This window comes from Dyella mobilis (assembly GCF_016904945.1).
In the GTDB taxonomy this organism is placed as follows: domain Bacteria; phylum Pseudomonadota; class Gammaproteobacteria; order Xanthomonadales; family Rhodanobacteraceae; genus Dyella_B; species Dyella_B mobilis.
Genome location: NZ_JADIKF010000038.1, coordinates 285960 through 343630, shown reverse-complemented (window position 1 = coordinate 343630; position 57671 = coordinate 285960). Strand labels below are relative to the sequence as shown.

Annotated in this window: 46 protein-coding genes (2 of these 46 cut by a window edge); 26 read left to right on the top strand and 20 right to left on the bottom strand. The window is 62.3% G+C overall.

Annotated features, from left to right (window positions below; all coding sequences use genetic code 11):
- The 3 genes from ISS99_RS09180 to gspD form a co-directional block, all read left to right on the top strand.
- Positions 1-1517, top strand: the 3' portion of a protein-coding gene (locus ISS99_RS09180; RefSeq protein WP_204631310.1) for an RHS repeat-associated core domain-containing protein. Its footprint begins 3991 nt before the window's first position; only the last 1517 of its 5508 coding nucleotides appear in the window; its start codon lies off the left edge, out of view; the stop codon is at positions 1515-1517.
- 790 nt (positions 1518-2307) lie between these two features.
- Complete coding sequence (locus tag ISS99_RS09175; protein WP_204631309.1) at positions 2308-2706, top strand: hypothetical protein; 399 nt, start codon at positions 2308-2310, stop codon at positions 2704-2706.
- Between the two features lie 2 nt (positions 2707-2708).
- On the top strand, positions 2709-4895 hold the full coding sequence (gene gspD / locus ISS99_RS09170; protein WP_204631308.1) for a type II secretion system secretin GspD: 2187 nt from the start codon (positions 2709-2711) through the stop codon (positions 4893-4895).
- Between the two features lie 5 nt (positions 4896-4900).
- Here gspD and ISS99_RS09165 read toward each other — a convergent pair whose 3' ends face one another.
- Positions 4901-6775, bottom strand: coding sequence for a potassium transporter Kup (locus ISS99_RS09165; protein ID WP_239537814.1), 1875 nt, complete (start codon positions 6773-6775; stop codon positions 4901-4903).
- Positions 6776-6865: 90 nt separating this feature from the next.
- A complete protein-coding gene (locus tag ISS99_RS09160) occupies positions 6866-7681 on the bottom strand; it encodes a hypothetical protein (RefSeq protein WP_204631307.1) in 816 nt (271 codons plus the stop codon).
- 205 nt (positions 7682-7886) lie between these two features.
- Here ISS99_RS09160 and bla point away from each other — a divergent pair, with 205 nt between their 5' ends.
- The gene (bla, locus tag ISS99_RS09155; protein ID WP_204631306.1) at positions 7887-8750 is read left to right on the top strand and encodes a class A beta-lactamase; all 864 of its coding nucleotides are present in this window, start codon (positions 7887-7889) and stop codon (positions 8748-8750) included.
- Between the two features lie 82 nt (positions 8751-8832).
- Here the strand turns inward: bla and ISS99_RS09150 are convergent, their stop codons facing one another.
- The 4 genes from ISS99_RS09150 to baeS form a co-directional block, all read right to left on the bottom strand.
- Entirely contained in the window at positions 8833-9102 is a 270-nt protein-coding gene (locus tag ISS99_RS09150) for an XAC0095 family protein (RefSeq protein ID WP_204631305.1), read from the bottom strand.
- A gap of 462 nt (positions 9103-9564) precedes the next feature.
- Entirely contained in the window at positions 9565-11094 is a 1530-nt protein-coding gene (locus tag ISS99_RS09145) for an FAD-dependent oxidoreductase (RefSeq protein ID WP_204631304.1), read from the bottom strand.
- 22 nt (positions 11095-11116) lie between these two features.
- On the bottom strand, positions 11117-11806 hold the full coding sequence (locus tag ISS99_RS09140; protein ID WP_204631303.1) for a response regulator: 690 nt from the start codon (positions 11804-11806) through the stop codon (positions 11117-11119).
- 1 nt (position 11807) lies between these two features.
- Positions 11808-13355, bottom strand: coding sequence for a sensor histidine kinase efflux regulator BaeS (gene baeS, locus ISS99_RS09135; RefSeq protein WP_275578132.1), 1548 nt, complete (start codon positions 13353-13355; stop codon positions 11808-11810).
- Positions 13356-13521: 166 nt separating this feature from the next.
- Between baeS and ISS99_RS09130 the strand changes: the two genes are divergently transcribed.
- Both ISS99_RS09130 and ISS99_RS09125 read left to right on the top strand, forming a co-directional pair.
- Entirely contained in the window at positions 13522-13923 is a 402-nt protein-coding gene (locus ISS99_RS09130; protein ID WP_204631301.1) for a hypothetical protein, read from the top strand.
- Entirely contained in the window at positions 13842-14984 is a 1143-nt protein-coding gene (locus ISS99_RS09125; RefSeq protein ID WP_204631300.1) for an AraC family transcriptional regulator, read from the top strand. The genes ISS99_RS09130 and ISS99_RS09125 overlap by 82 nt, the downstream gene beginning before the upstream one ends.
- Before the next feature lie 62 nt (positions 14985-15046).
- Here ISS99_RS09125 and ISS99_RS09120 read toward each other — a convergent pair whose 3' ends face one another.
- A complete protein-coding gene (locus tag ISS99_RS09120; RefSeq protein WP_204631299.1) occupies positions 15047-18160 on the bottom strand; it encodes a TonB-dependent receptor in 3114 nt (1037 codons plus the stop codon).
- 578 nt (positions 18161-18738) lie between these two features.
- Positions 18739-21207 (bottom strand): GH92 family glycosyl hydrolase, encoded by a 2469-nt coding sequence (locus ISS99_RS09115; RefSeq protein ID WP_204631298.1) that lies wholly within the window; start codon positions 21205-21207, stop codon positions 18739-18741.
- Positions 21208-21651: 444 nt separating this feature from the next.
- Between ISS99_RS09115 and ISS99_RS09110 the strand changes: the two genes are divergently transcribed.
- From ISS99_RS09110 to ISS99_RS09080, 7 genes are all read left to right on the top strand, one after another.
- The gene (locus ISS99_RS09110) at positions 21652-22080 is read left to right on the top strand and encodes a DUF1801 domain-containing protein (protein ID WP_204631297.1); all 429 of its coding nucleotides are present in this window, start codon (positions 21652-21654) and stop codon (positions 22078-22080) included.
- A 232-nt stretch (positions 22081-22312) separates the two neighbouring features.
- Positions 22313-22498 (top strand): hypothetical protein, encoded by a 186-nt coding sequence (locus ISS99_RS09105; protein WP_204631296.1) that lies wholly within the window; start codon positions 22313-22315, stop codon positions 22496-22498.
- Positions 22499-22705: 207 nt separating this feature from the next.
- A complete protein-coding gene (locus ISS99_RS09100) occupies positions 22706-23308 on the top strand; it encodes a LysE family translocator (protein ID WP_239537861.1) in 603 nt (200 codons plus the stop codon).
- A gap of 161 nt (positions 23309-23469) precedes the next feature.
- Positions 23470-24483 (top strand): hypothetical protein, encoded by a 1014-nt coding sequence (locus tag ISS99_RS09095; RefSeq protein ID WP_204631294.1) that lies wholly within the window; start codon positions 23470-23472, stop codon positions 24481-24483.
- Positions 24484-24718: 235 nt separating this feature from the next.
- On the top strand, positions 24719-25561 hold the full coding sequence (locus ISS99_RS09090; RefSeq protein ID WP_204631293.1) for an SPFH domain-containing protein: 843 nt from the start codon (positions 24719-24721) through the stop codon (positions 25559-25561).
- Positions 25558-26109, top strand: coding sequence for a hypothetical protein (locus ISS99_RS09085; protein ID WP_204631292.1), 552 nt, complete (start codon positions 25558-25560; stop codon positions 26107-26109). The genes ISS99_RS09090 and ISS99_RS09085 overlap by 4 nt, the downstream gene beginning before the upstream one ends.
- Positions 26110-26428: 319 nt before the next feature.
- Positions 26429-26809: a hypothetical protein gene (locus ISS99_RS09080; RefSeq protein WP_204631291.1), complete on the top strand. Its 381-nt coding sequence runs from the start codon at positions 26429-26431 to the stop codon at positions 26807-26809.
- Between the two features lie 51 nt (positions 26810-26860).
- Here ISS99_RS09080 and ISS99_RS09075 read toward each other — a convergent pair whose 3' ends face one another.
- On the bottom strand, positions 26861-27865 hold the full coding sequence (locus ISS99_RS09075; protein WP_204631290.1) for an MBL fold metallo-hydrolase: 1005 nt from the start codon (positions 27863-27865) through the stop codon (positions 26861-26863).
- Between the two features lie 379 nt (positions 27866-28244).
- Here ISS99_RS09075 and ISS99_RS09070 point away from each other — a divergent pair, with 379 nt between their 5' ends.
- Positions 28245-30650, top strand: coding sequence for an ADOP family duplicated permease (locus tag ISS99_RS09070; protein ID WP_204631289.1), 2406 nt, complete (start codon positions 28245-28247; stop codon positions 30648-30650).
- Between the two features lie 13 nt (positions 30651-30663).
- On the opposite strand, the gene ISS99_RS09065 is transcribed toward ISS99_RS09070, so the two are convergent.
- Together ISS99_RS09065 and ISS99_RS09060 are read right to left on the bottom strand one after the other, a co-directional pair.
- Positions 30664-31545 carry an EamA family transporter gene (locus tag ISS99_RS09065; RefSeq protein WP_204631288.1) on the bottom strand — a complete coding sequence of 294 codons (882 nt, stop codon included), beginning with the start codon at positions 31543-31545 and terminating at the stop codon, positions 30664-30666.
- Positions 31546-31662: 117 nt separating this feature from the next.
- Positions 31663-33093, bottom strand: a complete 1431-nt coding sequence (locus ISS99_RS09060; protein ID WP_204631287.1) for an MFS transporter — start codon at positions 33091-33093, stop codon at positions 31663-31665.
- 84 nt (positions 33094-33177) lie between these two features.
- Here ISS99_RS09060 and ISS99_RS09055 point away from each other — a divergent pair, with 84 nt between their 5' ends.
- On the top strand, positions 33178-34116 hold the full coding sequence (locus ISS99_RS09055) for a LysR family transcriptional regulator (protein WP_284343767.1): 939 nt from the start codon (positions 33178-33180) through the stop codon (positions 34114-34116).
- 13 nt (positions 34117-34129) lie between these two features.
- On the opposite strand, the gene ISS99_RS09050 is transcribed toward ISS99_RS09055, so the two are convergent.
- The 3 genes from ISS99_RS09050 to ISS99_RS09040 are packed head-to-tail and all read right to left on the bottom strand — an operon-like array spanning position 34130 to position 38800.
- On the bottom strand, positions 34130-34597 hold the full coding sequence (locus ISS99_RS09050; protein WP_204631286.1) for a DUF4265 domain-containing protein: 468 nt from the start codon (positions 34595-34597) through the stop codon (positions 34130-34132).
- Positions 34598-34639: 42 nt separating this feature from the next.
- Positions 34640-36088, bottom strand: coding sequence for a glycoside hydrolase family 125 protein (locus tag ISS99_RS09045; protein ID WP_204631285.1), 1449 nt, complete (start codon positions 36086-36088; stop codon positions 34640-34642).
- 51 nt (positions 36089-36139) lie between these two features.
- Positions 36140-38800 (bottom strand): beta-mannosidase, encoded by a 2661-nt coding sequence (locus ISS99_RS09040; RefSeq protein ID WP_425490454.1) that lies wholly within the window; start codon positions 38798-38800, stop codon positions 36140-36142.
- A gap of 273 nt (positions 38801-39073) precedes the next feature.
- Between ISS99_RS09040 and ISS99_RS09035 the strand changes: the two genes are divergently transcribed.
- On the top strand, positions 39074-39817 hold the full coding sequence (locus ISS99_RS09035; protein WP_204631283.1) for a dienelactone hydrolase family protein: 744 nt from the start codon (positions 39074-39076) through the stop codon (positions 39815-39817).
- A 99-nt stretch (positions 39818-39916) separates the two neighbouring features.
- Positions 39917-40312 carry a hypothetical protein gene (locus tag ISS99_RS09030; protein WP_204631282.1) on the top strand — a complete coding sequence of 132 codons (396 nt, stop codon included), beginning with the start codon at positions 39917-39919 and terminating at the stop codon, positions 40310-40312.
- Positions 40313-40380: 68 nt separating this feature from the next.
- Here the strand turns inward: ISS99_RS09030 and ISS99_RS09025 are convergent, their stop codons facing one another.
- Both ISS99_RS09025 and ISS99_RS09020 read right to left on the bottom strand, forming a co-directional pair.
- Positions 40381-40572, bottom strand: coding sequence for a DUF1737 domain-containing protein (locus ISS99_RS09025; RefSeq protein WP_204631281.1), 192 nt, complete (start codon positions 40570-40572; stop codon positions 40381-40383).
- Positions 40573-40611: 39 nt separating this feature from the next.
- Positions 40612-41229, bottom strand: a complete 618-nt coding sequence (locus tag ISS99_RS09020) for a TetR/AcrR family transcriptional regulator (RefSeq protein ID WP_204631280.1) — start codon at positions 41227-41229, stop codon at positions 40612-40614.
- A gap of 89 nt (positions 41230-41318) precedes the next feature.
- On the opposite strand from ISS99_RS09020, the gene ISS99_RS09015 reads away from it, so the two are divergent.
- From ISS99_RS09015 to ISS99_RS09005, 3 genes are all read left to right on the top strand, one after another.
- On the top strand, positions 41319-42371 hold the full coding sequence (locus ISS99_RS09015) for an MBL fold metallo-hydrolase (RefSeq protein WP_204631279.1): 1053 nt from the start codon (positions 41319-41321) through the stop codon (positions 42369-42371).
- 153 nt (positions 42372-42524) lie between these two features.
- Entirely contained in the window at positions 42525-44729 is a 2205-nt protein-coding gene (locus tag ISS99_RS09010) for a sensor domain-containing diguanylate cyclase (RefSeq protein WP_204631278.1), read from the top strand.
- A gap of 108 nt (positions 44730-44837) precedes the next feature.
- Positions 44838-45920 (top strand): aromatic ring-hydroxylating oxygenase subunit alpha, encoded by a 1083-nt coding sequence (locus ISS99_RS09005; protein ID WP_204631277.1) that lies wholly within the window; start codon positions 44838-44840, stop codon positions 45918-45920.
- A 4-nt stretch (positions 45921-45924) separates the two neighbouring features.
- Here the strand turns inward: ISS99_RS09005 and uilS are convergent, their stop codons facing one another.
- From uilS to ISS99_RS08990, 3 genes are all read right to left on the bottom strand, one after another.
- Positions 45925-46797, bottom strand: a complete 873-nt coding sequence (gene uilS, locus ISS99_RS09000) for a UilS family quorum-quenching N-acyl-homoserine lactonase (RefSeq protein ID WP_204631276.1) — start codon at positions 46795-46797, stop codon at positions 45925-45927.
- A 109-nt stretch (positions 46798-46906) separates the two neighbouring features.
- Positions 46907-47551, bottom strand: coding sequence for an ankyrin repeat domain-containing protein (locus ISS99_RS08995; protein WP_204631275.1), 645 nt, complete (start codon positions 47549-47551; stop codon positions 46907-46909).
- A gap of 238 nt (positions 47552-47789) precedes the next feature.
- Positions 47790-49292 (bottom strand): catalase, encoded by a 1503-nt coding sequence (locus ISS99_RS08990; RefSeq protein WP_284343776.1) that lies wholly within the window; start codon positions 49290-49292, stop codon positions 47790-47792.
- Between the two features lie 376 nt (positions 49293-49668).
- On the opposite strand from ISS99_RS08990, the gene ahpC reads away from it, so the two are divergent.
- The 6 genes from ahpC to ISS99_RS08960 all read left to right on the top strand — a co-directional run bounded on the left by ahpC (position 49669) and on the right by ISS99_RS08960 (position 57296).
- Positions 49669-50232: an alkyl hydroperoxide reductase subunit C gene (ahpC, locus tag ISS99_RS08985; protein ID WP_204631273.1), complete on the top strand. Its 564-nt coding sequence runs from the start codon at positions 49669-49671 to the stop codon at positions 50230-50232.
- 154 nt (positions 50233-50386) lie between these two features.
- Positions 50387-51970 carry an alkyl hydroperoxide reductase subunit F gene (ahpF, locus tag ISS99_RS08980; RefSeq protein ID WP_204631272.1) on the top strand — a complete coding sequence of 528 codons (1584 nt, stop codon included), beginning with the start codon at positions 50387-50389 and terminating at the stop codon, positions 51968-51970.
- Between the two features lie 191 nt (positions 51971-52161).
- Positions 52162-52986, top strand: a complete 825-nt coding sequence (locus tag ISS99_RS08975; protein ID WP_204631271.1) for an SGNH/GDSL hydrolase family protein — start codon at positions 52162-52164, stop codon at positions 52984-52986.
- Between the two features lie 84 nt (positions 52987-53070).
- Positions 53071-53445: a DUF427 domain-containing protein gene (locus ISS99_RS08970; protein WP_204631270.1), complete on the top strand. Its 375-nt coding sequence runs from the start codon at positions 53071-53073 to the stop codon at positions 53443-53445.
- 68 nt (positions 53446-53513) lie between these two features.
- Positions 53514-55820 carry an FdhF/YdeP family oxidoreductase gene (locus ISS99_RS08965; RefSeq protein WP_204631269.1) on the top strand — a complete coding sequence of 769 codons (2307 nt, stop codon included), beginning with the start codon at positions 53514-53516 and terminating at the stop codon, positions 55818-55820.
- Between the two features lie 183 nt (positions 55821-56003).
- On the top strand, positions 56004-57296 hold the full coding sequence (locus ISS99_RS08960; protein ID WP_204631268.1) for a glycoside hydrolase family 2: 1293 nt from the start codon (positions 56004-56006) through the stop codon (positions 57294-57296).
- A gap of 10 nt (positions 57297-57306) precedes the next feature.
- On the opposite strand, the gene ISS99_RS08955 is transcribed toward ISS99_RS08960, so the two are convergent.
- On the bottom strand, positions 57307-57671 hold the final stretch of the coding sequence (locus ISS99_RS08955; protein ID WP_204631267.1) for a LysR family transcriptional regulator. Its footprint extends 544 nt past the window's final position; only the last 365 of its 909 coding nucleotides appear in the window; its start codon lies beyond the right edge, outside the window; the stop codon is at positions 57307-57309.

Sequence of the window (57671 nt, the reverse complement as noted above, 5' to 3'; positions counted from 1 at the left end):
TCACCCTCAATCGCTCCGGCCAATTGATCTGGTTCGGTTACGACCCGCTCAATCGCATGGACAGCAAGACACCGGACAACGAAGCTCAAGTGGGCTATGGCTATGACTACACCGGTCGCCGCCTCGTCGCCAACAGCAGCGCCGGCCTCAATGTCAGCTACGGCTACGACAGCGCCGGCCGGCAGACTAGCGAAGCCCGCAGCGATCTCGGTGCTACCACGTGGACTCTTGACGCCAACGGTAACCGCACCTCGCTGACCTGGCCGGGCGCACCGGCCTATACGACCAGTTCCGCCTATGACGCGATGAACCGCCTGACGGATATCTACGAAGGCAATCCAGGTGGCGGCAAGAAGTTGGCGCACTACGAGTACAACGTGCTCGCTCAACGAACGGACGCAGAAACCACCGGCACCTTCGTTGCCTCAAGAACACACGTGGATTGGACGAAAGGTGGCCAGATCAGCTTGCTCAACCACAGCTGGACGGGCGGCAACCTCGATTACGAATACAGCTATAACGCCGATCACCAGCGGACTGGCGTGGACGTGAGCGACCCGAGCTTCGTGCCCGTGGGTCTGCAGGCCAATACGCAGTCCTACGCAAGCAACGCGCTCAACCAGTACACAAACATCAACGGCGCAAGTCTGGCCTACGATACGCGCGGCAACCTGATTGCGGGTAACGGTTGGAACTACAGTTACGACACCGAAAACCATCTCTATCTGGCAACCACGACCGGCATGACGGCCAGCTACACCTACGATGTACTGGGGCGGCGTGAAAGCAAGACGGTCAATGGTGCCACCACGCACTACCTGTCCGTGGGCGACCAGGAAATTGCCGAGTACAGCGGTACGGGAGTGCTTCAGAAGCGCTTTGTATATGGCCCTGGCATCGACGAACTGGTAGCCATCGTAGATCCAAGCAACAAGCACCAGTTCGCACTGACCGACGCGCTAGGTTCGGTGATTGGGCTCGTCGGCGATGACGGCATCATGAGCGAGAAGAATGCCTACACGGCGTATGGCACGGGGATCAGTTCCAGCAACAATCCATCGCCGTATCTTTATGCGGGACGACGTTACGATCCGGAGACGGGGTTGTATTACAACCGGGCGAGGATGTATTCGCCGGCGTTGGGGAGGTTTATGCAGACTGATCCGATCAATACGGCAGGCGGGTTAAATCTGTATGCCTATGTCGGAAACGATCCGGCAAACTTTACAGATCCATCTGGACTAATTTGGCCAATTTTATTGAGGGCCTACCAACTGTACTCAAAAATACCAGCGCCAGTTCGTGTGGCCAGCGGTATTTACGACCTAAACAAAATTGTAAATTCTGGCAACATTGAGAATCCCGACTATCGTTTTGGGGGAGCGGGGGCAAGTGGGTCGTGGGATGCATTAGGTACAGCAGAAAATCAGCCAACCGCAAATCCATCAAGCAATGAATCTGCCGATGACTTCATACAAGATGCAATTAGAAATATTATAGAAAATACTCATAAATGAAGAAAAGGTGGATTGTGAGGTGAGATTTAGGTGATTGTTGAAATAGTCGAATTTGTTGTGGGGTTCGTCAATGCTCTCAGCATGTGGCGGTTTATGGTGTGCTCTTCCCTAGGCGCAGTAATCGGCTTGTTTATCTACTTTCGCATCGTAGACGCATTGCTGGCGTTATTTTTATCTCTCGCGGTGTTAGTAACCGGAGTTCTTTTGGGGTGGCGCTGGCAACAAAAGCACGAGACAACTCAAGGCAAGCGCTCCCGATGATGGCGGACTCAAGTTGGTAGACCGCGTTGTTGGAAGTAAACCTGGCCGCGCTACCCGGTTCGCTAGATTCAGTGAACGTGCTCGCCGGCGATGGCTGCATCGTGAGCCAGAATGATTGACGCGTCCCACTTAACTGGCAGCAGTTTCAAGCAATCGCCTACAGAACGCCCGTTAGAACCAGCGGAAAATGTGGCGATTGGCAAGGAGCTGCCGGGTGCCTCACGTTGACGGGTTCCATGTTGTGAAAGCTGTGTTTCAGCGTCGTCTAACCGGCGCGTTGGCCTTGGTATGCCTCGCACTAATTATCGTGTTTTCGATGTTGGTGGGTGGCATGGGCCGAAATGCTGGTTGGAGGCCCACCCTGCCAGTACGATCTTTGCCGGCCATCGTGGTCTCGGACGCTGTTCCGATGGCAGCGCCGTTGTCGGCCATGCGGGACACGTGGCAACACACGTTGTTCGAACCATCTCGCAGAGTGTTGCGGCTCCCCAGCGCGGAGGTGTCGACCGCCAGGTTGGAGGGGCTCACCTTGACCGGTGTGGTGCAGACGACGTCGCTGCAGATCGCGTTGCTGCAAGATGCGTCCGGTAAAGCTCTGCGCATTCCAAAGGATGCGATGTACTTGGGCTGGAAGCTGGTGTCTGTCGAGCCACACCAAGTGATTTTCGAGCAAGGAGCGGATCGTACGAAGTTAAGCTTTGCGGGGTCGAAGGACAAACTACCTCCCGGCGATTTGGTGGCGGTACCCGCCACGACTACCGCAGCCATTCCCGCGCCGGCGCCAATGATTACCACGGATGCGAAAGCCTCCGTGGAACCCGTTGCATCGGGCGATGACGCTGCCATTAGGCAGGCGCGCATGGACGCGTTGAAGAAAATCGTCACGGAGCGGCGGAAGGGCTTGTCGCCCACGACAGGAAGTCCTTGACCATGTCACTCCTACCACGTCACCTGCTTCTGCTGGGAGTGTTGCAACTCTCCGCGTGTGTCCACGTTCCGATTGAGAGGGATGCCACCTTGCAGGAAGCGCTCGAAGGCGTCGGAAAGCCGGTGCCTGAGCCACTGTCCACCTACACTTCCCCAGCCGATGCGCCGCATGAGCCGCGCCGCCGATCTGAACTCAGCATCGGTACCGGCAAGTTTGTACAAATGGTGCCGGTGGCCAAGCCACGCCCGCCTGCAAGTGGCAATGATCGCGTCAATTTCGATTTCGAAGATCAACCGATCCAGGCGGTAGTGGGAGTGATTCTCGGTGATCTGCTCAAGCACCCTTACACGCTTGCACCCGGTGTGCAGGGCAAGGTGACGTTCTCGACGGCCGAGCCCGTGGACCGTGGTCAGGCACTACCCATTCTGGAAATGCTGCTGTCGTGGACCGACAACGCCTTGGTGCGAAACAGTACGGGCTATGTGGTGCTACCGGCCAAACAGGGGCTGGCCGGCAACGTGGTGCCAGGATTGTATGGCTCGGCGCCGCAGGTGGGTTTACAGGCACGCCTGTTTCCTTTGCATTACATCGCCGCCAGTGAAATGCAGAAGCTTCTGGCACCATTCGCCAGACCGGACGCGATCCTGCAAGCCGACGATCAGCACAACCTGCTCATATTGGCGGGCAATGAGGAGGATCTGCAGAACTACGAGCGTGCCATCGTAGCGTTTGACGTCAATTGGCTCAAAGGCATGTCCGTAGCCGTGTTCGATCTTCAGCACAGCGACGTCGGCAACCTGCAAGCGGAACTGGATAAATGGTTTGGCCCCAAGGCCGGGACACCGGTGGCTGGCATGGTGCGCTTCATTCCCATGGAGCAGACCAACACTTTGATCGCGATCAGTGCGCAACCGGACTATCTGGAGGAGGTGGCGCGCTGGGTGGAGCGGATCGATCGTGGCCGCAGCAATCAGCCGCAGCTTTACGTTTACGACGCACGCAATATCGACGCCCGCGATCTGGCCGCATATCTCAACGACATCTATGGTTCAGGAAATTCGAGTGCGTCTGCACGGGCATCGGGCACGGTAGCGCCCGGCCTTACGCCATCCACCATCACCTCATCAGGCGGCATCGGAGCCGCCGGTCCCGGCCTGGGCAGCAATGCGCAGGGCTTCGGTAGTGGCGGCACGGCAAATCCTGCGCAATCCGCAACGTCGGACAATGCGCGGAGGCCAGGTGGTGCCACGCAGATGCTGGACAACGGCGTACGCGTCACAGCCACCGACAACGGCAATCAATTGCTGGTGCGCGCCTCGGCCGAGCATTGGCTGGAAATGCTGCCGGTGATCAAGCGTCTCGATACCATGCCCTTGCAGGTGCAGGTAGAGATGCGCGTACTGGAGGTCAAGCTTACCGGTGAGTTCCAGTTTGGCGTGCAGTGGTATTTGCAGGGCCTGGCAGGTAAGGGCAACGATACAGCCGATGGCGGTGCCAATCCCAGGCAAGGTGCGCTCGGGCGCGGGTCCAGCGCCTATAACCCGAATGACACGTTCTTCTATTCCTTCGTCAACCACCGCGTACAGGCAGCCCTGCATGCCATGGAAAGCAGCGGTAGCACCAAGGTGTTGTCGGCGCCGTCGGTGATCGTTGCCAACAAGGAATCCGCTCACGTGCAGGTGGGCAGCCGTATTCCCATCACGCAGAACTACATCGATACCGGTGGCAACGCCAATTCGACCATTGGCAGCGTGCAATACGAGGACACCGGCGTGATTCTGGACGTGACGCCGCGCATCAACCCCGGTGGCTTGGTTTATCTCACCGTGGGCCAACAAGTCAGCAACGTGGATACCACCGCGACGGGGGATGCGGCCGGCAATCCCACCATCCAGGAACGCCAGATCACCACGCATGCGATCGTGCGTAGTGGCCAGACGGTATTGCTCGGCGGGCTCATTCAGCAGGATGACTCCGAAGGAAGGAGCAAGACCCCATGGCTGGGTGATATCCCGCTGCTTGGCTATTTGTTCGGAAGCACGTCACGCGCGCACGACCGCACGGAGCTGATCGTGCTCATCACGCCTACGGTGATCTCAAACAGCGAAGATGCGCGGCGCATTACCGAGGAATACAAGAACAAGTTGAAGGCATTGCAGCCTCCGGCCAGGAGATCCGAAAAACTCTAATCCCGCTAAATCGCCACCTGCCTGCCAATATCCACGACCTGTCCCGCGGGAATGCGCAGATAGTCGGTGACTCGCGCGCAGTTGCGCAGCATCACGGAGAACAGCATGCGGATCCAGCGCGGCAGACTGTGAGGGCCTTCGCCGGGCACGATCTTTTCCATGCTCACGAAGTAGGTGAGTTTTTTGGGATCGATAGGACAGCCGTTCGTGGCGATCTGCGCCATCAGCGCCGGCATATCGGGCCGCTCCATAAAGCCATAGGTGGCGGTCACCGACCAGAAATTTGGGCCGACCTCGGAGAGCGCCAGCCGGTTTCTGGCTGCAACGTGGGGAATGGACGCAATTTCCAGCTTCACGGCCAGCACGCGTTTGTGCAGGGACATGGTGTGCTTGACGTACAACTGCATCACCGGCGGCGTGGTGGCCTGCGAGCGGGTAAGAAATACGGCGGTGCCGGGCACGCGTGCCACGCCGGTGCGGGTGAGTTCGTCCAGAAAGGCATCCACCGGCAACGGATCCTCGGTGAGGCGCGCGGCCATCGCCACGATGCCGCGATGCCAGATGTACATCACCAGGTACACCGCGGTTGCGAGCAGCAGCGGTACGTAGCCGCCGTCGAGCAGCTTCATCATGTTGGAGGCGAAAAACGACGCGTCGACGATGAGAAAAACGCCCGCCACCGCGATGCTCGCCGCCAGGTTCCACTTCCATATCTCGCGCATGGCGATAAACAGCAGCATGGTGGTCATCAGCATCGTTGCCGATACCGCTATACCGTAGGCCGCGGCGAGGTTGTCGGATTTGCCGAAGCCCAGGGCCAGACCGATGGTCACCAGCATCAGCAACCAGTTCACGGCACCTACGTAGATCTGGCCGTAGCCTTCCCTGGAGGTTTGCGACACCTTCAGGCGCGGCATCCATCCCAGTTGAATGGCCTGGCGCGTCATGGAAAACGCGCCGGTAATGATCGACTGGCTGGCGATGATGGTGGCGATCGTCGACAGGATAATCAGCGGCAAAGTGAGCGACGACGGGCACAGCCGATAGAAAATATTGCCGTCGGTCGGCGCGCCGGCCAGCACGATCGCGCCCTGGCCGGCGTAGTTGAGCACCAGGCTGGGAAACACCAGGGCCGACCAGGCCAGCTTGATCGGGCCGGCGCCGAAGTGCCCCATGTCGGCATACAGCGCCTCGGCGCCCGTCACGCACAGAAACACGCCGCCCAGCACCAGAAAGCCGGAGCCGCCGCTGTGCAGCAGGTAAGCGAAGGCGTAATAGGGATTGAGCGCCCACAAAATCGCCGGATGCTTGATGATGCCCCAGATGCCGAGCACCGCCATGGTCACGAACCACAACGCCATGATCGGCCCGAACGTGCGGCCGATCCGCGCCGTGCCTGCCGGTTGCAGGGCGAACAGCGCCAGCAGGATCAACGCCGTCAACGGCAGCACGTAATGATGTAGCGAGGGCTCCACGATATTGAGGCCTTCCAGCGCCGAGAGCACCGAAATCGCCGGTGTGATCGCGCCATCGCCATAGATCAGCGCCGCACCGAACAGGCCGGCCGCCACGATCAGTGGGCGCTTGTGGCGTTTCACGCCCAGCAAGGCCATCAGCGCGAGGATGCCGCCCTCGCCATCGTTGTCGATGCGCATGGCGAAACCGGCGTACTTGATCGTGGTCACCACGATCAGGGTCCAGATCAGCAGCGAAATCACGCCGTAAATGGTGTGCGGATTGTCGCCGCCGGTCATGTCCAGCACAGTCTTGAACGTATACAGCGGGCTGGTGCCGATATCGCCGAAGACCACCCCGAGCGCGCCAACCCCGGCGAGCAGCATGGCCGGTTTCTTCAGCGGGACTGCAGCGCTTTCCGTCATCAGGCACCTGCATCGGTCGCGGGACTGCCTGGCAGTCTAACCACGAAAGATGACACCGACGTCAATCGGGCTGTTAAGCGGCCCCACGATTTACTGCGTCGCCAGATCCGCCACCTGTGGACGCCAGCGGCTGAGCGAGAGCCACGGCGCGCTTCGATACGACTCCGCCACGATCCAGGCCGAGGCCGTAATCACCGTCGACATCGCCAGCGCCGTCCAGCTGAAGCGCTGCGCCGGGCCGGCCATCACCACCGGAATCCACACCAGCACGGTGAACAGGCCCATCATCCAGGTTTCCAGCACCGCGGCCAGCCGCGGCAGCACCGACACCAGGATCGCCAGCCCTGCGGCCACGTGCGCGGCGCCGGTGAAATAGGCCCAGCCCAGGCGGCCGGGCAGCCAGGCGGGGACATAGGCGGCGGTGGCCTGGCCGTAGATCAGATGCTCCAGGCCGACCCACGGCACGCTGACCGCGAACAGGATCTGCGCACGGCGAATCGCCTTGGGGCCGCTCAGCCACGCGAACCTGGGCCGATCGCCCGGGGTGACGGCGGAGGCGTAAAGGATCCAGCTGGCGGCGACCAGCGTGCCGATTTCCCCGGCGGCGCCCCAGTTGATCTCCTGCAGCGGTGCGGCAACGACGTGCGGCACGTGCAAAACCAGCAACCAGACCAGAGTGTAGAGAGTAAGCACCCAGGAAGCCGTCAGCGAGGTACGCCGCATCAACAGGCCCAGGCCGCCGGCGCACATGATCGCTCCGGAGGCGTAGGCGAGCAGGGCGCGGCCGGGAATGCCCGCAGGAACCGGTTGCCACACGAACGCAAAGTCGCCCGAACACAAACTCATGATGCCCAGCGCCAGCATCGTCAATGCGAACACCATCCGGCCCATACTCATCGCTTGCATGTCTGGCACTCCATCGAAGATCGTGGAAAGGAGAAGCATCCTATTCACCGGGGCAATGAATGCCCTGGCAAGAGCCAATTGCCGATCACGTTTCGATACCAAAGAGGCTGCCTGCGTTTCGCCCCATCCAGCGCCGTGCAGGGTCCGCAGGACGCCTTAGCATCGCAGCATCGCGCAAGCGCGCGCTACATACCAGAGATCATCCATGGATCGCAGACATCTTCTCAAAGGCGCGTTGGTCGGCGCCTCGGCCATTCTGTTGCGCCCGTCGGCTTTGCTCGCCGCCCAGGCGCGCGACTTGAGCGCAGCGCTTGCCGACGTCGAACGCCGGCATGGTGGGCGCCTGGGCGTGGCGATGCTGGATACGGGCAACGGGCAACGCCAAGGGTATCGCGCCGACGAACGCTTTCTGATGTGTAGCACCTTCAAGATGCTGTTGGCGGCGGCCGTCCTGGCGCGTGTCGACCGTGGCCAGGAACAACTGGATCGCCGCCTGGTGTTCGGCAAGGACGTAGTGCTGGAATACGCGCCGGTCACCAGCCAGCACATAGGGTCGCCGGGCATGAGCATCGCGCAGCTGTGCCAGGCTGCGGTGGCGGTGAGCGACAACACAGCGGCCAACGTGCTGCTTGCGCACCTGGGCGGTCCGTCGATCGTTACGACCTTTGCGCGGCAACTGGGCGACACCATCACGCGCCTGGATCGTATCGAGCCCGAACTCAACCGACCGACGGCCGACGGTTTAAGCGACACCACCACGCCCAACGCGATGCTGGCGGATCTGCAGAAGCTCACGTTGGGCAACGTGCTTTCCGACGCATCGCGCCGGCAGTTGATCGAGTGGCTGTGCGAAACTACCACCGGAAAAACCTTGTTGCGGGCGGGCTTTCCGGCCGATTGGCGCGTCGGCGAAAAGACCGGCAGCGGCATGACCCAGCGCAACGACGTGCTCATCGCCTGGCCGCCGCAGCGCAAGCCGTTGCTGATTGCTGCGTATTACGCCAATGAAAAGGCGAGCGATGAGCAGCGTGCGGTAGTGTTGGCGGAAGTTGGCAGATTGATTGGGTGAGCGAGAGCGTGCGTGCGTCTGTGGGTTGGGTTACCCCGGACTTGATCCTGGTGTAACCCAACCTACATCTGGCATCTGGCTTTCAGTGCCATTGCGACGGCGTCTGCAATCGATGCCCGTCGCAGTTCAACGCCGTCACCACCTCATCCACGCGCAGGCCGAAATCTTCCAGCAACTGCCCGAGATTGGAACGCCGCACCTCCAGCAACACGTCTTCCTCTTCCTCGGTCGACGCATAAATCACTTTCGCCATCAGAAACAGCTGATCGCGCAACTGTTCCAGTTTCCGATATTGCTCTTCAGGCAACACATATCCACGCAGCGTCATTGCCGCGGGCTTGAACGCTTTCATACCTTCACTCCACACCGTTAGACACGCCGCGCATTGCGCGCGGCGCGAGGGATAACAGAGAAAAATCTGCAAGCCGTGTAAGCGTATGCCTACGCCTACTCAGCCGATATCCGCTAAGACCCGGCTTCGTGCGTGAGGCACGAACGTGAAGTGAGCGAAAGCTGGTACGGCGGGGACACGATGACGTGTGTGTACCGTATGATCCGGGGACCCATGATCAACTCCTTTTCAGTTGGTTGTGGTAGCGAGCCGTGTGGGCTGTAACCCATGCGGCTCGCGCTCTTTCACTTCATACGCCGGGCGTGCGGGAATCGCGTGCACGAAAGCTCGCCCGGCTTGCCAAATATCTCGCGTTCGGGGCCCCCGCGTATGTCGGCGGGGGCGGATGATGGGGAGAGATAAATCTTGCTTTGCGTGAGCGCTCTTTCTGTAGAAACCTGACAAGCGCGTAGGCTGGGATGCTCAGGCGCGCTGTAAGGGCTTCAAGCCGCGCGACGAAAAATAGCGCGCAAGCGTTTCCCAGGTGCCGGTCGGGTCGACCAGGGCCACATAAGTATCCGGGCGCAGCAGGTAGACGACGTTTTCCAGCAACCCGGCTTCGGCGTATTCGGGTTGCCAGTCGAATACCTGCAAGGACAGGCCCAGACTTTTGCAGCAATCGATCACGTCCTGCGGCGCCTTGCCGTACACGTGCACCTGCCAATCCATCAAGGCGAGGCTGGCGAAATTGTCTTCATCGCCGGCCACCGCCCACGGCAGCCGGTCTCCACCGCGCAGATGGCCGGCACTGCCCTGGCTGAGCGGCCCTTCGCGGTAATTCAACGTGATTTGCGACACCGTGCGAAACACGTATTCGCGCGCGGCCTGAAAATGCGCCATCGTCGGTAACAGCAAGGGCGCAATGCGCGTGCGCACCAGATCGGCTACGCGCCCTTCGGCGGTGACGAAGGTAAAAACGCGATCCGTAGTGTGCACCAGCCGGCGAGCGAAACCGATGCGTTCGGCCTCGTAGCTGTCCAGCAGCGCTTCCGGTGCGCAACCGTGCAAGACGCTGGCGAATTTCCACGCCAGGTTGATTGCATCGCCGATACCGGTATTCATGCCCTGGCCGCCGGCGGGGCTGTGGATGTGCGCGGCATCGCCGAGTAGGAACGCGCGGCCTTTGCGGAAATGTTTGGCGACCCGATGGTGTACGCGATAGGTGGAAAACCAGTTGACCTTGGCGACGTCGACTTTCATCTGTTCCATGGCGCGGTCGCTGACGTCTTCGAAGCGCAGGGTTTCGGCGCGATCGGCCCGTTCGTCGCGCACGGTGCCGATCAGGCGTGCAGAACCTTGGTTGGCAAGCGGGAAAACGGCGAGGAAATCGGCCTCGTCCAGATCGATGTGCAGCTGGCCGTCCAGCGCCGGGCCGCTCGCTTCCACGTCGGCCACGTAGAACACCTGCCGGTAGGTGCCGCCCGGAAACTCCGCGCCGATGGTTTCGCGCACCAGCGAGCGCGCACCGTCGCAGCCGGCGATGTAGCTGGCTTCGCAGTCTTGTTCCTGGCCGTCCGCGCCGCGCAGGCGCGCGAGCACGCGGGTGCCGTCATCGCTGAAGCCGAGCAGCTCGGTCGCGCGTTCAACCTTCACGCCGAGCGCTTCCAGGCGTTGGGCAAGCAGGCGTTCGTGTTGATCCTGCGGGAACACGTGCACGAACGGGTAGGGCGTGAGATCGGTACCGATCGTGGCAAGGCGCAATTGCGCGGCCTTGCCGCCTTTCACCCACAGGTTGGCTGCCTGTACGCGATGCCCGCTTTCGATCACCGCATCGGTGAGGTCCAGCTGCCGGTACAGCTCCAGTGTGCGGGCCTGCACCGCGAGTGCCCGCGAACTCGTGCCCGCTTCGGCGGCCTTGTCGATGATGCGCACCTTGATGCCGAGCTTGGTCAGCCACAAGGCCAGCACCAGACCGGTTGGACCTGCGCCGACAATCAAGACATCGCTACGCATGGGGCGATCTCGCCAAAAAGGATCAATCGATCTCTAGCTTATAACCAACCCCGTAGATGGAGCGGATCGGATCCTGGCCGGGCGCCGCCTGTTCCAGTTTGCGGCGCAGGTTTTTGACGTGGCTATCCACCGTGCGGTCGGTGACCACGCGATGGTCCAGGTAGAGATTGTCTAGCAGACGATCGCGCGAGAACACCCGTCCCGGCGCGGCCGCCAGGGTTTTCAGCAGGCGAAATTCGACCGGCGTGAGATCCAGCGCCGTGCCGTTGAAGCTGGCGCGATGGGCCTCGTCATCGATTTTCAGCGCGGTGTGGCCGGGCTCCACCGGGAAGCGCGCGCGGCGCAGGATTGCCTTGATGCGTGCCACCACTTCGCGCGGACTGAACGGCTTGCAGATGTAATCGTCGGCGCCCAGTTCCAGGCCGAGCAGGCGGTCGATCTCTTCCACCTTGGCGGTGAGCATCACGATCGGCACGTCGCTGAAGCTGCGCAACTCGCGGCAGATATCCAGGCCGTCGCGGCCGGGCAGCATCAGGTCCAGCAGCACCAGGTCCGGATGCTGCGCCTTGACCGCGGGCACGGCTTCGCGCCCGTCGGCCACCCAATACCAGGCGTAGCCGGACGCGTGCAGATAGTCGCCGACCAGGGCCGCGAGTTTGGGCTCGTCTTCCACAATGAGAATGCGCGCGGCGCGATCGGCGGTGTGGTCCACGTCAGCTTCCTTCACGGGGAAGTTGGATGGACAGCCACAGCCCGCCCAGTGGGGAGGCCTTGGCTTCGATCGAGCCGCCGTGTGCCTGCACGATCGCGCGACAGATCGCCAAGCCCAGTCCCGCCCCGCCGTGCGAACGGTTGCGCGAGGATTCCACGCGATAGAAGCGTTCGAACAGACGCGGCAGATTCTGCTCGTCCACGCCCGGTGCGGAATCCATCAGATCCACGGCGACGCGATCGCCGCGGACCGCCGCCTCGATGCGAAGGCAGCCGCCGGCGTAGGTATAGCGCAGGCTGTTTTCGATCAGGTTGGCGAAAAGCTGATGCAGGCGGCCCTCATCGGCGTAAACGGCGATGGGTGTGGCGGGCAAGCGCAATTCCAGCACGATGCCGGCCTTGCGCAGGCGTTCCTGGAACGCCTCGGTGATGCTTGCCACCAGGCGGCCGAGATCAACATCTGTCTTGCGATAGGCCATCGCGCCAAGATCGGTCAGCGACAACTGGTAAAGATCGTCGATCAGCTTGTTCAGCGTGCCCACTTCCATCTGCAGCGACGCCAGCGCATCGGTGTCGAACCGGCGCACGCCGTCTTCCAGCGCCTCCAGTTCGCCGCGAATGATCGCCAGCGGCGTGCGCAGTTCGTGCGAGATATCGGCGACAAATTCGCGGCGCATCGATTCGTTGCGCTCCAGCACCACGGCCAGATGATTGAAATCGCGCGCAAGCTGGCCCAGCTCATCGTGCGAAGGCGCATTCACGCGCGAAGCATAGTCGCCTTTGGCCAGCGCGTGCGTGGCTTTGGCAATCTCGTGCACCGGCGTCAGCAGCGTGCGTGCCAGCCAGATCGCCAGCAAGATGGCCAGCACCAGCGCCCCGGTGCCGATGATCCAGCTGGCGCGGTATTGGCCTTGCTGAAAGCGCACGTCGCCCGCTTCGGTGACTTCGCGGAACGGCAGCATGGTGAGCCAGCCCACGGTTTTTCCGTCCACCACGATCGCGCGCTTGAGCGTATGCGGCGAGTTCATCGTCGGCGTGGGGTTGCCGAACACGAAGCGTTGCTGCGCATCCAACAGCGCAAAGCGCAAGGCGGTGCCGGTGAGGTCCGACACGCTCAACGCGATTTTTCCGGGAGGGCCGCCCGGCGGCGGGCCGGGGTGATCCTGGGGCGATTGGCCGTTGTCGCCGGGCGGAAGCGGCGGCGGCTGGCCTGGCTGGCCGGGCGGTCCATGATCGGGCGGCCCGTGGCCAAAGTCCTCGGGCGCGTGGTCCATATCGTCGGGGAACGGGCCGCCGGAAAAGCCGTGCGGCCGCATCACTTCGAACCATGCGCGCGGATTCTCGCGCAGAAAATCCCAGCTGCCGTGTTCGCGGTACGCCGCCGTGAGCGAAGACGCCACGCTTTCCATGCGTTGCGCTTCCTGCTCGGAGAGATAGCCGAGAAAGCCGCGGTCGAAACTCAGGCGCGCCGCAACGCCCATCGCCAGCACGGCAAACACCGCGACGGCAAGCATGGCGAGGAAAAGCTTGGCGGTAAGGCCAAATCGCATCGATCGAAAAGTGAGTGTGGGTCTCGGCCGCTATTAGCACCGGTTTATCCCCGGCGTTTCAAGCGCGGACGCGCGATTCCACGGAATCTCCAAATTTCCTGCACAGTCCTCCGCCATGGTTGGGCTCGTACGGCACCGCCTCCGGTGTCGGGCCGGGTCAGTGTCAATGGTTTCAGGCAAAAGCAAGGCGGCCATCGAGTTTCTGCACTTTCTGGCAGACATCTCCGACCCGGTCAGCGGCGCGATCTCCTGTATCAAGCTCGCCAACTGGCTCGGCATGACCGAACGGGAGCTGCAAAGGCGCTGGATACGACGCGGCGCCGACGCGAGCTGGCGCAACTTCGCCGACGAATTGCTTGCCGTGCTGGATGCCGCGCAAGCGCAGGTTCGTGGCCTTGAACAGGCCATCGACTGGTACCTCAACACCCCGATTGCACGAGCCGACCGGCGGACGGCCGATCAGCTCGTGATGGCTGGAGAAGCACGATGGCTTACGCAACGGCTCAATACTTTGGAAATCTGCATCCCGGCGCCGCTGCGGAGCCGGCGAGCCCTGTCTCGACGGTGATTTCCGAATCCCCCGCGCCAATGGCCGGTGTCAGCCGCATCCAGAAACTTTCCAAAGACGATGTGCACGTGGAATACGCCGTCGCCTTGTTGCAAGTTTTGGAGCAGCAGGGTTTTGCGCGCGAACAGGTGTTGGCCGGTGCCGGCATCCTTCCGGCACAGCTCGAGGACCAGTCGCGCCTCACCACGCATCAGGATGCGGCTTTGCTGATGCACGCAGTGCGGCTTACCCGCGATCCCGGCATCGGCTACCAGATGGGCTTGCACAGCACGCTCACCTGGCACGGTTTGATGGGCTACGGAATGATGAGCTGCGCGACCTTGCGCGAGGCGCTGGAATGGTGGACCGGGTTTCTCGATCTGCGCACGGCCACGTTCACCATGCAGCTCGGCGAGCGAGACGGTCACGCCGAATTGCGCGTGCACGATCTCGCGCCGAGGGCGCCGATGCGCATCTGCGCGATCGATCGGCTGCTCACCATGACCACCCGCCTGTGCCAGCAACTGGTGCAGCATCCGCTGCCCGAGCTGCAAGCTTGGTACAAGGATCGCGAGCCGCTGCATTACGCGCGCTACCGCCAGCGCATCGTCGCCACCCGTTTCGGCACCGGACTGTGCCAGATCCGCTTTCCGGTGGCATATCTGGACCTGCCGCTGGCCAACGCCAACGCATCGACCTGCCGGCACATCCGCACGCAATGCGAGCGCGAACGCGCACGCCTGCGCAGGTCGGACGACCTGGTGATTCGCATCGTGGATCTGCTGCAACGGCGCGATACCGGCTATCCCGGCATCGAGGAAACCGCTGGCTTGCTGTGCATGTCCAGCCGCACGCTCAAGCGCAAACTGCACCGGCTCGGCCTGAATTTCCGCAACCTGGTAGACGATGCGCGCAAGGATGCCGTGCTGCGCGACGTGCTCAACCCTGGCTTGCGCTTCGACGAAATCGCGGTGCGCACGGGCTATTCCGATCCGGCCAATCTCACCCGTGCGTTCCGCCGCTGGACGGGAGAATCGCCGAGCCAGTATCGCGGGCGGCTCCTTTCCAGTGAGAGCCGCTGATTCGAATCCCAAGACAACCAGGCCCCTCCCCCAAGTAGGGGGAGGGGCCTTTTGCTGCCAGCTTAGAAGTCATACTCCGCACTAAGCTGCAGATAGCGCGGCGTCTGGTATGACGTCGCCGTCAGGTAGGTCGTGTCGGTGTACAAGGTCGCACCCTGGTTCGCGTTCTGGTTTTCGCTGACGCTCAGCGGCGTATGCCGGTTGAACACGTTGAACACCGTCGCGCGGAAGCTCAGGCCTTTCAGCCAGTTCGGGTGATACGAGCCGTTCAAGTCCAGCTGCCACAGCGTGGGCGTGGTACCGGCTGAGCCGCGCGTGACGTACTCGCCCACGCCGTCGACGTAGCAGTACATATACGGCGAGCTGCCGTTGTCGCCGTAGCCGCCGATGGTGGCATCGATGGGCGCATCGCCGTAGCAGTTTTCCGGACGGCCAGTCTGCACGATGAAGTTGGCGCCGACCTGCCATTGATCGGAGATGCGCCAGGCGCCGTACGCCTTGACCGTGTGGCGATGATCGTTGGTCTCGTTACCGTTGGTGCCGTACATGATCTCCGGGTAATCGAACAGCTCGGAGGTGCCGGTGTCGGCCTGGCCAATGTTGGAATCCACCAGACCTTCGGTGTTGCCGTAGGAGCGCGCCAGCGTGTACGAGATATTCAGGTAGAACTCGTTGTTGAAATTGCGATCGGCGGTCAGCTCCATCGCGTAGTAACCGCGCTTGTAGTTCGGCTCGCCGATTTGCGAGCCGCTGAGCTGCACCTTGTACAGTTTGCCCGGGTTGTTGGGGTCCAGCGGCAGATACAAGGTGGCGCCGTCGCCGGGATTGTTGATGAAGCAACCGTTGAGCGTGGAAGCCACCGCATCGCCGTTGGCCAGGGCGGGTGTGAGCGAGGTGGTGGAGTAATCGAAGCCGTAGACCGAGTCGGCATATTTGGCGATCGGCCGGAAATCGCATTCGTCATCGATGCCCGTCAACACGCGGCGGACGATGCCTTTCACACCGAAGGTCCAGTCATCCCACTGTTGTTGTGCGCCGAGAATGAATTCGCGCTGCTTGAACGGCTTCAGGCCTTGCACGGCATAGGAGACGGGATTGGGTTCCACGCCCGCTTCGGCATTCTCGTAGAACACCGGGCCCAGGGCGGTGAGGCCGGTCGGTGCACCAGTGGTGGCGTTCACGCCGGTGTAGCTGAAATTCTGCACGCTGTAGATCGATGCAGCCGCGCCGCGAACCGCCACGCCGGCGTCGATCGGCAAGGAGTAATCGCCAGCGCTGCCGTAGATCTTCAGCGAAGAGTCGCCGTGCACGTCCCAGGCAAAGCCCATGCGCGGCTGCAGGTTGTGATCCTGCTTCACATAGGTCTGGCCGTTGCCGTTCTGGTTGTTGAACTGGTCGTTGCGCACGCCGATGCGGGCGAGGAAGTTGTCGGTGATGTGCCAGTTGTCCTGCAGATACGCCGCGCGCTCGGTGGTGCTGACCTTGGCGCCGGTGTTGTAGACGATCTGCTGTACGTAGTTCTCATCCGGATCGCCGTTGGACGTGCTCGAATCCGGTTCGTAGTTCCACAACGCACCGCCTTCGTAGGCCTGCCCGAAGAACGACGTGGTGACGTCGCGCGACCATCCGCCGGTAATGTCGTGATCGCCCAGCTTGTACTCCAGGTCCAGACGGAAGGATTTGCGCGAATCGTTGCTCGGTGCGCCGGTGAGCGTGCCGCCGGGCACGAACGAGCAGCGCGAATACGGCGCCAGCGTGCCGGCCAGCACCGGGTTGCGGTTGTCGCTGATCTGCGGACAGCCGGAGGCTTCGCTGGTGATCAGGTTGTCGTACGACTCCACCGTGCCGTCCGCGGCGATCGCGGTCTGGTAGCGCTTGTTCTTGTTGTCGCCGTATTGCGCGGTCAGCGTAAGGTCGTCGGTGATATAGCTGGTGTACTTCAGGATATTGGTCTGGCCGCCGGCCTTGGTTTTCACCACGCCCTGGTAGTCGTAGTGATAGGGATTGTCGTTGTCGTAGCCGGAGTAGTAGACGTCGTTGCTGTAATGGCGGGTATCGTTGAAGCCGGTGTATTCCAGGATGTTGCTGTCGTTGATATTCCAGTCCAGCTTCAGCAGCCAGTACGGGTCTTTCTCGGTCTGCTGCTGATAGCCGCCGCCGCCGGCCTGGTCCACGTAGTCGTAGTAATCGGAGTCGGTCTTGGTCTGGCTGACCAGGGCGAACACGAACAGCTTGTCCTTCACCAGCGGGCCGCCGATCCAGGCGTTCCAGCGCGAGGTAAAGTCGATCGGGTTGAACGACGCCGAATTGTTGTTGACGGTGGAGGCGTTCTTGTTGCCCGTCGCGTTATAGGAAAGGTGGCCGTCGTTGAGATACACGTTCGGATCGTCGGCCATCATCGAGGACGGGTTCCAGGTGATGTCCACGCCGCCATGCCATTCGTTGGTGCCGCGCTTGGTCTGCACCGACACCACGCCGCCGGTGGCGTTGCCGTATTCGGCCCCGTAGCCGCCGTCCTGCACCGACTCCTGGTCGATCGCTTCGAACGGCACCTGCGAAAAACTCAGCGAGTCGAACTGGTTGGTGACGTTGAAGCCGTTGACGTAATAGGCATTCTCCGCCACCGACGCACCGCCGAACGAAGCGAGATTGCCGAATGCCGAATCGCCCTTGCTGGCACCCGGCGTCAGCAGCGCGATGGCGGTGACGTTCTTGGGGATGGGGAGCTCCTTCATCTGCTGCGCGGTGATGACCGTGTTGGTCTGCACCGACGAGACGTCGATAGCCGCCATCGAGTTGGCGGTGACGCTGATCGTGCTGAGGTTCTGCGCGGCTGCAGCGGCCGTTGCGGTAGCGAGATTGACGTTGGCGCCCTGTCCGGCGACCACCGTCACTTCCTGGTTGCCGGTCTTGCCGTTCTCGACCAGTGCGACCTTATAAGTGCCGGGCAGCAGCGAGTTGAACTGATAACGCCCGTCCTTGCCCACTGTGACCGAGCGTGCCGAACCATTGCCTTCATTGGTGGCCGACACCTGCGCACCCGGATCGGCGGTGCCGTAGATCGAACCGGACGTGCTCTGCGCGAAAACCGCGCTGCCACCGGTGGCAAACGTCAAGGCGACCGCCAGGGCGATCTTTTTACTGCGAAGATTTTTATCGACAACGCGAGGTTGCATGGAACTTCTCCCCAACAAAGTGCAGTAGGTGACCGCGCCGGGTGAAACCCAGCGTGAGGTCGTTGCTGAAAAACGTCCTGTTTGGCGCGCGCGCCAATACAAATGTTTTTTTCACATTACTGCGCTGGATGGAGCGTGGTGCCTCGATCCGCGTGTTTGGCCTGCGCTAACAAGTTCTTGGCCCGGCGCGACAAGTTCGGTGCGCAGGAAAATGCATTCGATGCGAAAAAAAGCCTCGACAACCGGGGACTGGTTGCCGAGGCTTCAAGGACCGCTTCCCGTTCTTGGAGGGAGTGAGGATGCGGTCCCTGGCGACGCGCTGGGATCACGCCACCCGTGCATCGCCCCACAAGCGATGCAAGACTTGGTGCATGCATGCTGCCGATTAGTTCGGACGCCCAAATGGATTTTCGTGTCGATGGCCTCAAATAACCAGCAATTGGCCCGCGCTGACAAATAGAGTGCTCAGGGGAAGATGCAAATCGATTCGCCGCTGAGGCACGGCACAAAAAGAGGGGGCCCGGACGACCGCGAATCGTACCGGGCCCGCCATGTCACACCTGTTGCTCGCGCGGCGCTCAGGCCGCGTCGATGACGATAGCTTCGCTGGCCGCCGCACCGAACGACGGTGGGCGATCGGCAAGTGCCGCGCCGAACTGTTCGTTCGGCTTGTCGGACATGTGGAATTCCAGCGTGCCGCCAGCCAGTAGCTCGGCATGGCTGATCCAGCTCTTGGTCCACGGCTGGCCGTTCCATTGCACGGACTGGATGTAGGGACGATCCGGGCCGTTGTCGATGGTGCGGATGGTCAGCGTGCGGCCGCCGGCCAGCGCGATCTCGGCCTTGTCCAGCAGGGGGCTGCCAAACACGTAGTTGGTGCTCACCGGATCGACCGAATACAGGCCCAGCGCGCTCATGATGTACCACGCGCTCATCTGGCCGCAGTCTTCGTTGCCGGCCAGGCCGTCGGGCTCGGGCGGATACATGGTGACGGTGAGCATGCGTACGCGCGACTGCGTCTTGTAGTGCGAGCCGGTGTAGGCATACAGATAGGCCATGTGATGGCCCGGCTCGTTGCCATGCGAATACATGCCGACCATGCCGGCGATATCCGGCGGCGCATCCGGCGGCAGCTTGGCGGTGGTGGTAAACAGCTCGTCCAGCTTGCGCTCGAACACATCCGGACCGCCAAACAGACCCATGTAGGCATACAGGTCGTGCTGGTTGAGGAAGGTGGCTTCCCAGGAATTGGATTCGGTGAAGTCGCGCCATTGCTTGGAGTGGCCCATGCCGCGCGGATCGAACGGTTCCAGCCATTCACCGTCCACGCCGCGCGGGCGCACGAAATTCAGCTTGGTATCGAACACATTGCGGTAATTGCGCGAGCGCTCGCGCAGTTTCTTCCCGAGGTCTTTTTCGCCCGCCGCGTCGGCCAGATGCGCCACGGCCCAGTCGTCGTACGCGTATTCCAAAGTCTTGCTGACCGCTTCCCATTCCTTGTCGGCAGGCACGTAGCCGAGTTTGCGGTAATAGGGCAGGCCGCGGTAATCGTCGTCCATCGCGCGTTTGCGGTAGATCGGCCAGGCCTTGTCGTAGTCGATGCCGGTGAAGCCCTTGGCCTGCGCCTCGGCCAGCAGCACTACTGAGTGATAGCCGATCATGCAGCCGGTTTCCACGCCTTGCAGCGGCCACACCGGCGGGCCGTCGGGGCTTTCCTCGGCCATGCGCACCAGGCAGTTGACCAGATCGGGCACGCGGTCGGATTGATAAAGCGTCAGCAGCGGCGCCTGCGCGCGATAGATGTCCCACAGCGAATAGGTGCTGTAGTTGTTCTGGCCCTGCGGCAGGTGATGCACCTGCAAATCCATGCCGCGGTAGCGCCCGTCCACGTCGCTGAACAGCGTAGGTGCGAGCATGGTGTGATACAGCGAGGTGTAGAACACGCGCAGATCGCGTTCCGAACGCGTCTCCACTTTGATGCGGCTGAGTTCGTGCTCCCAGGTGTCGGCAGCGGTCTGCTGCAGTCCGTCGAAATCCCAACCGGGGATATCGGCATCCAGGTTGCGCAAGGCGCCGTCGATGTCGACGCCGGAAATGCCGACCTTCACCAGCACCGGTTCGCGCGACACATCCTCGATGTGCAGCGCAGCCTTCAGATGCGTGCCTTTCAGTTCGGCGGTGCCGCTGGGCGCGGCCACGTCATCCGAATACAGCACTGCCTGCGAGAACGGGCGCGATACCTTCATCGCGAAATAGATGTGCCGGCCGTTCGCCCATTGATGCACGCGGCGGGAGCCGACCAGGGTGTCGTTGCCGACCAGGCGCAGTTCGGCATCGGTGACCTTGCACGGCACCTTGTAGTCGTCGTGGAAACCATGCGCGAAATCGACCAGCAAATGGCCGTCGCCCTTTTTGTGGAAGGTGTAGCGATGCAGGCCGGCGCGCAGGCTGGCGGTCAGTTCCGCGCGGATGTCGTGATCGGTGAGGCGCACCGTGTAGTAGCCCGGCCGCGCATGTTCCGATGCGGTGTCATAGCGCGAGCGGTAACCCTTGCCCGGGTGCGCCTTGCTGTGCGCATTGAGTTGCGGCCCCGGTCCTGGCGCGCCATCGAACTGCGAGTGATAGTTCACATCCGGCAAGCCGCGCTCGCCCGGCTGCAACAACACCTCGCCTTGCGCCGGCATCACCAGCACGTCGAGCATGTCGGCGGCGCCGGTACCGCTCAGATGGGTATGCGAAAAACCCATGATCGAGCCGTCGGCCTGGTGGTAGCCGGACGAAGCATCCCAGCCCGCGTCATTGGTATCGGGGCTGAGCTGCACCATGCCGAACGGCATCGACGCGCCAGGGTAGGTGTGGCCATGCCCGCCGGTGCCGATAAACACGTCGACATATCTGGATACGCCGCTGGCAGCCTTTGCGACCGCGTCGGCCATGGGCTTTTTAGCGCCGGCACCTTCGTCGGCCAAACGCGCAAGCGCAGGCAAAGGACTGCCGAGTACGGCAAAGGCACCGATGCCTTGTAGGAACCGACGACGTGACACCATGCGGACTCTCCCAAATTAAAAGCTGTCTCAGGTGGAAGCGTCAGCGACAGACCTTCGGGAGCAGAAACGGACCCAGATTCCGTGCAAAACGCACTCAACCGCCGGGATGCGATGGGTCCCTCGATCCATGCATCTCACCAGAGCGACTGTAAACGAAAAATTTGTCTCGATCCAAATTTTTCTGCGTCAAGAGTAATTGATTGATAAATATGCCTTTATTTGAGTATTTGTTGCAGAGCAAAATTTCAGAGGCGATACGCCCGCTTGAGCCCGGCGCAAAGCGCTTAAGATCTGCGCAGATACCTACGACACTTCGATCCAATGGGAAGGCTAATGTTCGCTTCCCATGGCGGGTTGTTGGCCGGGCGAGGGAATAGTCCGGAAAAGTAATGCTTAGTTGCTGCGTTCAACGAGTGACGGCGGATCAACCAAGTAGGAAGCGGTATGAGCATTGACGAACAAATCAACGAATATATCGCCGGTCAGCCCGAACCAAAGCGCGCGGACATGAAGGAGCTGCACCGCATCATTCTGGGTTTAATGCCGAAGTGCAGACTGTGGTTCCTGGATGGCAGGGACGATTCAGGCAAAATCGTTTCCAACCCAAATATAGGCTATGGAACTCGCACGATTAAGTACGCCAACGGAAATGCCAAGGAGTTCTACCAGATTGGCATCAGCGCAAACACAACGGGAATTTCCGTCTACGTTCTTGGAATCGAAGACAGGAAATACTTGGCGCAGGCTTATGGAAAGAGTCTCGGAAAGGCAAAAGTAACCGGGTATTGCATCAAGTTCAAAACGCTCCACGATATAAACGTAGAGACACTGAAAGCCGCAATGCTATGCGGCATTGATCAGACGATCATCTAGGTTGGATGCCTCAGGTTCGCCTTCGACTGGAAGCGGACGTGGCGATTGTCGGATCGGGGGAAGCTTCATGGATCGTGTTCGGCTCGACGATTCCGCCGACTGGCCTTCAGCGGTTGAGGCCATTGCTCAACGCATGTGGGGTGAAGGCGATTTTGGCGGAATGCTCTGGATGGATTGCGCCGGTTGATGGGTTGCCTACCAGTGGCAGCCGGTAGATATGGGGATCGTGGCCATGGATGCCGATGTCCCTGACCACGCGGTGCCCAGCAAGGACGATGACGCATACTTTGACACGGGCTATTTCTTCGGCCCTCGCGCACTCAAACTCTTGCTGGAAGACGAGACGGAACGCGGATTGTCGTTGTGCGAATCGGTGGGACGTGAGTTTATCCAGCAGTTGGTAAGAAACTATTCTTGAAGTGGTGGCGGATGGCCTCAGCGGTTCGCTTTCGACCCATGACGTACACCTCGCTTCACTTGATGGGTAACGAGTTCAAAAGCGGCAAAAAAATTGGTGATTTGTCTGCTCGTTAAGCAAGTTACGTCCCAAAAGGACCGTTATCATCGTCAAATAGCGTGAAGTGACGCCGTAGAAGATTTAGCTCTGGAGAGCAACGTGACCCTTATGCATTGGATGGCGTTCGCAGCGGTGGCTGCGCTAAACATCGTGACACCAGGCCCTACGAATTTGCTGATGATGAATACGGGAGCTCGCTTCGGTCGAAGCCAGGTCATCGCCTTCGCCATGGGGAATGTACTTGGGTTAGGCCTCATTGGGATATTGATTACGGCTGGACTCACGCAATTCATTGTCAGATCTGCAGAGATGATGCAGATATTGCGTTTTGCTGGGGGAGTCTATCTGATGTGGCTCGGCATCAAGCTATGTCTCAGTGGCCCCGACGAAGAACCGGTGCAGGGGGATATTCCACGCCGGCATGCATTTCGCCGCGCGTTCTTCAACGCGATAACGAATCCAAAGCCATTGTTTTTTTTTGGGACAATTCTTCCGATTTTTGTGCCAAAAAGCGGAGCCGCGTTCGGTTCAACGGCGCTGTTGGTTCTCACGTTTATGTTGATTTCGTTTCTTTCACTGAATATCTACGGAGCGATTGCGATGCGCGGTGCTGGGCTGCTCAGGCAGGCGAAAGCGCGAAAATGGTTCAATCGTTTTAGTGGTGCAGCGCTTATCGGCTATGGCGGAGTTCTAGCGCTTCGCCGCACCTAATAGATGACGAATTGGGGGGCAGCGGCTACGCCACAAAGGTGGGAGACGTTCCGTCCGAATGTGACAGTTCGGATCGCCGCGTTTTAAGCGGTGAAGACAGCTTGAATTGGGTGTTGGACCTACCTACGATTCAAAAAGTCGAAGCAATGAGGACGCATCGCATGGTCAACCGCACGTTGTCCCAAATACGTTCCGATCTCGCGACCATGACCACCGGCGCCAACAGGCGGCTCCTTTACCCGGCTTCCGGCGACGACGTAGGCTGTTCAGTGGGATTGTTCTGGTCGATATGCGACAGCTTCTACCTGATCGATCCCTACTTTGGTAAGGGTATCGACGTCAAAGGCGCGCTTAAGGCCATGGCTGAGGGCAGCGCCAACTACATGACGGGTATGCGTGTCGCGTCAGATGGTGGTACGCGGCTCAAATTTGATGGGGTACCGGGCACCGAGTACCAGGTCTGGCTCGAGAGCCAGCCCAGCATCAAGAAGCGCCTGTGTTTCATAGATAGCAACACCGACACTTGGCTCGAGAAAACCACGACGCGTTACAACGTCATCCTGAACAAGGATTACGACGGCATTACAGGCAATGACAACTATCCGTATGTCACCGCTTGGGATCGGTTGAATTCCAATGGCATCTTTGCGGAGACGATTGGCGACGGACGCGATAGCGGGGAGTTCGATTTCATCAGATACCGGTGCCGCGGTTTCGAGCCGCTGTGCAAGGCCACTACCGAAGCCGGCGGCCAGATCGGTTTTGCCAGCGGCCTACATTTGTTCCAGAAGCGAAGCCACTACCACACCACCGAATACGACAACTTCGATCGCAGCATTGAAACGGTGATCGGTGCCGTGAACGAGATCATGGGCGATTTCATGGGCGACACTGCTCTGGTCACCGACGTGTCCAGGGAGGGTGCCACCGCGGGCGTGCGACAACGCGCCGCGGAGCTCTTGGTCGTATTTAACGGCACGACTACCAAGAACTGGGCTTCGGTGGAGAAGAACCCGGCCTTTGTGGATTGGTTATATCGTTGCCTGCGAAGAGACCATCCGGCAGCCATCAATGCCATCGACCGGCTCAATTCGACCAAAGGCGTCGGCTTCACGAGATCCTTTCTGCAGGCCGCTTTGAAGCCGCTCCGCCTGTTTTCGTGGGGTCCGATTTAGGGCAGTGGCGCCGTAGGCAGGCCGCATCGTGGGGTGACATCGGTAACCGTCTGGGTGGCACGTGTCATCCACGTTGCGTGCGACCAATTGCAACAAAGCTGCAATTATTTGCGGGCGGGCCAAAGGCTGCTTTTGCCAAAACCACGTTCTTTCGAATAACGGTACGCCACTGGATCGCCCGCCATGGGCGCAGCTATGCTGTGCCTTTCAGGGACACCAAACAGGGAGTAGCAAGATGGCCATTACACGCCAAGTCATTACCTCGTTGCAGCGCGACGGCACGGACATGCTGGGTACCAAGGCGCTGGCGGTGAAAATCGTCGACGAAAGCATCGTATCGGGCTCGTTGTTGACGGTGGAAAGCAATCACTTCTGCGTTCTCAAGTCGCGCGGTGCCGTGCTGAATGTTTATGAGACCGGCCAATACGCGCTGACCACGCCGGACAAGCCGCTGCTTGGTTCGATCGCCCAAGGCTTTTTCGGCGGTTCTTCTCCCTGGGTTTTCGAAGTCATCTACATCAACCGTTCCAAGTTGCTGGTGCGCAATACCGGCATTGCTACGAGCGCCGAAATGGCCGAAATGGCTTATCAGGTGGATTACTACATCCACGTTGACAGCAAGCAGGCCGCGCTCGACCTGATCACCCATCTTCCTTTCAACGGCAATTTCATCGATACGCGCGAAGTTGCCGAGTACGCCGGCCCGGCTATCGAGCAGGCGATCAACCAGGTGGTGCAAGTCACCAAGATGGAAGATATCAACGAGCACATCAGCGACATTCGCGAGATCGTCAAAAACCACCTGACCGATTTCCTGAAGATCTACGGCATCATGCTCAACGATCTGAAGGTGCTGATCCTGCCCAAGGACGACCGCATGCGCGAGTTGATCTCCTTGCAGGCACTGGGCCTGACGCCGGTGGAAGCGGTGCGCTATTACCTGGCCTTGCGCATGGCTGAAAAGGGCCTGGTTTCCGCGCCCAATGCGGCTGCCGGCATGCCGTTCAACATCGGCGGCCAGCCGACCGGCATGTACTCGGTAAATGGTGACACCGGACTTGGCGGCGGCTCGGTGTGAGCAGCGGCTTCTACGACGCCGGGGCCCTGCGGCAGGTAGCGATCAACCTTTTTCACGGTTGGGGCTACAACTTCTACCGCAAGGAAAACCAGCTTCGCGCCGACGATCTGTTGGTGCGAAGCAAGACCGCGTGGTTGCTTGGACGAGCCCGGGAAGGGGTGGAGGCGGCGGAGTCGTCCTATCGGCGGACCGAACTGCCGCCACCGACACGCCAACATCCCTTTCCTTCGCCTCAAGCGGTGGCGGGCGCTCAAAGTCTCGAGCGCCTAGCCCAGGCCATCGGCACGCTAAAGGGTCGCATCGAAGCATTGCCCGCACCCGAAAACGATCGCATGACCCAGCGCTATCGAACGGAAGCGGCAACGCTTGAAACGCTGATCGCACACGACGAGCAACTCATCGGCCAGGCTGACTTGTTGCGCTCGATGGTCGAGGGAGCGGACGGCACGGCATTGATCGCCGCCATCGCCGAGGTGGAAAGCGGATTGGCGGCGATCCAGGCGACCTTGCACGAGCGAGAAGCTGTTCTCCTCAACCCGATTGGCTGATCTCATCGCGATGGCTTTTGTCGCGTTGGGGCAGTGGTCATTGCGTAAACGGAAATTGCGGCGAGCGAATTTGGGCTGAAGTGGCAGGAAGCCATGGGTGGGGCGTGATCGGCTACATCAAAAAGCGAAGGTGCGGATTTGATCGGGCGTGCTGTATATCACCCCCGGAGGGACATGCGCGACTACAGCGCATGTCCCCACGCCAGCGTCGCAAAAAATCACGATGGGACGGCTGGCGCGGACTCGCAAGCGCAGAAAACAATCTGACACGTTCTTTATCTAAATTCGTCGGCTGGATAGCTGCGTAAAGGAAGAGACCGTGAAGAAGCTATGGATACTGCTCGTTTTGTTCGTGTCGTGGCCGTACGCGGCGAATGCATCGGACATCTATTCGGTGCATCTGCAAAACAGCCAGCAACCCTACGTATGCGTGCAATGCGACCTGCGCACGCCGATTCCGGATCAAAAGACGCGCGAGATCCTCAGCGCCTGGCAGGAAGGCAAGGCACCTTTTGCGGCAAGCATGGCGCAATCGCTCAAGGACGGAGATCGGGCGACGGTCTGCAATGGGTGCGGTTGCGCCTCTTACATGTTGAGCCACGACGGCATCTGGTTCGACGGCGACTTCAAGGCGCGCAAGGAATATCCCGCCGATTCTTCCACGGCGCCATCGCCGAAGCGGGCCGCTACTTCCGGGTGAAAAGCCGCGCTTACGGGCAAGGCGCCATGATGCGCGCCTTGCCTGTCTTCATCACGCGGCCTGAAGCGCCATGGCCCGACGACGGCGGCGGCGCCCACGCACGAATCGCCAGATGAGGGTGATGATGGTCCCCACCACCAGCAGCAATCCGACGAGCTGGGCGATCAGTACGCGATATTGATCCATCATCACGTACATGCCGCGCTGGTTATAGAAGCCGTTGAACTGGCTGACGATCGCCGGCAGGCCGAGCAGATCCTGCTTGGTCAGTTGCAGGACGTGTTCGTTGGGGTGGTAGGTCGACCCGAAATCGAAGGTGTTGCCGTTGGCATCCAGCTCGACGTGCCCGCCCAGCACGTAGGTCACCGGACGATCCTTGATGAATTCGGCCACGCGCTTGGCGCTGGCGACATCTTCGTCCTTGTTGTCGATGAGAAGACGGGCCGGCATGAAAAAGTCGCCCGAAAAGAACAGCCCGGTGTTGCCGTCGTAGTAGGAGACGTGTGACGGATAGTGGCCCGGGGTGGGCATCACGTCGACGACGCGACCGCCCAGGTCGATGTGGTCCACCCCATTGGGCCAATCGTTGAAGCCGAAGAACTGCTTGACGTGTTCCAGGTCGGTTCCCGCCACCTGCACGTTGGGAAGCACCTTGAACTGCGGATCGCCGGCGCGATGATCCAGGTGCCCGTGGGTATGCACCACGATCAGCGGAAGCTTGGCCGCGCCTTCACCCGGCAGCAGCTTCATGACCGTGCTGGCCAGCGGCACCGCCGCGGGATCGGCCACGTCGCCCGTGTCGATCATCAAGGCTTTCTGGCTGCCTATCAGCAAGTACATGAAGGGTGCTTCGAACGTCGCGCATGGGCTCTCGCGCAAGATGTAGGTCTGCGCATCGTAGGCATAGACCTGCAAGGGCGGTTGCGGCGTCTTCTTGCAGTCCTCGGCTCCCTGATTCCAATGGATGTCGATGGGCCTGGCTACGGGATCGGCAGCGGCGGTCATGCAAGCGGCGCCGACACCTAACATCACGAGCAACGAGCGTAGTGCTTTCATTTGGCGTCCCTGTTGGAATCGAGAAACGGGGGATGTCCGGGTGTTTCAATTCGAGTGGAAGATCCGGTCATCGTTCGATGCACGCCGCGCGCTTTTGGTTGCATGACGTGGCGGGCTTTGTCCCCGGTACGTCGTTGCGGGCAGGGTGTGGCTGTACGCAAACGGACGCAGGCGTCCGGTTTGACCGCGGCACGCGACGTACCTGGCCGATCAATGAGTTGATTTCACGCTGTTTTTGCCTTGGCATGGCGCTTGCTGCGGGGTGACGTAAAGATAGCTGCGCCGGGTGCCGGGCGGGATGTGTCCATCGGCACGCGCATGACCCATGACCAGTGGTCGCGCCGTCCGCGCCGGGCACGCGACAGGGAGACGAGGATCGATGATCAGGCATGAATTGCGCGGTGCGTGGCGGCGCCTGAAACGACGGCCCGGTTATGCATTGCTGTCCGTCGCCGTGCTGGGCGTTGGCCTGGGCATGGTGTTGTTTGTCTTCAGCCTGGTCAATTCGCTGGTGCTCAAGCCGTTGCCTTATCCGGGCGCCGATCGACTGGTGGCCGTGGGCGAATCGTTGACCAATATCATCGGCGACGTCGACAGCGACCAGTTTCGGATCCTGCAAGGCGGCTTGCGCAGCCTCGATCTGCTTGGCGCCTACGACGATGCCGGTATCAGTCTCGACAGCGGCAACGGCGCGGTCCACTACACGGGCTGCCAACTGACGGCATCCATGCTGAAGCTGCTGGGAGTCGAACCCTTGCTCGGTCGCGGCTTCGCAGCGGCAGATGATGCGCCCGGCGCGCCGGCCGTGGTGCTGTTGAGCGAAGGTGTGTGGCGGCATGCGTTCGGTGCCGATCCGCACGTTCTTGGACGCGCCGTGCGGATCAATGGCGAGTGGGCAACCGTGGTCGGCGTATTGCCCGCCAGCTTCGACTTTCCCAGTGGTGCGCAGGCCTGGTTGCCGTTGCGCCTGACGCCGGGAGCGCATCGGCGCATCGCGGCATTCGGCCGGTTGGCGCCGGCCGCGCAGCTGGATCAGGCCCGCGCGGAACTGGCGGCGTGGTCCGGCCGATTGCAGGATGCATTGCCGCCGACGCAACAAACGCAGCGCCTGATCGTCGGACCGATGTTGCAAGGCATCGTGCCCAACGATGCGTGCCACTGGGCGTGGCTGATGTTCGGGGCCGGCGTGCTGGTGTTGCTGCTGGCATGCACCAACGTGGCCAACCTGCAATTGGTGCAAACCCTGCAGCGAAGTCACGAGCTGGCATTGCGCAGCGCCCTGGGCGGAAGCCGCGCGCGCCTGGTGATCGGTGCGCTGGTGGAAAGCGCCTTGCTCAGCGTGGCCGCGTTGGCCGTCGCCTTGCCCATCGCCCACGCCGGCGATCAATGGCTGATGACGACGTGGACGGCCAGCCGCCCGCAATCCTCGCTGGTCATGCCGGTCGTGGACGGATGGGTTGTGGTATTTGGCATGGTTGCCGCAGCGTTGAGCACCGCGTTGGCCGGCGGCATTCCGGCGTGGCGTGCGTCCAGACCCGATTTGCAGGATGCCTTGCGCGATGGCAACAAAGGTTCCGGCAGCAAATTCGCCCGCGCGGCAAAGATCATGGTGGTGGCCGAAGTGGCGCTCACCGTGTTGCTGCTGGTGGGTGCCGGAACCTTCGTGCGGGCCTTGAATGCGCTGTTGGAACAACAGATCACCGGTGCCACGCGCGCCCATCAAGTATTGACGGCCGAGGTGGCGCTGCCGCCCAAGGCATACGGCAGCGATGCGCAGTACATCCAATTCTTCGACGACGTGGTGGAGCGCCTGCGCCGGAATCCGGAGGTGATCAGCGCCACGGCATCCAACACCGTGCCGGGCGCGTCCCTGGGCAGTCACGAGCACGTGGCGCTGCCTGGACAGGCCAAGCCGTTGGACGGTTGGCCTGAAGTGCAGATGGGTATCGTCGATCGGCACTTTCTGGATACGTACGACGTGTCGTTGCGCGAGGGCCGCTTCTTCGACGCGCGCGATACCGCCGACAGCGCAGCCGTGGCGGTGATCGATGCAAAGATGGCGCAGAGCATCTGGCCGCACCAGGATCCGCTCAACCGCGAACTGGTGGTGTATCCGGGTAAACCCGGGGCGCGCATCGTGAGGGTGATCGGCGTGATCGAGTCGCTGCAACTGGACGACATGCTCGAAAAATCCCTGCCGGGATTGCTGATGCCGATGGACCAGGCAGCAGGCCAGGCGCCTTTGCGCAGCCTGGGTCTGGCCGTGCGCACACGTGCCGATGCCTATGCTTTCGTGCAACCGTTGACGGATGCGGTGCACGGCGTGGATCTGCAGGCCGCCGTCTACGACGTGCACAGCCAGGCACGTGACATGGCGAGCACGCGGGTGGGCCTGGTGGTGCTGACCGACGTCTTCAGCGCGCTGGGCCTGGTGGCACTGATCCTGGCCGCTGCGGGGCTATACGGCGTGCTGGCGTTCTCGGTGGAGCAGCGCACGCGCGAAATCGGCATTCGCCGCGCCATTGGCGCCGGACACGGCGCGATCCTGTGCGAGGCGGGCAAAGTGTTGTTCTGGCAACTGGGGCTCGGCTTGGGCATCGGCCTGGTGCTGTCGTCGCCATGGTCGAAGTTGCTGGCGGATCCGAACCTGCGCACGCGCGCGCAGGACCCGGCGGTGTTCATCCCGGTGATCGTATTGATCGTGCTGGTGTCGGCGCTGGCTGCATTGTTGCCGCTGTTGCGCGCGTTGCGTGTCGATCCGGCGGTGGCGCTGCGCTACGAGTGAGCGCGGCGAGGCCTCAATTGGGCAACGGCTCGGCCACCGGCCGCATGGCCGCGAATGCCGCGCCCGCGGAAGCCATCATGATGGCGGTGATGGCGAGCCATTGCATGCTGCTCAAGTGTTCGCCCAGGAAACTTGCGCCGACCAGCGCGGCGATCACCGGTTCGAGGCTCACCAATATGCTGAAGGTGCGCGCGGGCAAGCGAGTGAGCGCGATCATTTCCAGCGAATACGGCAGGATCGAACTGAGCACGGCCACACCCAGCCCCAACGGCAACAGGGACGGCGCAAGCAACGCGTGGCCGGCATGCATGAAGCCCGCCGGCACGGCCACCAGGGCGCCGATGGCAATGCCGAGGGTGACGGCATCGGCGCCGAAAGCTGCACCGGCCTTCGGTCCGAACACGATGTACAGCGCCCAGCCGATCGCGGCAATCAGCATATAGACCACGCCGACCGGGTCCAGTGCACGTGCCGAGCCGCGCAGCGGCAGCAAAAGAAGCAGGCCGAGCAAGGCCAGGCCAATCCACAAAAAGTCCAGCGGCCGGCGCGAGCCGAGCAGTGCGATGGTCAGTGGCCCCATGAATTCCACCGCCACGGCAATGCCCAGCGGAATCGTGCGCAAGGCCATGTAGAACGCCAGGTTCATCACACCCATCGACAGTCCATAACCCCACAGCGCGCGCCAGTTGGCGTCGCGGCGCAAAGAACGCCAAGGTCGACGCACCAACAGCATGATCAACGCGCCCAGGCCCAGGCGGTACGCGGTGGCGCCTTGCGCGCCCACGCTCGGGAACAGCTGCTTGGCCACCGCGGCACCGCATTGATACGACGACATGCTGATCAGCAGCGCGCCGACCGCGAGCAATATCGGCATGAGAGCGGAGCGCGGGGACATGTCGGCGTCGTCGATGGCGGGGCGGGAGCACCTATGGTGCCTGGATATCGGCGGTAAATCCGCTGTCGTTGCCGATACTGCTGACAGTGTGCGGCAGTAGGCTTTGCACGGCGGGAATTACGCCGAATCTCCCGTCATGGCGCGGCGCGCAAACAGGATCCGGCTCGCCGTCGCAATAGCCAGCGCGGCGACGATCAGCACGGTGGCTACCGCAAAAGCCGCATGCATGCCGATGGCGGCCGCTGCGGCATGGGCCGAGGCGATACCGCTCATCGCCGAAGCAAACGCGAAAACCGAAGCCATTACCGACGCTCCGGTGATCAGCCCCAGATTGCGCGACAGGCTGAGCAGGCCCGATACGACACCGCGCTCATCCGCGCGCACGTCGGCCATGATCAAGGTGTTGTTCGCCGCCTGGAATGCGGCATAGCCCGGCGTAACGACGACGATGCACGCCAGGTAACCGGCGATGCCAAAGTCCGGCGAAAGCAGTGACAACGCGGCACAGCCGCAAGCCAATGCGGCGAGCCCGGCGGCTGCCACGCGAGGAGCGCCGAACCGATCCACGACCCATCCGGCGGGCACGCCGCACAAGGCGGAGACCAGCGGACCGGCCGACAGCACAAACCCGACCGCTGCAGTCTTCAAACCGAGTGCCAGCGAGAGATAGAACGGCCCCACTACCAGGGTCGTCATCATCACCGCGGAAACCAGCGTGCTGGCGGCAAGGCTTGCGCTCAACACGGGATCGCGAAACAGCGCCAGCCGGATCAGTGGCGCAGCGCTGCGCGCTTGCGCCAGGACAAACAGCACGGCGCCGACGGCGGCGAACGACAGCAGCGTGGCGTTGAACCAGCCGAAATGCGCGTGCCCGATCGTCATCGCCAAGGCATAAGCCATCAGCGTCAGCGCCAGCAGCAAGGTGCCGATGTAATCGAAACGCGGGCGATCGGCTGCGGACGTGGGCCGGTCGTGCGGCAGATAGTGGTAAGCGAGCAGCCAGTTCGCGATGCCCAGCGGCACGTTGACCAGAAAGATCGCGTGCCAGCTCAGCGTTGCCATCAGCATGCCGCCCAGCGATGGCCCCAGCGAAGTGCCCACCGCCGACATCGTGCCGAGCAAACCCATCGCGCTGCCGGTTTTTGCTTTCGGCACCGTCTCGCCGACGAACGCTACGGTCAACGCCATCATGACGGCCGCGCCAAGCCCCTGCACTGCACGAGCGGCAATCAGCCATCCGAGCGCGGGTGCCGTGCCGCAGAGCAGCGAAGCCAGCGTAAACAAGGCAATTCCGCCCAGCAGCAATCGCCGTCGGCCGACCAGATCGCCCCAGCGTGCCACGCTGACGATCAACGTGGTCACGGCAACCAGATAAGCCAGCACGATCCATTGCGCCTGCTGGAAGGACGCGCCCAGCGCCCGCGCCAGGGTCGGCAGGCCGGCATTGGCGATGCTGGTATCCAGCGAAGGCATCAGCATGCACAGGGCCAGGCAGGTCAGCGCCGGGCGTAGCGATGCGCCGGCAGCGTGATGTGAAGCGGTTTGCATGGCGGGACTCTTTCCAAAACACGATGCCTGTCAGTCTGGGTCCGGCCGACACCTGGCGGAAGGTGCAGCATTTGCACTTTATTCGTGCGTTTGACGCCACATCCCGCCCATGCCATCGTGCCGCGCGTGTCGACACCCGATCTCAACCTGCTCATCACCCTGGATGTCCTGCTGGCCGAAGGCAGTGTCGCCGGTGCAGCACGACGCCTGCGGCTCAGCCCCTCGGCGATGAGCCGCGCGCTTGCGCGCCTGCGCGAAGCGACCGGCGATCCGCTGCTGGTGCGTGCAGGTCGCGGCTTGGTACCTACACCGCGGGCGCTGGAATTGCGCGAACGCGTGAGCCTGCTGGTGCAAGGTGCCGAAGAAGTATTGCGTCCGGCGCAGCGGCCCGACCTGAAACAGCTGGTGCGCAGCTTTACCATGCGCAGCAGCGAGGGTTTCGTGGAAAACTTCGGTGCGCGCCTGATCGCCCGCATCAGCGAAGAAGCTCCTGGCGTGCGCCTGCGCTTCGTACAGAAATCGAGCAAGGACAGCACACCGCTACGCGATGGCACGGTCGATCTAGAAACCGGTGTGGTCGGTACGGAGGAAGGGCCGGAGCTTCGCGTGCAGGCGCTGTTCCGCGATCGCTTCATCGGCGTCGTGCGCAAGGGCCATCCCTTGAGCAAAGGCAGAGTCACGCCCAAGCGCTACGCCGACGGCAAGCACGTCGTGGTGTCGCGCCGCGGGCGCGAGCGAGGGCCTACCGACGAAGCCTTGCGCGCATTGGGTCTTGAGCGCCGGATCGTCACCATCGTCAGCGGTTTCGCCACGGCACTTGCCCTGGCGCAGCAGTCCGACCTGATCGCCAACGTGCCGGAGCGGCATACCGGCAAGCTGCGCGAAGGTATGCACAGTTTTCCATTGCCGGTTGCCACGCCGTGGTTTAACGTGTCGATGATTTGGCATCCGCGGTTGCATGCCGATCCGGTACACCACTGGCTACGCGAATGCGTGCGCGAAGTTTGCGCAGAAAAGCGCTAGCCAGGCACTGGCATCAGGACGCGTGGTTGGCGTGAAACTCATCGTAGGTGGGGTCCGCGTGCTCCCACGTTGCACCGGCTTCGATGAGATAACCGCGTACGCGTTGAAGATCCACGCCGGCCGGCACGTTGACGGAAATATATTTTCGATTGGCGCCTTCGAAGCTGCATCCCAGCGAGACCAGGGCATCGAGAATCGGATCACACGTACCCTCGTCGGCGGGGGCGGACAGCAATACCCGCAGTGTGCGATTGCCTGATTTCGACACCACGTGTTTGAACGTCGGGTATTGTTCGCCGGCGTCAAACGGCGCATAGACCACGTCCTGCCACGATACCGAGTAGGCGAAGAAAGGCGAGTTGTCGAGCCGATAGTGGTCGTTGCCGAGGCTGGTGGCCCAGAGCGTTTCCACCTGCGCCGAACCATCCTCTGCGGGAACGCGAAACAGCACTTTTGCATCGGGATGCGGCGATTCGCTCATGACGGAGCCTCCGGGTAGCCGCCGGATAGTTTGCTCCGCCGATCAGAGCTTGTCGCGCAGCATCCCGGGATATCCCTGCTGCACGTCCACGATCAATTCACCGAACAGGGTATTGGCCCAGGCGAACCAGCTACGGGTGAAGTGCGAGGGGTCGTCCTGGTCGAAGGCTTCGTGCATGAAGCCGGTGCCGGCGTCGGTGTCGCGCAGCCACTTCAGGCATTGGCGCACCTGCGCGGGGTCGTTGCTGGTCTGCGCATAGATCATGATCGACATCGGCCAGATCATGCGCAGGCCCTCGTGCGGGCCGCCGATGCCTTCGGCGGCGCGGCCCTGAAAGAAATACGGATTGTGCGTGCTCCACACGCGGTTGCGGGTGTTCTGATAGAGCGCATCGTTGCGTTCGCAGCAACCCAGGTAGGGCAGGCCGAGCAGGCTGGGAACGTTGGCATCGTCCATGAAGAGCTGGTTGCCCAGGCCGTCGATCTCGTAGGCCCAGAACTCGCGGCCATCGGCGTCGCGCATGCGTCCGTCCTTATTGACGGCTTGCTCCACCTCGGTGGCCAGCGCCTCGCAATCGCCAGCAAAAGCTTCGTCGTGATGCAGCGCACGGCTCATCTGCGCAAGCTGGCGCAGGCTGAGCACTGCAAACAGGTTGGCGGGCACGAACAGCGGATAGATGCATGCATCGTCGGACGGCCGGAACATCGAATGGATCATGCCGTTGGGCCGGGTCGGATTGCCGTAGCCCTCCAGCATCTGCGTTTCGGTCGGGATCGGCGACGTACGCTGGAAGTGATACGGGCCGCGGCCATGCTTGCGCTGCTGTTCGCGGAAGGTTTGCAGCACCCGATGCATGGCGGCTCGCCAATCATCGTCGAACGGCTCGGCATCGCCGGTGGCTTGCCAGTAGCCGTGCGCCAGCCGGATCGGATAGCACAGCGAATCGATTTCCCATTTGCGCTCGCCCACGCCGGGCTTCATGTCGGTCTTGTCGTGGCGCGCCCAGCTCAGCGGCTGCGCGCGCGGGTCGGGCATGAAGGCATTGGCATAGGGATCGATACGGATGCAGCGTGCCTGGCGCCGGATCAGCCCGCGGAACAGTCGCTGCAAGGCTGGGTCGCCTTTCGCCAGCGGGATATACGGCACCACTTGCGCGGAGGAATCGCGCAGCCACATCGCGTCGATGTCGCCGGTGATGACAAACGTATCCGGCTTGCCGTCGAGTGTGCCCAACTCCACCGTGGTATCGAGCGTGTTCGGATAGCAGTTCTCGAACATCCAGGCGAGCTTCGGATCGCCAATGCCTGCCTTGACGCTGGCGAGCTGGCGCTCCACCGCCTGGCTGACGAATTTACGTTTTGCCGGCGGCGGCCGTTTGCTGAGGTAGTTCGGTGCGCCTTGTGCCAGCGCGAGCTGCGGCAGCGCGTCGCCGACAACACCAGCCGTGGCGGCGAGGCTGGACCACTTCAGGAATTCACGGCGTGTCGGCATGGCGTAGCGTCTCTAATGATCGGTCGGTCTGCGCAGGCGGGCGATGCGTGTTCAATGCCCGGCCATCACCGCGGCAAGATTCTGTATTTGCAGGGCGTGCTGTAACGCGTCGAGCGCAAGCTTGCTGTGCACGGTCAAGGTGACACTCTGGCCCGGCAGCAGGTCGAAGGCGTTATCCGACAGCTCCGCATCGTGATCGCCGAAGGATACCCACACGTCGCGTGCGAGCTGATCGCTACTCAACGTCAGTGTGTAACCGTCGTTGCCAGGGGCGAGCGTGGCCTGGATGTGCGGGGAGGGCAGGGCGAGGTTCTTGGCTTCGTCGAAAAACACCAGATTGCGCGACACGACCTGGTTGCCGTCCAGCAATTCGAAGACGGCGAAGCTGGCGCGCGGGTCGGCGCCGTTGAGCAATTGCGCATCCGAATACGTCGCCACCTTGCGGCTGCTCAAAGCCGGTACGCTGGCGTCTTCTTCGTGCTGGCTGAGCGTCTTGCCGCTGAAATCCATCACGCGCATGCGCCAGCGCAGATGGGCGGCGGAGGTACGATCGGAAACCAGAGACACCGTTGTCTGCCCTTGGTTACGCAGCGCGGCGATCAGCAAGGGCGCATAAAAGCGGCGTGCGTGGAATTGCAGCGCCTTCCACCGACCGTAGACATCGATGCTGGCCCAGGTGGCGCCGGGCCACACGTCGTTGAGCTGCCAGTACAGCGAGCCCATCGCCTGCGGACGTGAGGCGCGCAGGTGTTCGGCGGCAAGCTGGATGCCGTGCGCCTGCATCACCTGGCTGAGGTAGACGAACGAGGGGAAGTCCTTCGGATCGCCGTAGCTGCGCGTGATGTACAGCATCAGGCGCTTGTTGCCGTTGCCGCTGTCGAATTTCTGGTGCGCGCGCATCACCGGCGACTCGGCCTGGCGGTCGCCCGGCAGGGTGAAGGCATCGATGGTGCGCATGTCGGGGAACGACTGCAGGCCGTATTCGGACTGGAAGCGCGGCGTGATGTTGAGATATTCCTCTACCGGCTTGGCTTCGCCGGACCACACGTTCCAGTAGTGGTAGTCGCCGTTGTCCAGCACATTGGCCGGACCTTCGTAGTCGGTGCTCGGTGTGCTGGCCCAATAAGGCACGTCGTTGTCGTATTGCGTGACGACGTTGCGCAGCACGTTGTCGAACAGTTTCACCATGCCGGTGACGATGGCGTCGCGCTGCTCAGGCGTGACGCTCTTCTTCAAGGCAAGGCGATCCGGCCAGGAATCCCAACCGGTTTCCACTTCGTTGTTGCCGCACCACAGGACGATGCTCGGATGGTCGCGCAGGCGCTTGACCTGCTCGATGGCCTCTTGCCGGGTGTTTTCGACGAAGGCGACGTCGTCGGGCGGAATGGCGCCGCCGAACATGAAATCCTGCCAGACCATCAGGCCCATCCGGTCGGCCATTTCGTAGAACGCGTCGGGGAAGTAGTAGCCGCCGCCCCACAGGCGCAGCATGTTCATGTTGGCATCGCGCGCCGATTGCAGCACGCGCTGCATCTGCGCATCGGTGGTGCGCGGCGGGAAGCTGTCGAACGGAATCACGTCGGCGCCCTTGGCGAACACCGGAATGCCGTTGATCACGAAGGCGAAGCTCTTGCCCCAGGCGTCCTTTTCGCGGCGCAGCTCGACGGTGCGCAGGCCGATGGCGTGTTGCGCGCTGTACAACTGGGCGTTGCCGTCGCGGATGCTCGCCTTGACGGTATACGTGTCCTGCGCACCGTAGCCGGCCGGATACCAGCGCTTTGGATGCACGATGCGCAGCGGCAGGCTGATCGCATTGCTGCCCGGGTCGACGGTGACATCCTGCTCGACGTGCGCGGCGATCTGCCCGTCCGGGCCGGTCGCATCCACGCTGACGTGGACGGTCTTGCTGGTGTCGGCGTCCACCTGCAGTTGCGCGGCGATCTGCGCGGCCTCGTCGCCGAGATAGGTCTGCGCGACGTGGAAGTCGTCGACGCGCAGCGCGTTCCAGCTGTCCAGGTGCACGTTCTGCCAGATGCCTTCGGTAACGATGCGCGGACCCCAGTCCCAGCCGTACTGATAAGCGGCCTTGCGCACGTAATTGGCGGTCTGCTTGCCCTTGGGTTCGTCGCCGAAGGCCGAGTCGAATTCGCCGGGCAAGGCATAAGGCTGCTTGAGCAGCCAGGGTTGCAGCTTTTCTATCGGCGAGTACAGGCGCACTTCCAGTGTGTTCTTGCCTTCGTGCAATACGCCTTTCACCGGCATCCGCCAGCGGCGGAACATGTTGTCGGCAGAAGTGAGCTTGGTGCCGTTGAGGTACACGTCGGCGAACGTGTCCAGGCCGTCGAACACCAGGTCCACGTGGCCGCGCTGCAAGGTGGCCGCATCGACATTGAAGCTGGTCTGGTATTGCCAGTTGGACAGGCCGACCCATTGCACCTTCGCTTCGTTGTCGCGATAGAACGGATCGGGCAGCAGCTTGGCCGCCATCAGGTCGGTCTGCACGGTGCCAGGTACGCTGGCGGCATGCCATTGCGCGGCGGCAGCGTGTTGCTTGGCGTGGCTGTCGCCTTCGGCGAGGCGGAAGCGCCAGCCGCTGTCGAGCGACTGCGTGGTGGTTTGCGCATGCGCCACGCTCAACGCCAGCGGCAGCAGCGAGGCGATGGCCGCGAGTTTCAGCGGGCGCGAGGCCGCGCGTTTTGCGGACAACCTGATTCGTTCAAGCATCTTGCTTCGCCACGTGAGATGGGATGGATCGTTGCATCGACCGCGGCAGACAGAGCCGCGATGCCCCTGGCGATCGATCCGTCTAATTTAGATCGATCTATATCGAGCGACACTAACAGTTGCGGCAGGTGCCGCGCATGCCGCAGCGCAATAGCCCGAAGTTTGCTCCGCGCGCGGGCCATCATCGTCGGCCTTGTACCCGAGGCGTCGCTCCTCTACGGTGCGGACCGGTTATTCACCTGCTTCGGGAGACGAGGGCTCATGTCCCAGATCCAAGTCAGCATTGCAACCCGCGATGGCCATTGCCCGGCGTCGCTGTTCACACCCAAGGAAGGCGCAGGGCCCTGGCCGGGGGTGATCTTCTACATGGATGCCCCGGGTATTCGCCCGACCATGACGGAGATGGCGCAACGCCTGGCCGACCATGGTTATACCGTGCTGCTGCCGGACCTTTATTACCGCCACGGCCCCTACGCGGAAATGGTGCCGGCCCAGGTCTTCGCCGATCCCGAGGCGAAGGAAAACATGATGAAACTGGTGCGCAGCCTCGATCGCGACGTCACGGTGTCCGACGGACAGGCTTTCCTCGCCTTTCTCGCCTCGCGGCCGGAGGTCCTCAAGGATCGCCTCGGCACGACCGGCTATTGCATGGGCGGCAAGCTGGCGCTGACGGTTGCCGGCGCCTATCCGGATCACCTCTGCGCCATCGCGGCCTTCCATGCCGGCGGCCTGGTGACCGATCAACCGGATAGCCCTCACCGTTTCGTCAAAGGCATCGCCGGGCGCGTGTATGTGGGCGGTGCGGACGAGGATGCGGGTTTCACCCTCGAGCAGAAGGCCGAACTCGAAGCGGCCTTGAGCGAGGCCGGCGTGGATCATCACGTCGAGATCTATGCGGGCGCGCGGCATGGCTACGCCGTGCCGGATCACCCGGCGTACAACGCGCAGGGTGCCGAGCGTCACTCGCAGGCGTTGGCCAGGTTGTTTGCCGAAACCTTGGCATAGCCACCTAACCGCGCTTAAACCGGGCGTTCGCCGGTTACTGCTATTTCAGCTGGGCCGGCGGACTATGGCGTCACTCCTTCCATCAGCCGGAGGTGACCTGTGAAGACCGTAGCGAATGCTGGATTGATCGCCGTTGCCACCTTGTTACTGACAGCGTGTGTTGTGCCGGTGGAGCCGGAGGGACCTGGGCCGCAGGTGGGCATGGCGGTAGGCCCGGCGCCGGAATGCCCGTATGGCTACTACGATTTCGCGCCGTATAGCTGCGCGCCCTATGGCTACTACGGGCCGGAATGGTTTGCCGGCGGCGTGTTTATCGGCGTGGGGCCGTGGTATCGCGGTCCTTCGGGTTTCCACGGCTACGTCGACAATCGTTACGACGTGCGCAGCGGTTACCGCGGCCCGCTGCCGCAGCGTGGCGAGCGGCCCACTGCCCACCCGGGCTATCGCTTCCAGGGCAATGAAAGGCGCGACGGGCGCGGCAATAGCGAGCATTGATCGTCAGCGCACCGATGTCGAAAAAAGAGGCCTGCCCATGCAGGCCTCTTTACTTTGCGGCGAGCGATTCAGGCGCGCGATTCGGGCCACAGGATGGCTTGCGCCACCACCACGTGTTCGCCGTTGAAGGTGGCCGCCGGCGATCCATACAGCTGATAGCCCAGATCCAGCGCTTCGGAAACGCGATGGCAGAAAGCGTCGTCGTCCTTGCCGGTCAATATGCGGTAGCGCGGCAAACCGTTGGGTGGAAGCTTCTGCATGGGGAATATCCTGTTTAGGCGGACTAGGGCTGACAGTCCTTAAGTGTAATAAGCGAGGAACATGTCCACCGCCGACTCGGCCACCTGTTTTTGTTCGGCCGGATCCAGCGGCGGCAGTGCCAGCGTGATTTGCGGCCAGAACGCAAAACCCTTGATCAGTCCTTGCAGTTGGTGCGATGCGAACAGCGGATCTTGCACCTTCAATCGCCCCGCGACGGCGGCGGCGCGTATCCACGTCGTCAGGCCTTCTTCGCGTTCGCTCATGCGGGCGACCATGTCGCGGGCGCGCTCCGGCGAATGGATGCCGGCGGCGATCGCCACGCGGGCCAGCGACACGAAAGCCTCGTCGTTCAACAGGCGCAATTTCTGCGCGACCAGTTCCAGCAGCTGGTCGCGCAGGGGGCGTTCGGCGCGATAGGCCAGCGCCTCGCCTCCCACGGCGGTGCTCCACAGTTGATGGAGGATCTCGGCGAACAAGGCTTCCTTGCCGGGGAAATGGTTATAGACAGTGCGCTTGGAGGCGCCAGCGCGCGCGGCGATCCGATCCATGCTGGTGGCTTCGTAGCCGGCCGTGCGGAATTCGTCGATGGCCGCCTCGATGATCGCGCAGCGCTTGCGCTCGGTCAGGCGCTGGGGAGGGTTTGGCTGGAGGGGCATGACCCTATTTTACACCGACGGGTTTACTTTTGTCGGAAATAAACTACACTGTGTAGTGTATTTATCCGACACTCCCCTTGGAGCCAGCCATGTCTTCCCGGATCGATCCCTACCAGGCCTCCCCGCAACGCCAGGGCGAGCGGTTCCGCAATCCCGTGGCGCCTCCGGTGCAGGGCTTCGGCAAAACCCTGGGCATCATCTGGAACGCGCTGTTCCGCAAGCCCGCGAACACCCGCCCGGCCAACCCGGTGCCGGTGCAGGCCATCACGCGTGCGCAACTGGACGCGGCGCCGGATCGCAGCCTGTTCCGGCTCGGCCACTCGACCATGCTGCTCAAGCTGCGCGGGGCCTACTGGCTGACCGATCCGGTGTTCGCCGAGCGCGCCTCGCCGTTCCGCTGGATGGGCCCGAAGCGTTTCCACCAGCCGCCGATCGCCCTGGAGGATCTGCCGCCGATCCGCGGCGTGATCCTTTCCCACGATCACTACGACCATCTCGATCGCGACACCATCGGCTACCTCGCCAAACGCGCCGACCTGTTCCTCACCCCGCTGGGCGTGGGCGATCGCCTGATCGAATGGGGCGTGGACGCATCCAAGGTGCGCCAGTTCGACTGGTGGCAGGGCGCCGAAGTGGACGGCCTGCAGCTGACCGCCACACCGGCGCAGCACTTCTCCGGCCGCACGCCGTTCGACGGCAACCAGACATTGTGGGCGTCGTGGGTCATCGTCGACGACGACCTGCGCGTGTTCTTCAGCGGCGATACCGGCTATTTCGACGGCTTCAAGGCGATCGGCGAACGGCTCGGGCCGTTCGACGTCACCTTGCTGGAAACCGGCGCCTACGACGCGCAATGGCCCTACGTGCACATGCAGCCGGAGCAGACCGTGCAGGCGCACGTCGACCTGCGCGGGCGCTGGTTGATGCCGGTACACAACGGCACCTTCGATTTGGCCATGCATACCTGGCAGGAGCCATTCGAGCGCGTGCTGGCGCTGACCACGGAACGGCGCATTCCCCTGGCCACGCCGCGCATGGGCGAGCGCCTGGATCTGGCCGCGCCGCATGCCGGCGAGCGCTGGTGGCGCGGCGCCGAAGCAACGGCCCAGGTGCAGTGGGAAAGCGCGTTGTCGTTGAAATAATGCGTGAAGACGGCGTGACGGAGTACCCTGGCTGATGTATCTATAGCAAACGCCCGGAGGGGGGCGTCTTGCGGATCATTGGCAGGAGTTTTGCTTTGCTGGGCGATGGGGACCCGTCGCCATTCCGGCAGGGTCAGGGCTCAGGGGTCAGATATGTTTTTCCGGCATTACCCGGAAAGAGTGTGGCAGTGCATTGCCCTGTTTGCCCTGACGGGCGGCTTGGCGCTGTACTCGATCATGCTGGCACGCGCCACCCACAGCCCGACGTCGTTGTGGCTGGTCAACGGCGCAATGGTCGGCCCGCTGGTGCGCAAGCCGCTGTCGCAGGCGCGGCCGCTGCTGATCAGCGGCTTTCTGGGTTTCCTGGCCGCCAAGCAGTTGCTCGGCGATCCCTTCGTGGCATCGGTGCTGCTGGGCCTGTGCAACATGCTGGAAGCGCTGCTGGTCAGCGTGGCGATCCGCAGCCGCTTTCCGAAGATCAACTCGCACACGCGCTTCATGAATGTCGCCCGGGTCGGCTTGATCAGCGCGCTGGTGGCCTGCGGGGCGTGCACATTCGGGGTCGCCTCGGCGCAGCATTTCTGGCCGACGCTCGCCTTCTGGGAAACCTTCAACTCGCTTTTTCGCTCGCATTTCCTGGGCATGGTGATTGCCGGCAGCACTTCGCTGATCGTGGTGACCAAGGGTTGGCAGCTCTCCGAGCCGTTCGGCCGCCCGTGGCGCCTGATGCGCGATCTGTCGCTGCTGGCACTGACCACGGCCGCGGTGTTCTGCATGTCGCGCTTCCCGCTGCTGTTCATGGTGTATCCGCCGCTATTGCTGCTGGTATTCCGCCATCGCTTTGCGGGCCTGGTGATCGGCATGGCCATCGTGGCCTTGATCACCACTGCGGCCACCATGCTGGATATCGGCCCGTTCAACCTCGTACACGACGCCACGCCCCAGCTGCGGATCGTGATGGCGCAGGTGTTTATCGGTGTTTCCTGCCTGGTCGCCTTGCCCGTGGCGCTGGCGCTGGCCGAGCACGAACGCCTGCAGGCGCGCGTGCGCGAAAGCGAGTTGCGCTACCGCATGCTGGCCGACAACAGCGGCGACCTGGTAATGCGCATCCGGCCCAACGGCGACCGCCAATATGTGTCGCCGTCGATCAGGGAGCTGCTGGGCTGGGAAGTGAGCGAATTCACCAAGCCGCGCCAGGACCTGATCCACCCCGACGACCGCGAACGCATCGCCGATGTCGTGGCCACCTTGCGTGCCGAAGGCGGTACCGTCACGGCCACTTATCGGCTGCAACACAAGGAAGGCCACTATGTGTGGATCGAGGCCTTCGCGCGGCTGGTAGCCAGCCCGGATAACGACGGCACCACGGAAATCATCTACACCGGCCGCGACGTGACCCAGCGCGTACTGGTCGAGCAGGCGCTGCAGGAAAGCCAGGCTCAGTTGCGCACCATCGCCGACAACGTGCCGGCCGTGATCGCGCGCGTGGACATGTCCGAGCGCTACACCTACGTCAATCGCTTCGTGGAGCAGGTGTCCGGCGAGACGCCCGCGCAAATGATCGGCAAGACCATGCGCGAAGTGCGCGGCGAGCTTCTGTACGAGCGGCTGAAGACCTATCTCAAGCGTGCCTACGCCGGCGAATCGGTGATGTTCGAATACGAGGCCACATACCGCGGGCGGCTGCTGCAATTCCAGGCGCACTACGTGCCGGACCGCGATGCCGAAGGCCGCATGCGCGGCCTGTATGCGCTCACCACCGAAATCACCCACATCAAGAACGTCGAGCGTGAACTGCTGCGACTGGCGCACCAGGATTCGCTGACCGGGCTTTCCAACCGGCGCTACTTCAACGAGCGCATCTCCAGCGTACTGCGCCAGTGCGTGCAGTTCGGCAAGCCGGTGTTGCTGGCGCTGGTGGACATCGACAATTTCAAATCGATCAACGATTCCCACGGTCACGCCACCGGCGACATGGTGCTGTCCCAGGTCGGCCAGTCCCTGCAGCGGCTGGTGCGCGAGGGCGAAGTGGTGGCGCGCATCGGCGGCGACGAATTCGTGGTGCTCAGCGACAACCTCGCCAACGAAGGCAGCGCCGACGCCTTCGTGCATTCCCTGTGGGAGCGATTGCACGTGGCGGTGGCGGTGGGAACCGGCAACGTGGACGTGTGCATGAGCATCGGCGCGGTGTGGTGCAAGGGCGCCGTGTCGGACGATGTGCTGATGAAACTGGCGGACGAAGCACTCTATGTGGCCAAGGCGGCCGGCAGGGATACCTATCGATTGCTGATTCGCAGCCTGCAGGACAGCGAATCCGGCGCGCAGGCCGCATCGCGGCCGGGGCACCTGCAAATCTGAGTTGGCGGCTGAATGGCGGGCGCGTCGATCGGCCGATCCCGCGCAAGCCCCTATGCATCGCGCTGCAATCGCGAAATACTCGGGTATCGCCGCTGCGAGATCCGCCTGATGACTGAGCTGCTTTCCGCCGATGTGCTGGTTTCTCAAACGCTCGATCATGCAGTGACCTTGCCGGCGCGCTTCTATACCGATGCACGCATGGATGCGCTGGATGCCTCGGCCATCTTTGCGCGCAGCTGGCAGCTGGTGTGCCACCAATCGCAACTTTCCGGCATCGGCGACCACGTGGTGACGGAAATCGCCGGCCTGCCTTTGCTGGTGGTGCGCAGCGATGAGGCGACGATTCGCGCCTTTCACAACGTATGCCGGCACCGCGCCGGACCGATCGCCAGCTGCGACGGAAAGGGCGCGCAAAACCTGCGCTGCCGCTACCACGGCTGGACCTACGGCCTGGACGGCGTGCTGCGCGGCGCACCGGAAATGGGCCGCACGCCGGATTTCAATCCGGCGGATATCCGTCTGCCCGAGGTGCGCGTGCACGTCTGGCAGGGGTTGGTGTTCATCGCCATCGGCGAAGCGCCGCCATTCGAGGCGTTCGTTGCCGGTATCGACGAACGCCTTGGGCCGCAGCGCTCGCTGCACGGCTACGAATTTCATCGGCGCATCAGCTACGAGGTGCGTTGCAACTGGAAGGTATACGTGGACAACTACCTGGAGGGTTACCACGTACCGCACATTCATCCCGGCTTGAACAGCCTGCTCGATTACCGCAGCTACATTACCGAAGCCGCCGAGTGGTATTCGTTCCAGTACAGCCCGCTGGAAAGCGCCTCCGACCTGTACGGCAGCGGCGAGGCGCTGTATTACTTCCTGTATCCCAACACCATGCTCAACATCCTGCCCGGGCGACTGCAGACCAATCGCGTGCTGCCGCTTGGCGTGGATCGCTGCCGCGTCGAGTTCGATTTCTATTACGCGCCCGACGGCAGCGAGGAAGCCCAGGCGCGGCGTGCCAAAGACATCGCCTTCAGCGACGAAGTGCAGGACGAAGACGTCACGATCTGCGAAGACGTGCAGCGCGGCCTGGCTTCCGGATCCTATGAAGCGGGGCGGTTGAATCCGTTACGCGAAAATGCCGTACATCACTTTCACGAGATCGTTCGACGCGTCTACCGCCAATCGCTTTCGTGAAAACCTAGCGGTTGCGCAGATGGCGTTCGAACCAATCCAGTTGAAGCGTGACCGCGCGATCGAAGTGGTCGCCTTCATATAGATCGTAGTGAGTGGCCGTTTCTTCCACGTGCAGGGCTTTTTCCGCTGCCGCCGAGGCTTCGTAGAGGGCGATGCCTTGCTCGGGCGGGTTGACCTTGTCCCTGCCCGCAACGATCACCAACGTAGGGCAGGTGACCTGTGCTGCCGTCTCGGCCGGCCGATAACGGAACATCTCCCGCACCGTGAGGAAAGGAATCTTGATGTCCAGCGAGGGGTGATCGGCGCGGTACTTTTCGTAGAAAGCTTTGGACTGCTCGTCGCTGAGCACGCGCGGAAGCGAAACCATGGTCTCCCTGCCGGTGCTTTCTTTTTTTGCCTGCATGCGTTCCAGCGTATCGGCAAAGGCGAGTTTCTCTTCGTGTGACATCGCGCCGGCAACCACCTGTTTGCCATCGGCGAAAGCGAGCTGGCTGACGATGCAACGTATGTCTTCGGTTCGCATCGCCGCACCCATGACGTGCCCGCCGCCCAGCGAGGTACCCCACAGGCCGATGCGCTCGCCATCGAGTTCCTCCCTGGTCCGCACCCAGCGCACCACCTCGAGGATGTCCTCGATCTGCAGCGCGGGAACCAGTCGCCCTGGGTCGCCGCCACTGCGGCCGAAACCGCGGTAATCGAAGGTGACGGCGGCATAGCCGGCGTGCGCGAATGCTTCGGCGAACTGCGGCAGCAGCAGATCCTGCACGCCGCAGAAACCATGGCAAAGTACGACGACCGGATATTTCCCTTCTTTAGCGGGTAGATACACGGTGGCGGCGATAGGCGCTTCGCCGATGGTGTGCTGAACTTTTTGCACGCAGGTCACCCTTGTAGGAAAGTCTCACGATGCGACGAGGTTACGGAGTACGCATGACATTCGCCATCGGATTGTTCCCTCGCCAAGGTCGGATAAGTGCTGACAGGCGCTAGCGTCGAGCGCCCAGTTGCCGCAACACGGTGGCCGAATCGCCGTTGCCTTGCTTCATGACTACCGCCAACGGCGTGTCTCCGTGGATATCCGCGTGATTGGGATCGGCGCCGCGCGCAACCAGCTCGCGCATCATGTCCTGGCGGCCGAACAGTGCGGCGAACGACAACGCGGTTTCGCCGGCGTTGTTGATTTGATCGACGGGGCAGCGCGTAGCCAGCAGTCGCCTTGCGACGACCAGGTTGCCTTTGTACAAGGCACCCATCAAGGCGGTATTGCCGCTGCGGTCCTGCTGGCAGGCATCGGCGCCCGCGCCAAGCAGATAGTCGAGCGCTTCGGGGTGATCGTCGTAGGCGGCGAGAATCGTGGCGGTGTATCCGCTCGAGGTGCGGCTGTCGATGGGATACTGCGCTTCGTGCAGGGCTTGCAGAATATCCACGCGGCCCAGCCGTGCGGCATCGAACCAGGATTGGTCGTAGCGATGCGCATCCACTCGCTGCACCTGGGAAAGCTCGTCGAGTTGACGGCCGTGCAGCTGCATGCGCAACGCGGGTGAGCACAGATAGGCCGCGTAAGTCAAAAGGCTCATCAGCAGCACGCCGGCGATGATCCAGCGACGTGTGCGGGCGATACGGTAAGTCACGTTTAACTCCCTTGAAAAAAAAAGTCCCTGGAGGTTGCCCTCCCGTGCGGCACATCCTTGTGCCACGTGTGCGTGCCTGCACTTGCTCGTTGCGCCGGACTCGACATCCGATCGAGTCCGGCATGGGCGAACCGGGTCGGAACGTGCACCGGTTCGCGCCCACCATCCTTGGTGCTGCCGATCGCATCGAGATCGATGCCGCGATCGACGTGGCGCCCTCTGGGACGCAGCGTCCCTGTCAATCCTGCAATTGCGCGGCGGCCGCCTTTACGCGGGCCACGTCGGCCTTGACCGCTTTGGCCATGCGCGTGCCGTAGTCCGGATCGGCTTTATAGAAATACGACAACATGGCGTACTTGTTCTGGTCATTGGTGACCTGGCCCAAGTCGGCGCTGAGCGCGGTGATCAGGTCCGCTTTCTCCTGCGCAGACAGTGCGCGGTAAAACTCGCCGGCCTGTTCGAAATTGCGCGGATTGGCAATGGCCTTCTGCTGCGTCGTGCCAGACAGCGCCGTTTCCACCAGGCGTGCATCCGGATCTTCCGGAATCTGATGCAGGGTCGACGGTTCATAGTTGACCTCGCCGGTGCGATGGCCGACGTTCATCGCGCCGTCCTGGTCTTCGTTGTGCACCGGCACCAACGGGCGGTTCACCGGAATGCTCTGGAAGTTGGCGCCCAGGCGATACATCTGCGTGTCCGCATAGGCAAACAGGCGGCCTTGCAACATGCGGTCGGCCGACGCTTCGATGCCGGGCACCATGCGCGAAGGAGCCATGGCCACTTCTTCGGTGGTTTCGAAGAAGTTGTCCGGCACGCGGTTGAGCGTCATGGTGCCGATCTTCTCTTCCGGAATGCCCGGCCAGACCTTGGTGTCGTCCAGCACGTTGAAGTCATAGCGGGCCAGGTCCTTGGCATCCAGCACCTGGATATACAGGTCCCACTTGGGATACTCGCCGGCCTTGATCGCGCCGTACAAATCGTTGGTGTAGTGGTTCCAGTCCTTGGCGATCGAGGCGGGCACTTCCTGCGGACGCAAGCTGTGCAGGCCCTGCTGGCTCGCCCAGTGGAATTTGACGAAGTGCACCTCGCCCCTGGCATTGACCAGCTTGAACGCATGCACGCCGAAGCCGTCCATGTGGCGATAGGAGTCGGGCATGCCTTCCCAGGAATACAGGCGCGTCAGCACGGCGGTGGCTTCCGGCGCATGCGCGAAAAAGTCGAACGCCAGGTTGGGATCCTGCACGCCCGTTACCGCGCTGGGCTTGTTGGCGTGCACGAAGTCGGGGAACTTGATCGCATCGCGAATGAAAAAGATCGGGATGTTGTTGCCGACCAGATCCCAATTGCCTTCCTGGGTGTAGAACTTGGTGGCGAAGCCGCGCGGATCGCGGGCCTGTTCGGGTGAGCCGCGGAAGTTCATCACGGTGGAAAAGCGCACGAACACCGGGGTGTCGGTGCCGGGCGTAAATACCTTGGCCTTGCTCAGCGCGGAGATGTCCGCCGTGGGCGTGAACACGCCGAAAGCACCGGTGCCGCGCGCATGCACCACGCGTTCGGGAATGCGTTCGCGGTCGAAGCGCTGCAGTTTTTCGATCAGGTGCGAATCCTGCAGCAACACCGGGCCGTCGGGGCCGGCCGTTTGCGAGTTCTGGTTGTCGCCCACCGGTGCGCCGGCATCGGTGGTCAGGCGTTCCTGTGCGCTGACCGCCAAGGCGGTACTCAGGCTTAGCGCAAGCAGTATCGACTTCCTTGCGAGGCTCGTTGTCGTTTTCATGAAATCTCCTGGTGATGAAATGAGTGCGCAGCGGCACCTCCATTAGCGACGGCCGGTCGTGCGACCGTCTAATAGATTGTTCGCATCACGCTGATAGAAGGTTTCAATGCCGCGAGTGCACCCATGCCGGCAAAGCGCGTCGTGGCGCGGTTCGCGTCTCGCGTCGTGGGCGGTAAGTAGGCATTCGCCCACAGGCTTGAAGGGCGATGGCCTAGCCGCTTTTAGGGCGATTCGAGGATCGATAGGCTGCGTTTATCAAAGCCATCCCGACAATCGATTGGCTCTTTCCTGTCAAGGCCTCTATCTTTAGACCCATCATCCACCACCAAAGCGGAAGTTACCGATGTCGCTGATCAACACTGAAATCAAACCGTTCAAGGCCACCGCTTACAAGGACGGCAAGTTCATCGAAGTCACCGATGCCACCCTGAAGGGCAAGTGGTCCGTGGTGGTGTTCTACCCGGCTGATTTCACCTTCGTGTGCCCGACCGAGCTGGAAGACCTGGCTGATCATTACGCCGAATTCCAGAAGCTGGGCGTGGAGATCTACGGCGTCTCGACCGATACGCATTTCTCGCACAAGGCCTGGCACGACACCTCCGACGCGATCAAGAAAGTGAACTACCCGCTGGTCGGCGACCCCACCGGCACCATCACCCGCAACTTCGAAGTGATGATCGAAGAAGAGGGCTTGGCGCTGCGCGGCACCTTCGTGATCAATCCGGAAGGCCAGATCAAGCTGTGCGAAATCCACGACAACGGCATCGGCCGTGACGCTTCGGAGCTGCTGCGCAAGGTCAAGGCTGCCCAGTACGTCGCTTCCCACCCGGGCGAAGTGTGCCCGGCCAAGTGGAAGGAAGGCGCCACCACCCTGAAGCCGTCGCTCGAACTGGTCGGCAAGATCTAATCCCTCGCTTCGCCTTGCGGTTCGTGTCCATTGCCGAACCGCACCGGGCCTGCTCCCACCCGGGCAGGCCCACCTTATCCCCGAGTCGTCGCCGTCATTCGCTCTGAGCGGATGCGGCGGCGCTCACCCCCAAGCTTTCAAAGGAGACATCGCCATGTTGGATAACGACTTGAAAACCCAGCTCAAGGCCTATCTGGAAAAGGTGGTGCATCCGATCGAGCTGGTGGCTTCGCTCGACGACGGCGCTTCGTCGCGGGAACTGCTTTCACTGCTCGAGGACATCGCCTCGCTGAGCGAGCGCGTCTCGCTTCGCCAGAACGGCAATGATGCGCGCAAACCCTCGTTCGCCATCAACCGCCTGGGCACCGACGTGAGCGTGCGCTTCGCCGGCATTCCGATGGGTCACGAATTCACCTCGCTGGTGCTGGCCCTGCTGCAGGTCGGCGGCCATCCGCCGAAGGTGTCGCAGGAAGTGATCGAGCAGGTGCGTCAGCTGGAAGGCGAGTACGTGTTCGAGACCTTCATGTCGCTGTCCTGCCACAGCTGCCCCGACACGGTGCAGGCGCTTAACCTGATGAGCGTGCTCAATCCCAACATCAAGCACGTGGCGATCGACGGCGCGCTGTTCCAGGACGAAGTGGAGCGGCGCCAGGTGATGGCCGTGCCCACCGTGTTCCTCAACGGCGAAACGTTCGACCAGGGCCGCATGACGATCGAACAGATCGCCGCGCGCCTGGATACCGGCGCCGCCCAGCGTGCGGCCGAAAAAATCCAGGCCAAGCCGGCCTTCGACGTGCTGGTGGTCGGCGGTGGCCCGGCCGGTGCCGCCGCGGCGATCTATGCCGCGCGCAAAGGCATCCGCACCGGCGTGGCGGCGGAACGCTTCGGCGGCCAGGTGCTGGACACCATGGCCATCGAGAACTTCATCTCCGTGCCATACACGGAAGGCCCGAAACTGGCGACGGCGCTGGAGCAGCACGTGCACGAATACGACGTGGACGTGATGAACCTGCAACGCGCCGAGCAACTGATTCCGGCCGACGAGCCCGGCGGCCTGATCGAAGTGAAGCTGGTCGGCGGCGCTTCGCTGAAAGCCAAGACCGTGGTGCTGTCCACCGGCGCGCGCTGGCGCAACGTGAACGTGCCGGGCGAGCAGGAGTACCGCAACAAAGGTGTTACTTATTGCCCCCACTGCGACGGCCCGCTGTTCAAGGGCAAGCGCGTGGCGGTGATCGGCGGCGGCAATTCCGGCGTGGAAGCGGCGATCGACCTGGCCGGCATCGTCGGCCACGTCACCCTGCTGGAATTCGACGGCAAGCTGCGCGCCGACGAAGTGCTGCAACGCAAGTTGCGCAGTCTGTCCAATGTCAGCGTGATCGTCAGTGCGCAAACGACCGAAGTGCTGGGCGACGGCCAGAAAGTCACCGGCCTGGCCTACACCGACCGCCACGGCGGCGGCAGTCATCGCGTCGAGCTGGAAGGCATCTTCGTGCAGATCGGTTTGCTGCCGAACACCGAATGGCTGAAGGGTGCGGTGAAGCTTTCCCCGCGCGGCGAAATCGAAGTTGATGCACGCGGCGAAACGTCGGTGCCGGGCGTGTTCGCCGCCGGCGACGTCACCACCGTGCCGTACAAGCAGATCGTGATTGCGATGGGCGAGGGCGCGAAGGCATCGTTGAGCGCCTTCGACTATCTGATTCGCCTGCCGGTGGAAGAGAAAGAAGCCATTGCTGCATGAGATGGCGCCGTGCCCGGCAAAGCTCGGGCACGGCATGGTCGAACCAAGCCGCCTTACGGGCGGCTTTTTTTTGCCCACGCAGCCCCCATGTCCGCCGAATGCACCCGTTCGGCGCTGCATTCCTCGTGGGAAGGAGGGCGGCGGAAAGGGTTCGACGATTCACTGCCTCGGCCTCAGGGAGCCATGCCGGCATGTATGTGAACAGACTCAAGCGACTGATGATTGGCTTCGGTGCGTGCATGGCCCTGGTGCTTGCGCAGGTGGCCCAAGCCGACACGGCCAGTCCGGCAAAGCCGCTGAACCTGCTGATCGTCGGCAACAGCCTGGTCTATACGAACAACCTGCCGTCGATTTTGACTTTCCTGGCCCAATCCAGAGGGCTGACCGTCGACCTGTTCGCCAAGAGCGGCGGAGCGTTGTCCGACTACGTGAAGGACGGGCGCCTGCAGGCGGTGATCCGCAGCCACGCCTATGACGCGGTGATCATCCAGGAGCGCGGCGGCGACGACATCTGCGTTTCTTATCCGCAGCTGTCGGATACGCCCTCGTGCAAGAACGCCGTCCAGGCGCATGAAATCATCGCCAACTGGGCCAGGGAAGCGGGAGCAACGCCTTATTATCTGGGGACGTATCAGGCGACCGATGAAAGCAGCCGGACGCTGGTCAAGAGCGAGAAGGTGATGGCGCAAAAGATGGGCGCCCGCTACATCGAGATATCCAACACGTTCAATGCGCTGAGCGCCAGGCACAAGTCGTGGGCGTGGTTCGGCAAGAACATGCATCCCGGTTACCCGTTATCCACGTTGATGGCGATCAGGATTTACCAAGCCGTGTACGGGGCCTACCCGTCGCCGGCGGATGTCTGCCTTGATGCCAATCTGTTCGGCCCGGGCGAGGATATCGACGGCTATCTCGACCACGGATATCTGAATTACAAGACCGCCCCTAAGAATTGCCTGGTCGGCAAGACTCAAATGGCCGACATGATCGGATTGATCAAGCAAGCCGAAAAGTAGCCTGACGATTCGCGCGGGCGAACGCGTTCACGAGGGCCGGGAACCGCCAAGACTTCCCGGCAAACCAGCGACGAGGTGAAACCGATGACCAGCCCAGAACCACGCATCCCCGGACCCGACCACCCGATCACCATCGAGCCGAATCCCGAACGCATCGTGGTTCGCGTAGCCGGGCAGGTCATTGCCGATACCTCGGCCGCGCTGACGTTGCGCGAAGCTTCCTATCCGCCGGTGCAATACATCCCGCGTCGCGACGTGAATGTGGCGTTGCTCGTGCGCAGCCATCACGTCACCCATTGTCCTTACAAGGGCGAGTGTTCTTACTACAGCATTCCTATCGGCGGGCAGCGCTCGGTCAATGCGGTCTGGAGTTATGAGCACCCTTACCCGGCGGTAAGCGACATCGAGCAATACCTGGCGTTCTATCCGGATCGCGTGGATTCGATCACTCACGCGTAAGTTCGCCTGAACCTATTTCTTCCGCCGAAGGTGTAGCCTATGGCCCTGATTTTCGTAGGAGACCGGCCATGAGCGACGAGCCCGATCTTGAAGGCATAAGCACCTACGAAGGGCCGGCCGGTGGATGGGGCGCCTTGCGCGCGGTGGCGCGCGCCTTGGCCGGACAAATGTCGGTGGGCCGCGATACCCTCGCGCTCACCCGCGTCAACCAGCCGCACGGTTTCGACTGCCCGGGTTGCGCCTGGCCCGATCCCAAGCACACCAGTTCCTTCGAATTCTGCGAGAACGGCGCCAAGGCAGTGTCGTGGGAAGCGACCGGCAAGCGCGTGCGCCCGGAATTTTTCGCCGCCAATCCGGTGTCGGCGCTGTGGAAGATGAGCGACTACGCACTGGAAGGCCTGGGTCGCCTCACGCATCCCATGGCGTACGATGCGGCGACCGATACCTATGTTGCGATTGCGTGGGACGAAGCCATGCGCCGTATCGGCGCGGCCCTGAATGCGTTGCCCACGCCGGATGCCGCGGAGTTTTACACCTCCGGCCGCGCGTCGAACGAAGCGGCATTCCTGTATCAGGTATTCGTACGCGAGTTCGGTTCGAACAACTTCCCCGATTGCTCCAACATGTGCCACGAGGCCACCAGCGTCGGCCTGCCGCAATCCATCGGCGTGGGCAAGGGCACGGTGACGCTGGAAGATTTCGATCACTGCGACGCGCTGTTCTGCATCGGCCACAATCCCGGCACCAACCATCCGCGCATGCTCTCTACATTGCGCGAAGTAGCCAAGCGCGGCGTGCCGATCGTTGCCATCAATCCGTTGCCCGAGCGCGGGCTGGAGCGGTTCACCTCGCCGCAGGACCCGCTGGAAATGGTGACCGGCAGCGCCACGCCGCTCGCATCCACTTATTACAAGATCAAATGCGGCGGCGACGACGCCATGCTCAAGGGCATGATGAAGTGGCTGCTGGAGCTGGATGCCGGCGATCTTTCGCATGGCGGCAAGGGCCTGCTGGATCGCGATTTCATTGCCGAGCACACGGTCGGCTTCGAGGATCTGCTGGCGGATATCCAGGCAACGAGCTGGGATGCCATCACGGCCACGTCGGGACTGTCGCGCGATGAAATCATCCACATCGCGGAGATCTACGCCAAAGCCGAGCGCGTGATCGTGTGCTACGGCATGGGCATCACCCAGCATGCGCACGGTACGCAGAACGTGCAGCAGATCGCCAACCTGCTGATGCTGCGCGGAAACATGGGCAAGCCCGGCGCCGGCATCTGTCCGTTGCGTGGGCATTCCAACGTGCAGGGCAACCGCACCGTCGGCATCACCGAAAAGCCGGACGACCGGCTCGTTGCAGGCATCGAAAAAGCGTTCGGCTTCACCTTCCCCAAGAAGCACGGCCACGATGCGGTGGCGGCGGTGCGCGCGATCCGCGACGGCCAATCCAAGGCACTGGTCTGCCTGGGCGGCAATCTCGCCGTGGCGATGCCCGACCCCGAAGCCACCTTCGATGCCATGCGCAAGCTCGATCTCGCCGTGCACGTGGCGACCAAGCTCAACCGCTCGCACCTGATCACCGCCAAACAGTCTTTCATTCTTCCCTGCCTTGGCCGCACCGAACTGGACGTGCAGGCCGATGGCACGCAATCGGTTACCGTCGAGGACTCCATGTCGATGGTGCACGCCTCCGAAGGCGGCCTGGAGCCGGCGTCGGAGCATCTGCGCTCCGAGCCGTGGATCGTCGCCCAGATGGCCAAGGCGACCTTGCCCGGCACGCGCGTGGACTGGGACAACCTGGTTGCCAACTACGATCGCATCCGCGACAAGATCGAAGTGGTGTATCCCATCTTCGCCAACTACAACGAGCGCGTGCGCCAGCCGGGCGGCTTCCGCCTGTTTGTCGGCGCTTCCGAGCGCAAGTGGCTGACGCCGGACGGCAAGGCGCATTTCCTGGTCGGTCGAGGCATCGACGAAGATCCGCTGCTCGATGGCGATCACCTCACCCTGACCACCATTCGCTCGCACGACCAGTACAACACCACCATCTACAGCCTCAACGACCGCTACCGCGGCATCAGCGGCCGGCGCGACGTGGTGTTCATCCACGCCGACGACCTCGCTGCCAAGGGGCTGAGCCATGGCGACCGCATCGATATCGAAGTGGTGGGGCCCAATGCGGTCGACAGCCGCGGGCAGGTTCGCGCGGTGCGCGGCTTCACCGCCGTGGCCTATCCGATCGCGCAGGGCACCGTCGCGATGTATTACCCCGAAGGCAATTGCCTGGTGAGCCTGGATAGCCACGACGAGCAATCCGGCACGCCTTGTTACAAGTCGGTGCCCGTTACGCTGAAAGCGGCTGCAGCGGCCTAGGGCCCTAGGAAAACCGGCACTCAGCCGGGTGCCGGACCTCGTTTATGCTCCACCCCGCGGCGACAAACGCCGTACCACGAAGCGGTACGGCGCAGAGACAGGTAGAGTCGCGCCAAAACAAAATGATTGCCTTGGAGTGGCTCGATGCGCTGCACGGGATGGCTGGTTTCGCTCGTTGTGCTCATGACTGTTTTTGCGACGGGCCGTCTGCTCGCGGCGCAGCCTGCGCCTGCCCAGCCGATCACGCTCGGCCCCGCCACCATGGCACTGAACGGCCCTTGGCGATTCTCGGTTGGCGACGACCCTGCATGGGCCGCGGCGGACTTCGATGACAGTGGCTGGGAATCGGTCGATCTCACGCCCGCTCCCGGTGCGCACGATGGCGATGTGGGCTTGCCCGGCTACGTGCCCGGCTGGAGCAAGCGCGGCCACGCCGGCTACACCGGTTACGCCTGGTACCGCTTGCGCATCACCGTCGACAGCGATGCGCCACTCGCGCTGGCCGGCCCTACCGACGTCGACAGCACCTATCAGCTTTACGTGGATGGCAGGCGACTGGGCGGGCCGGGTGTGTTTTTCGGCACGACACCGACGGTGTACAGCGTGCAGCCACGTGTCTATCGGCTGCCGGCAGCGTCGAGCGGGACGCATACCTATGTGATTGCCTTGCGTGTGTGGATGGATCCTCTCGATGCGGCTGACGATGGCGGCGGCATCCACGTAGCGCCGACCATAGGCCGCCTCGACGACATTAACCAGCTGTATCAAGTGCAATGGCTGCAGACCTTCAAAGGCTACGTGGTCGATGCCGTCGAACCCATCGCCTTCGTATCGCTGGCGATCCTGGCACTCGTGCTGATGGCCTGCCGCCGCGGCGAGGGCTATGGCTGGCTGGCCGCGGCACTGCTTTGCACCGCATGGCTGCGCTCCAACCAGGTGTTCTTTTTCTGGACGCAGCTGGAGAGCTTGCGCGTTTACGACGTCATGACGGCGGTGCTGTTCGTACCGCTCACCTTCGCCACCTGGACACTCGCGTGGCGGGACTGGTGGCGGCTGGAGGATCATCGCTGGGTGCCGATGCGGCACGTCATCCTCGTGCTGCTGCTGATTCACGTGGCAGCTGCGTTGGTCGGCCGACCCTGGTTTGCCCTGGAAGCGAGCCACGGCTTGAAGACGGCTGCCGACGTGCTGGTACAGGGCGTGCGCCTCGTCTACGCCGTGATTTATCTGTGGATGATCGGCCTTGCCTTGGCCGAACACCCCAAGCCTTCCAACCTATTGTCGGCGTTGGCTGCGATATTGATCGGCATGGGCCTGTTCGCTTCGGAGCTCAGTGCCATCGGCCTGCAAGGCATCTGGTTTCCCTGGGGGACCGGCGTGTCGCGCACGCAATATGCGTACGCCGCGTTCATCGTGCTGCTTTTCGCGTTGCTGCTGACGCGCTTCCTGCGTTACGCGAAGCTTTGGCAACGCTGAAGCCGCTTCATCACGGCAGCGGGCTGTCGCGCCCCAGTTTTTCCTGCACAAAGGCGATGAAACTTTGCAGCTTGGGCGGCAGGCTGCGGTCCGGCAGATGCACGAGGTGCACCGGCCAGGTGGGCGCCGGCCAATCGGGAAACAGGCGCACCAGATGGCCGGCGTCCAGGTCATCCTGCAAGATCATTTGCGGTTGAAGAATGATGCCCAGCCCCGCCAGCGCCGCTTCGCGCAGCGCCAGGACGCCATTCACGTCGAGTGCGCCGCACGTCGGCACGCATTCCTCACCGCTGCCGTCGGGCCGAGGAAAACGCCAGCGGCGTTCCGGCCCGGACGGAAGCGCCAATGCCAGGCAGTTGTGTCGTGCAAGTTCGG

Coding starts and splice junctions, on each gene's coding strand:
- gspD (WP_204631308.1), top strand. CDS start 2,709: ATGTCACTCCTACCACGTCACCTGCTTCTGCTGGGAGTGTTGCAACTC.
- ISS99_RS09165 (WP_239537814.1), bottom strand. CDS start 6,775: ATGACGGAAAGCGCTGCAGTCCCGCTGAAGAAACCGGCCATGCTGCTC.
- ISS99_RS09160 (WP_204631307.1), bottom strand. CDS start 7,681: ATGCAAGCGATGAGTATGGGCCGGATGGTGTTCGCATTGACGATGCTG.
- bla (WP_204631306.1), top strand. CDS start 7,887: ATGGATCGCAGACATCTTCTCAAAGGCGCGTTGGTCGGCGCCTCGGCC.
- ISS99_RS09150 (WP_204631305.1), bottom strand. CDS start 9,102: ATGAAAGCGTTCAAGCCCGCGGCAATGACGCTGCGTGGATATGTGTTG.
- ISS99_RS09145 (WP_204631304.1), bottom strand. CDS start 11,094: ATGCGTAGCGATGTCTTGATTGTCGGCGCAGGTCCAACCGGTCTGGTG.
- baeS (WP_275578132.1), bottom strand. CDS start 13,355: ATGCGATTTGGCCTTACCGCCAAGCTTTTCCTCGCCATGCTTGCCGTC.
- ISS99_RS09130 (WP_204631301.1), top strand. CDS start 13,522: ATGGTTTCAGGCAAAAGCAAGGCGGCCATCGAGTTTCTGCACTTTCTG.
- ISS99_RS09125 (WP_204631300.1), top strand. CDS start 13,842: ATGGCTTACGCAACGGCTCAATACTTTGGAAATCTGCATCCCGGCGCC.
- ISS99_RS09120 (WP_204631299.1), bottom strand. CDS start 18,160: ATGCAACCTCGCGTTGTCGATAAAAATCTTCGCAGTAAAAAGATCGCC.
- ISS99_RS09115 (WP_204631298.1), bottom strand. CDS start 21,207: ATGGTGTCACGTCGTCGGTTCCTACAAGGCATCGGTGCCTTTGCCGTA.
- ISS99_RS09110 (WP_204631297.1), top strand. CDS start 21,652: ATGAGCATTGACGAACAAATCAACGAATATATCGCCGGTCAGCCCGAA.
- ISS99_RS09105 (WP_204631296.1), top strand. CDS start 22,313: ATGGATGCCGATGTCCCTGACCACGCGGTGCCCAGCAAGGACGATGAC.
- ISS99_RS09100 (WP_239537861.1), top strand. CDS start 22,706: ATGCATTGGATGGCGTTCGCAGCGGTGGCTGCGCTAAACATCGTGACA.
- ISS99_RS09095 (WP_204631294.1), top strand. CDS start 23,470: ATGGTCAACCGCACGTTGTCCCAAATACGTTCCGATCTCGCGACCATG.
- ISS99_RS09090 (WP_204631293.1), top strand. CDS start 24,719: ATGGCCATTACACGCCAAGTCATTACCTCGTTGCAGCGCGACGGCACG.
- ISS99_RS09075 (WP_204631290.1), bottom strand. CDS start 27,865: ATGAAAGCACTACGCTCGTTGCTCGTGATGTTAGGTGTCGGCGCCGCT.
- ISS99_RS09070 (WP_204631289.1), top strand. CDS start 28,245: ATGATCAGGCATGAATTGCGCGGTGCGTGGCGGCGCCTGAAACGACGG.
- ISS99_RS09065 (WP_204631288.1), bottom strand. CDS start 31,545: ATGTCCCCGCGCTCCGCTCTCATGCCGATATTGCTCGCGGTCGGCGCG.
- ISS99_RS09060 (WP_204631287.1), bottom strand. CDS start 33,093: ATGCAAACCGCTTCACATCACGCTGCCGGCGCATCGCTACGCCCGGCG.
- ISS99_RS09050 (WP_204631286.1), bottom strand. CDS start 34,597: ATGAGCGAATCGCCGCATCCCGATGCAAAAGTGCTGTTTCGCGTTCCC.
- ISS99_RS09045 (WP_204631285.1), bottom strand. CDS start 36,088: ATGCCGACACGCCGTGAATTCCTGAAGTGGTCCAGCCTCGCCGCCACG.
- ISS99_RS09035 (WP_204631283.1), top strand. CDS start 39,074: ATGTCCCAGATCCAAGTCAGCATTGCAACCCGCGATGGCCATTGCCCG.
- ISS99_RS09025 (WP_204631281.1), bottom strand. CDS start 40,572: ATGCAGAAGCTTCCACCCAACGGTTTGCCGCGCTACCGCATATTGACC.
- ISS99_RS09020 (WP_204631280.1), bottom strand. CDS start 41,229: ATGCCCCTCCAGCCAAACCCTCCCCAGCGCCTGACCGAGCGCAAGCGC.
- ISS99_RS09015 (WP_204631279.1), top strand. CDS start 41,319: ATGTCTTCCCGGATCGATCCCTACCAGGCCTCCCCGCAACGCCAGGGC.
- ISS99_RS09010 (WP_204631278.1), top strand. CDS start 42,525: ATGTTTTTCCGGCATTACCCGGAAAGAGTGTGGCAGTGCATTGCCCTG.
- ISS99_RS09005 (WP_204631277.1), top strand. CDS start 44,838: ATGACTGAGCTGCTTTCCGCCGATGTGCTGGTTTCTCAAACGCTCGAT.
- ahpC (WP_204631273.1), top strand. CDS start 49,669: ATGTCGCTGATCAACACTGAAATCAAACCGTTCAAGGCCACCGCTTAC.
- ahpF (WP_204631272.1), top strand. CDS start 50,387: ATGTTGGATAACGACTTGAAAACCCAGCTCAAGGCCTATCTGGAAAAG.
- ISS99_RS08975 (WP_204631271.1), top strand. CDS start 52,162: ATGTATGTGAACAGACTCAAGCGACTGATGATTGGCTTCGGTGCGTGC.
- ISS99_RS08970 (WP_204631270.1), top strand. CDS start 53,071: ATGACCAGCCCAGAACCACGCATCCCCGGACCCGACCACCCGATCACC.
- ISS99_RS08965 (WP_204631269.1), top strand. CDS start 53,514: ATGAGCGACGAGCCCGATCTTGAAGGCATAAGCACCTACGAAGGGCCG.
- ISS99_RS08960 (WP_204631268.1), top strand. CDS start 56,004: ATGACTGTTTTTGCGACGGGCCGTCTGCTCGCGGCGCAGCCTGCGCCT.